At 45.6% G+C, this 57,671-nt stretch carries 58 protein-coding genes, 1 tRNA gene, 1 pseudogene and 3 riboswitches (1 of these 63 running past the window's edge); of the genes and pseudogenes, 54 read left to right on the top strand and 6 right to left on the bottom strand.

The genetic code is table 11. From position 1 onward, the window contains the following. From ftsH to PHN32_03300, 6 genes are all read left to right on the top strand, one after another. On the top strand, positions 1-1,596 hold the 3' portion of the coding sequence (gene ftsH / locus PHN32_03325) for an ATP-dependent zinc metalloprotease FtsH (GenBank protein MDD3776621.1). 279 nt of this gene lie to the left of the window's left edge; 1,596 of the gene's 1,875 nt are visible here — the last part of the coding sequence; its start codon lies beyond the left edge, outside the window; the stop codon is at positions 1,594-1,596. Continuing rightward, positions 1,593-2,627 (top strand): aldo/keto reductase, encoded by a 1,035-nt coding sequence (locus PHN32_03320; GenBank protein ID MDD3776620.1) that lies wholly within the window; start codon positions 1,593-1,595, stop codon positions 2,625-2,627. Before ftsH ends, PHN32_03320 begins: the two co-directional genes overlap by 4 nt. A gap of 138 nt (positions 2,628-2,765) precedes the next feature. After that, entirely contained in the window at positions 2,766-3,323 is a 558-nt protein-coding gene (gene folE, locus PHN32_03315; GenBank protein ID MDD3776619.1) for a GTP cyclohydrolase I FolE, read from the top strand. A gap of 2 nt (positions 3,324-3,325) precedes the next feature. Then, a complete protein-coding gene (folP, locus tag PHN32_03310) occupies positions 3,326-4,534 on the top strand; it encodes a dihydropteroate synthase (protein MDD3776618.1) in 1,209 nt (402 codons plus the stop codon). After that, the gene (gene folK, locus PHN32_03305; protein ID MDD3776617.1) at positions 4,534-5,406 is read left to right on the top strand and encodes a 2-amino-4-hydroxy-6-hydroxymethyldihydropteridine diphosphokinase; all 873 of its coding nucleotides are present in this window, start codon (positions 4,534-4,536) and stop codon (positions 5,404-5,406) included. The genes folP and folK overlap by 1 nt, the downstream gene beginning before the upstream one ends. Positions 5,407-5,489: 83 nt before the next feature. Continuing rightward, positions 5,490-6,272, top strand: a complete 783-nt coding sequence (locus tag PHN32_03300; protein MDD3776616.1) for a type III pantothenate kinase — start codon at positions 5,490-5,492, stop codon at positions 6,270-6,272. Here PHN32_03300 and PHN32_03295 read toward each other — a convergent pair. Then, positions 6,261-6,785, bottom strand: coding sequence for a C-GCAxxG-C-C family protein (locus PHN32_03295; protein MDD3776615.1), 525 nt, complete (start codon positions 6,783-6,785; stop codon positions 6,261-6,263). The genes PHN32_03300 and PHN32_03295 overlap by 12 nt on opposite strands. A gap of 143 nt (positions 6,786-6,928) precedes the next feature. Between PHN32_03295 and dusB the strand changes: the two genes are divergently transcribed. The 10 genes from dusB to PHN32_03245 all read left to right on the top strand — a co-directional run bounded on the left by dusB (position 6,929) and on the right by PHN32_03245 (position 13,647). Further along, complete coding sequence (dusB, locus tag PHN32_03290; protein MDD3776614.1) at positions 6,929-8,029, top strand: tRNA dihydrouridine synthase DusB; 1,101 nt, start codon at positions 6,929-6,931, stop codon at positions 8,027-8,029. Between the two features lie 2 nt (positions 8,030-8,031). Further along, a tRNA-Pro gene (locus PHN32_03285) sits at positions 8,032-8,109 on the top strand. 84 nt (positions 8,110-8,193) lie between these two features. Continuing rightward, positions 8,194-8,478: a ferritin family protein gene (locus tag PHN32_03280; GenBank protein ID MDD3776613.1), complete on the top strand. Its 285-nt coding sequence runs from the start codon at positions 8,194-8,196 to the stop codon at positions 8,476-8,478. Between the two features lie 23 nt (positions 8,479-8,501). Then, on the top strand, positions 8,502-10,016 hold the full coding sequence (locus PHN32_03275) for an FGGY family carbohydrate kinase (GenBank protein ID MDD3776612.1): 1,515 nt from the start codon (positions 8,502-8,504) through the stop codon (positions 10,014-10,016). Continuing rightward, positions 10,006-10,470 (top strand): metal-dependent transcriptional regulator, encoded by a 465-nt coding sequence (locus PHN32_03270; protein ID MDD3776611.1) that lies wholly within the window; start codon positions 10,006-10,008, stop codon positions 10,468-10,470. Before PHN32_03275 ends, PHN32_03270 begins: the two co-directional genes overlap by 11 nt. Then, positions 10,470-10,811, top strand: a complete 342-nt coding sequence (locus PHN32_03265) for a DUF192 domain-containing protein (protein ID MDD3776610.1) — start codon at positions 10,470-10,472, stop codon at positions 10,809-10,811. The genes PHN32_03270 and PHN32_03265 overlap by 1 nt, the downstream gene beginning before the upstream one ends. 81 nt (positions 10,812-10,892) lie before the next feature. Further along, positions 10,893-11,207 carry a 50S ribosomal protein L21 gene (rplU, locus tag PHN32_03260; protein ID MDD3776609.1) on the top strand — a complete coding sequence of 105 codons (315 nt, stop codon included), beginning with the start codon at positions 10,893-10,895 and terminating at the stop codon, positions 11,205-11,207. Between the two features lie 13 nt (positions 11,208-11,220). Then, positions 11,221-11,460 carry a 50S ribosomal protein L27 gene (gene rpmA, locus PHN32_03255; protein ID MDD3776608.1) on the top strand — a complete coding sequence of 80 codons (240 nt, stop codon included), beginning with the start codon at positions 11,221-11,223 and terminating at the stop codon, positions 11,458-11,460. 102 nt (positions 11,461-11,562) lie between these two features. Further along, complete coding sequence (locus PHN32_03250) at positions 11,563-12,009, top strand: flavodoxin domain-containing protein (protein MDD3776607.1); 447 nt, start codon at positions 11,563-11,565, stop codon at positions 12,007-12,009. Between the two features lie 270 nt (positions 12,010-12,279). Next, positions 12,280-13,647: a hypothetical protein gene (locus PHN32_03245; GenBank protein ID MDD3776606.1), complete on the top strand. Its 1,368-nt coding sequence runs from the start codon at positions 12,280-12,282 to the stop codon at positions 13,645-13,647. A 242-nt stretch (positions 13,648-13,889) separates the two neighbouring features. On the opposite strand, the gene PHN32_03240 is transcribed toward PHN32_03245, so the two are convergent. Both PHN32_03240 and PHN32_03235 read right to left on the bottom strand, forming a co-directional pair. Further along, positions 13,890-14,225, bottom strand: coding sequence for a DUF1634 domain-containing protein (locus PHN32_03240; GenBank protein MDD3776605.1), 336 nt, complete (start codon positions 14,223-14,225; stop codon positions 13,890-13,892). A 1-nt stretch (position 14,226) separates the two neighbouring features. After that, entirely contained in the window at positions 14,227-15,060 is an 834-nt protein-coding gene (locus tag PHN32_03235; GenBank protein MDD3776604.1) for a sulfite exporter TauE/SafE family protein, read from the bottom strand. Positions 15,061-15,214: 154 nt separating this feature from the next. On the opposite strand from PHN32_03235, the gene obgE reads away from it, so the two are divergent. The 8 genes from obgE to leuS are packed head-to-tail and all read left to right on the top strand — an operon-like array spanning position 15,215 to position 24,843. Continuing rightward, the gene (gene obgE, locus PHN32_03230) at positions 15,215-16,510 is read left to right on the top strand and encodes a GTPase ObgE (protein MDD3776603.1); all 1,296 of its coding nucleotides are present in this window, start codon (positions 15,215-15,217) and stop codon (positions 16,508-16,510) included. Between the two features lies 1 nt (position 16,511). Further along, positions 16,512-17,648, top strand: coding sequence for a glutamate 5-kinase (gene proB / locus PHN32_03225; protein ID MDD3776602.1), 1,137 nt, complete (start codon positions 16,512-16,514; stop codon positions 17,646-17,648). A gap of 48 nt (positions 17,649-17,696) precedes the next feature. Continuing rightward, positions 17,697-18,956, top strand: a complete 1,260-nt coding sequence (locus PHN32_03220; protein ID MDD3776601.1) for a glutamate-5-semialdehyde dehydrogenase — start codon at positions 17,697-17,699, stop codon at positions 18,954-18,956. Then, positions 18,931-19,593 (top strand): nicotinate-nucleotide adenylyltransferase, encoded by a 663-nt coding sequence (gene nadD, locus PHN32_03215; GenBank protein MDD3776600.1) that lies wholly within the window; start codon positions 18,931-18,933, stop codon positions 19,591-19,593. The genes PHN32_03220 and nadD overlap by 26 nt, the downstream gene beginning before the upstream one ends. Beyond that, a complete protein-coding gene (yqeK, locus tag PHN32_03210) occupies positions 19,577-20,215 on the top strand; it encodes a bis(5'-nucleosyl)-tetraphosphatase (symmetrical) YqeK (GenBank protein MDD3776599.1) in 639 nt (212 codons plus the stop codon). Before nadD ends, yqeK begins: the two co-directional genes overlap by 17 nt. Beyond that, on the top strand, positions 20,212-21,951 hold the full coding sequence (locus tag PHN32_03205; GenBank protein MDD3776598.1) for an LCP family protein: 1,740 nt from the start codon (positions 20,212-20,214) through the stop codon (positions 21,949-21,951). Before yqeK ends, PHN32_03205 begins: the two co-directional genes overlap by 4 nt. Beyond that, on the top strand, positions 21,932-22,312 hold the full coding sequence (rsfS, locus tag PHN32_03200; protein ID MDD3776597.1) for a ribosome silencing factor: 381 nt from the start codon (positions 21,932-21,934) through the stop codon (positions 22,310-22,312). The genes PHN32_03205 and rsfS overlap by 20 nt, the downstream gene beginning before the upstream one ends. Before the next feature lie 23 nt (positions 22,313-22,335). Beyond that, positions 22,336-24,843: a leucine--tRNA ligase gene (gene leuS / locus PHN32_03195; GenBank protein ID MDD3776596.1), complete on the top strand. Its 2,508-nt coding sequence runs from the start codon at positions 22,336-22,338 to the stop codon at positions 24,841-24,843. Between the two features lie 13 nt (positions 24,844-24,856). Here leuS and PHN32_03190 read toward each other — a convergent pair whose 3' ends face one another. Then, on the bottom strand, positions 24,857-25,360 hold the full coding sequence (locus PHN32_03190) for a type 1 glutamine amidotransferase (GenBank protein MDD3776595.1): 504 nt from the start codon (positions 25,358-25,360) through the stop codon (positions 24,857-24,859). 93 nt (positions 25,361-25,453) lie between these two features. Between PHN32_03190 and PHN32_03185 the strand changes: the two genes are divergently transcribed. The 3 genes from PHN32_03185 to PHN32_03175 are packed head-to-tail and all read left to right on the top strand — an operon-like array spanning position 25,454 to position 28,432. Then, complete coding sequence (locus PHN32_03185; protein MDD3776594.1) at positions 25,454-26,053, top strand: ComEA family DNA-binding protein; 600 nt, start codon at positions 25,454-25,456, stop codon at positions 26,051-26,053. A 35-nt stretch (positions 26,054-26,088) separates the two neighbouring features. Further along, on the top strand, positions 26,089-27,456 hold the full coding sequence (locus PHN32_03180) for a ComEC/Rec2 family competence protein (GenBank protein ID MDD3776593.1): 1,368 nt from the start codon (positions 26,089-26,091) through the stop codon (positions 27,454-27,456). Then, positions 27,440-28,432 carry a hypothetical protein gene (locus PHN32_03175; GenBank protein MDD3776592.1) on the top strand — a complete coding sequence of 331 codons (993 nt, stop codon included), beginning with the start codon at positions 27,440-27,442 and terminating at the stop codon, positions 28,430-28,432. Before PHN32_03180 ends, PHN32_03175 begins: the two co-directional genes overlap by 17 nt. Here PHN32_03175 and rpsT read toward each other — a convergent pair. Continuing rightward, positions 28,429-28,695, bottom strand: coding sequence for a 30S ribosomal protein S20 (gene rpsT / locus PHN32_03170; GenBank protein ID MDD3776591.1), 267 nt, complete (start codon positions 28,693-28,695; stop codon positions 28,429-28,431). The two genes, PHN32_03175 and rpsT, sit on opposite strands and share 4 nt — an antisense overlap. A gap of 130 nt (positions 28,696-28,825) precedes the next feature. Here rpsT and murJ point away from each other — a divergent pair, with 130 nt between their 5' ends. The 7 genes from murJ to PHN32_03135 all read left to right on the top strand — a co-directional run bounded on the left by murJ (position 28,826) and on the right by PHN32_03135 (position 36,324). After that, on the top strand, positions 28,826-30,409 hold the full coding sequence (gene murJ, locus PHN32_03165) for a murein biosynthesis integral membrane protein MurJ (GenBank protein ID MDD3776590.1): 1,584 nt from the start codon (positions 28,826-28,828) through the stop codon (positions 30,407-30,409). Further along, positions 30,410-32,227: a translation elongation factor 4 gene (gene lepA, locus PHN32_03160; protein MDD3776589.1), complete on the top strand. Its 1,818-nt coding sequence runs from the start codon at positions 30,410-30,412 to the stop codon at positions 32,225-32,227. Between the two features lie 90 nt (positions 32,228-32,317). Continuing rightward, a complete protein-coding gene (locus PHN32_03155) occupies positions 32,318-32,899 on the top strand; it encodes a hypothetical protein (protein ID MDD3776588.1) in 582 nt (193 codons plus the stop codon). A gap of 182 nt (positions 32,900-33,081) precedes the next feature. Further along, entirely contained in the window at positions 33,082-34,779 is a 1,698-nt protein-coding gene (locus PHN32_03150; protein MDD3776587.1) for a formate--tetrahydrofolate ligase, read from the top strand. Positions 34,780-34,809: 30 nt separating this feature from the next. Then, positions 34,810-35,733 carry a bifunctional methylenetetrahydrofolate dehydrogenase/methenyltetrahydrofolate cyclohydrolase FolD gene (gene folD, locus PHN32_03145; protein ID MDD3776586.1) on the top strand — a complete coding sequence of 308 codons (924 nt, stop codon included), beginning with the start codon at positions 34,810-34,812 and terminating at the stop codon, positions 35,731-35,733. Between the two features lie 36 nt (positions 35,734-35,769). Continuing rightward, entirely contained in the window at positions 35,770-36,045 is a 276-nt protein-coding gene (locus PHN32_03140) for a EutN/CcmL family microcompartment protein (protein MDD3776585.1), read from the top strand. A gap of 9 nt (positions 36,046-36,054) precedes the next feature. Then, a complete protein-coding gene (locus tag PHN32_03135; GenBank protein MDD3776584.1) occupies positions 36,055-36,324 on the top strand; it encodes a EutN/CcmL family microcompartment protein in 270 nt (89 codons plus the stop codon). 3 nt (positions 36,325-36,327) lie between these two features. Here PHN32_03135 and PHN32_03130 read toward each other — a convergent pair whose 3' ends face one another. Next, the gene (locus PHN32_03130) at positions 36,328-36,714 is read right to left on the bottom strand and encodes a BlaI/MecI/CopY family transcriptional regulator (GenBank protein MDD3776583.1); all 387 of its coding nucleotides are present in this window, start codon (positions 36,712-36,714) and stop codon (positions 36,328-36,330) included. A gap of 229 nt (positions 36,715-36,943) precedes the next feature. On the opposite strand from PHN32_03130, the gene PHN32_03125 reads away from it, so the two are divergent. From PHN32_03125 to PHN32_03030, 20 genes and pseudogenes are all read left to right on the top strand, one after another. Then, entirely contained in the window at positions 36,944-37,702 is a 759-nt protein-coding gene (locus PHN32_03125; GenBank protein MDD3776582.1) for a DeoR/GlpR family DNA-binding transcription regulator, read from the top strand. Between the two features lies 1 nt (position 37,703). Then, a complete protein-coding gene (locus PHN32_03120; GenBank protein MDD3776581.1) occupies positions 37,704-37,994 on the top strand; it encodes a EutN/CcmL family microcompartment protein in 291 nt (96 codons plus the stop codon). Between the two features lie 6 nt (positions 37,995-38,000). After that, on the top strand, positions 38,001-38,267 hold the full coding sequence (locus PHN32_03115) for a EutN/CcmL family microcompartment protein (GenBank protein MDD3776580.1): 267 nt from the start codon (positions 38,001-38,003) through the stop codon (positions 38,265-38,267). Position 38,268: 1 nt separating this feature from the next. Further along, positions 38,269-39,600 carry an SLBB domain-containing protein gene (locus tag PHN32_03110; GenBank protein MDD3776579.1) on the top strand — a complete coding sequence of 444 codons (1,332 nt, stop codon included), beginning with the start codon at positions 38,269-38,271 and terminating at the stop codon, positions 39,598-39,600. After that, the gene (locus tag PHN32_03105; protein MDD3776578.1) at positions 39,600-40,175 is read left to right on the top strand and encodes a BMC domain-containing protein; all 576 of its coding nucleotides are present in this window, start codon (positions 39,600-39,602) and stop codon (positions 40,173-40,175) included. Before PHN32_03110 ends, PHN32_03105 begins: the two co-directional genes overlap by 1 nt. A gap of 23 nt (positions 40,176-40,198) precedes the next feature. Beyond that, a complete protein-coding gene (locus PHN32_03100) occupies positions 40,199-40,993 on the top strand; it encodes a class II aldolase/adducin family protein (protein MDD3776577.1) in 795 nt (264 codons plus the stop codon). A 73-nt stretch (positions 40,994-41,066) separates the two neighbouring features. Next, entirely contained in the window at positions 41,067-41,342 is a 276-nt protein-coding gene (locus PHN32_03095; protein MDD3776576.1) for a BMC domain-containing protein, read from the top strand. A gap of 42 nt (positions 41,343-41,384) precedes the next feature. After that, positions 41,385-42,386, top strand: a complete 1,002-nt coding sequence (pduL, locus tag PHN32_03090; GenBank protein ID MDD3776575.1) for a phosphate propanoyltransferase — start codon at positions 41,385-41,387, stop codon at positions 42,384-42,386. Between the two features lie 34 nt (positions 42,387-42,420). After that, positions 42,421-43,839: an aldehyde dehydrogenase gene (locus tag PHN32_03085; protein ID MDD3776574.1), complete on the top strand. Its 1,419-nt coding sequence runs from the start codon at positions 42,421-42,423 to the stop codon at positions 43,837-43,839. A 24-nt stretch (positions 43,840-43,863) separates the two neighbouring features. Next, positions 43,864-44,127, top strand: a pseudogene (locus tag PHN32_03080) (BMC domain-containing protein). A gap of 127 nt (positions 44,128-44,254) precedes the next feature. Continuing rightward, positions 44,255-44,803: a BMC domain-containing protein gene (locus tag PHN32_03075; protein ID MDD3776573.1), complete on the top strand. Its 549-nt coding sequence runs from the start codon at positions 44,255-44,257 to the stop codon at positions 44,801-44,803. A 3-nt stretch (positions 44,804-44,806) separates the two neighbouring features. Then, positions 44,807-46,087: a nickel-dependent lactate racemase gene (gene larA, locus PHN32_03070; protein MDD3776572.1), complete on the top strand. Its 1,281-nt coding sequence runs from the start codon at positions 44,807-44,809 to the stop codon at positions 46,085-46,087. A gap of 55 nt (positions 46,088-46,142) precedes the next feature. Continuing rightward, a complete protein-coding gene (locus PHN32_03065; protein MDD3776571.1) occupies positions 46,143-47,522 on the top strand; it encodes an FAD-linked oxidase C-terminal domain-containing protein in 1,380 nt (459 codons plus the stop codon). 22 nt (positions 47,523-47,544) lie between these two features. Further along, on the top strand, positions 47,545-48,735 hold the full coding sequence (locus tag PHN32_03060; protein ID MDD3776570.1) for a (Fe-S)-binding protein: 1,191 nt from the start codon (positions 47,545-47,547) through the stop codon (positions 48,733-48,735). A 6-nt stretch (positions 48,736-48,741) separates the two neighbouring features. After that, positions 48,742-49,173, top strand: coding sequence for a glycine cleavage system protein GcvH (gene gcvH, locus PHN32_03055; GenBank protein ID MDD3776569.1), 432 nt, complete (start codon positions 48,742-48,744; stop codon positions 49,171-49,173). After that, the gene (locus PHN32_03050; GenBank protein MDD3776568.1) at positions 49,160-51,001 is read left to right on the top strand and encodes an ASKHA domain-containing protein; all 1,842 of its coding nucleotides are present in this window, start codon (positions 49,160-49,162) and stop codon (positions 50,999-51,001) included. Before gcvH ends, PHN32_03050 begins: the two co-directional genes overlap by 14 nt. Positions 51,002-51,011: 10 nt before the next feature. Beyond that, entirely contained in the window at positions 51,012-51,833 is an 822-nt protein-coding gene (locus PHN32_03045) for a transporter substrate-binding domain-containing protein (GenBank protein ID MDD3776567.1), read from the top strand. A gap of 350 nt (positions 51,834-52,183) precedes the next feature. Then, positions 52,184-52,267, top strand: a riboswitch (cyclic di-GMP riboswitch). A gap of 81 nt (positions 52,268-52,348) precedes the next feature. Beyond that, positions 52,349-52,507 carry a hypothetical protein gene (locus PHN32_03040; GenBank protein MDD3776566.1) on the top strand — a complete coding sequence of 53 codons (159 nt, stop codon included), beginning with the start codon at positions 52,349-52,351 and terminating at the stop codon, positions 52,505-52,507. Positions 52,508-52,581: 74 nt separating this feature from the next. After that, a riboswitch (cyclic di-GMP riboswitch) is annotated at positions 52,582-52,665 on the top strand. A gap of 41 nt (positions 52,666-52,706) precedes the next feature. Further along, on the top strand, positions 52,707-56,330 hold the full coding sequence (locus PHN32_03035) for a prealbumin-like fold domain-containing protein (GenBank protein MDD3776565.1): 3,624 nt from the start codon (positions 52,707-52,709) through the stop codon (positions 56,328-56,330). 121 nt (positions 56,331-56,451) lie between these two features. Continuing rightward, positions 56,452-56,536: riboswitch (cyclic di-GMP riboswitch) on the top strand. A gap of 42 nt (positions 56,537-56,578) precedes the next feature. Then, a complete protein-coding gene (locus PHN32_03030; protein MDD3776564.1) occupies positions 56,579-57,577 on the top strand; it encodes a hypothetical protein in 999 nt (332 codons plus the stop codon). Positions 57,578-57,671 lie beyond the last annotated feature (94 nt).

Genomic DNA, 57,671 nt, shown 5'->3' with positions numbered 1-57,671 from the left:
ATTAGCCAGCTATTGCTGGATGAAGATGTGCCCTTTGTGGTAAATAACCAGCAGCAGTCCATATGGATTCAAATTTTGATCAGCGCTTTACCCTTCATCATCATGTTCGGCCTTATCTTTTTTATGATGAACCAGCTACAGGGCGGAGGCTCCAAGGTGATGCAGTTTGGCAAAAGCAAGGCCAGGCTGTCCAATAAAGGCAAGCAGAGAATCACTTTTAAAGATGTAGCCGGGGTAGATGAAGCGGTAGAAGAACTAAGGGAGATAGAGGAATTTTTGGAAAACCCTAAAAAGTTTAAGGAGATAGGGGCCAAGATACCCAAAGGGGTGCTTCTTTTCGGGCCTCCGGGTACTGGCAAGACTTTACTGGCCAGGGCAGTGGCAGGAGAGGCAGGGGTTCCTTTCTTTAGCATAAGCGGTTCAGAGTTTGTGGAAATGTTCGTAGGTGTGGGTGCTTCCAGGGTAAGGGATTTATTTGCCCAGGCCAAAGCCAATCAGCCCTCCATTATTTTCATGGATGAAATTGATGCTGTGGGCAGGCATAGGGGCGCTGGCCTAGGAGGCGGCCATGATGAAAGGGAACAGACTTTAAACCAGCTGCTGGTAGAGATGGACGGGTTTGATGCAGACAGCACGGTAATACTTATAGCAGCTACCAACCGTCCCGATATCCTGGATCCTGCCTTGCTCCGTCCGGGAAGATTCGACCGCCAGATAGTAGTGGACAGGCCCGATCTTAACGGCAGGGAAGAGATACTTAAAATCCATTCCAAGAACAAGCCATTAGATAAAGATATTAATTTAAAAACCATAGCTAAACAGACCCCGGGATTTACCGGTGCTGATTTGGCTAACTTGTTTAATGAAGCTTCTCTGCTGGCGGCCAGGAGAAACAAAAAGAAGATAACCATGCTGGAAATAGAAGAGGCGGTGGAAAGAGTGATAGCCGGACCAGAAAAGAAAAACAGGGTCATCAGTGAAAAGGAAAAGAGAATAATTGCCTATCATGAGTCAGGCCATGCCATGCTTTCTTATGTTTTACCCAATACCGATCCCATACATAAGATATCCATAATTTCCAGGGGCAGGGCTTTAGGTTATGTCATGTCTTTGCCGGAGGAAGACAGGTTTTTAAAATCAAAGAGTGAATTGATGGATAATATTACCCAGTTGCTGGGAGGCAGGGTAAGCGAAGAACTTAATTTTGACGATGTTACTTCAGGAGCCCAGAATGACCTGGATAGGGCCACCAAGCTGGCCCGCAAAATGGTGACTGAATTCGGCATGAGCGAAAAGCTGGGGCCCATAACCTTTAAGGGAGAGTCTGAAGACGAAGTATTTTTGGGCAGGGACATAGCCAGCAAGCCCCATTACAGTGATAAAGTGGCTTCATTGATAGACGATGAAGTACATAACATTATTATTGGCAGTTACGAGAAGGCCAAGAAAATAATTACAGAAAACAGTGAAGCCCTGGCCCGCCTGGCCCAGGAGCTGGTGGAAAAAGAAACCCTGCACCGCAAGGATGTCTTGGACCTTCTGTCTGATGTAAAGAGCCACAAACCGGCCAAACAGGACAGCACCCAGCCATCATGATATACAAGATTCTGGGCAGGACCAAATTAAAGGTATCCCAGATAGGTTTTGGGGCCATTCAGTTTGCCAGGGTTGCCCGGCAGCAATCAATAACTTTGGTCAGGCAGGCCCATGAGCTGGGTGTTAATTTTATTGATACTGCCCATATGTATCCCCATAGCGAAGAGTTATTGGGCCAGGCCATATCCGGTATCAGGGATTCCCTGGTCATATCCTCCAAGTCTTTAAGCACTGATAAAAAAGAGTTCCTGCAGCAGCTGGACACCAGCCTTTCCCGGCTGGGTACTGATTACCTGGATATCTTCATGTTTCATGATGTTTCCAAACAGGAAAAATTGGAAAAGCTGCTGGCCAATGGGGTAGTGGATGCCCTGATTAAACAAAAGAGCCAGGGGAAAGTAAGGCATATAGGTTTTTCCTGCCATAGTTCTGAAATTATTGAGCAGTATTATCAGCTGCCGGATTTTTCAGTAATAATGATGCCTGCCAATTTTGTGGCGGTAGAGTTTACCCGGGATAAAATTTACCGGCGGCTGGTAGACAACAATATCGGCATACTGGGGATGAAACCAATGGGTGGAGGCAGGTTAGAGGATGCCGGCCTGTGCCTGAAGTATCTTAAGCAGTATGACCGGATAGTGCCGGTGGTGGGGATGGAGTCTTTGGACCAGGTTAAGCAGAATATTGAACATATGGAAAACCCAGAAACCTTGGATGAACAGGATTGGGAAAAGATAGCCCAAATTAGGGAAAAGCTGGGTGATAAATTTTGCCGGGGATGCAGGTATTGCATGCCCTGTCCGCAGGGTATAGATATTTATGAGCTTAATTTTTTAAAAGTAGTCTATGACCAGTTTCCCCTCAAGGAATATTTAACCCCCCAGAGAACCCAAGAGGTGGATAAGCTAAAGGAATGCACCCAGTGCCGCAGTTGTGAAGATAAATGCCCCTACAGCCTGGATATACTGGATATGATGAGGGAAAACAGGGATTTCTATTATCAGAAATTAAAAAAATTTGGTTATCAATAACTTTCCTTGATAGCAGGCGGCTATATATTTGAGCCTGCTGGCACTAAATTCTTATTTTACTACCATTTAGCCCATAATCTTTTATAATATTTACTATATTTACCATTTTAGGCTGGGAGTAAGCCTGTGGATAAGAAAATGATAGAGGAAGGTGTGGCCCTGATCCTTAAGGGCATTGGAGAAGACCCTGGCCGGGAGGGCCTGATAGGCACCCCTAAAAGGGTGGCAGAAATGTATGAGGAAATCTTTTCTGGAATTGGTGAGGATCCTGCCAAGGTTCTGGGTCCCATGTTTGATGAAAATCATGATGAAATAATATTGGTCAAGGATATTCCATTTTATTCGGTATGTGAGCATCACCTGGTACCCTTTATAGGGAAGGCCCACATTGCCTATATACCTAATAAAACGGGGAAAATAGTGGGCTTGAGCAAGCTTACCCGGGTGCTGGAGCTGGTAGCCAAGCGGCCCCAGGTACAGGAAAGGCTTACCAGTATAGTGGCCGATACCATTTTAAAAACCATAGAGCCCAGAGGGGTGATGGTGATAGTGGAGGCCGAGCACTTATGCATGAGCATGAGGGGGGTAAAAAAGCCAAAAAGTAAAACGGTCACCTCGGCAGTAAGGGGAATTTTCAGGAATAATCATGCTACCCGGGCTGAAGTGATGGCCTTAATCAGCAATGGGGGCCGGTAAATATGGCCCAAGGCATAAAAGTCAGGGGTTTAAGGTTTAAGTGCAGGAAGGAAGCCGAACAGGTTTTTGCCCGTATAGGCTCTACCCGGGCCGGCAATAAAATTATGGCTTCCAAGGTTTTGCCCCTGGCGGTCGAGGTTAGCGGAATCAGCCATATAGCTGCCAATATATTGAAACAGGAAGCCCTGGCCAGGGGAGGGGATGTAGTTACTTCCAAAGAAAGCCTGCTAAAAAAGGAAGGGCTTACCCAGGTCATTATTATCGGCACTGACAGCATGCTAGCCAGTCTAGCTAGGAAGATAAAGATTCAGCCTTTTGGCTTAAAAGAGCTGGCCCGGCACCTGGACGACTTTTTGGGCGGGCCCCGGCTTAAGCCCAGGCTGGTACTGGGATCTCAACAATTTGACCTGGAGCACGGTTATGCCATTATGGGCATACTTAATGTAACCCCTGATTCTTTTTATGATGGGGGCCGGTATTTGCAGGTCCAGCAAGCATTGCCCAGGGCAGAACAAATGATTGCCCAGGGGGCGGACATCATAGATGTGGGAGGCATGTCTACCAGGCCGGGATCCAATCCGGTCAGCTTAAAGCAGGAGCTGGAAAGGACTATTCCGGTAATTAAAGCCATAAAAGCCCGTTTCCCCCATCCGGTTTCCATAGATACCTACCGGTCTGAAATAGCCCGGGCGGCGGTGGAAGCAGGGGCTGATATTATAAATGATATCAGTGCTTTAAGTTTTGATAAGGGTATGGCAGCAGTGGCTGCAGACAGCGGGGTTTCAGTAATACTGATGCATATAAAGGGTACTCCCGCTGATATGCAGCTAAACCCCACCTACCAGGATGTGGTGGAAGAAATTTACTGGTATTTGGATTCAGCTGCCCGCAGGGCGGTATCTTCAGGGATAGGGCCTTCAAGGATAATAGTGGATCCAGGCATAGGTTTTGGTAAGACCGCCCAGCATAATCTGCAGATTATAAAAGGCCTGGACCAGCTGGGGCAGCTGGGCTACCCTGTTTTGGTGGGTGTTTCCAGGAAATCCTTCATAGAAAAGGTTACCGGGCTCAATGTAGAGCAAAGGCTGCTGCCCAGTTTGGCAGCAGCGGCGTACAGCTATATTAACGGTGCCCGGTTGTTTAGGGTGCATGATGTAGAAGAAACCAGGCATATGCTGGACATGGTCCAGGCTATCCGGGCGGTGAGCTAATGCATAAAATTAAGATAAACGGGTTGACCCTTTACGGCTACCATGGGGTAAATCCACAGGAAAAGGAAAAAGGCCAGCCCTTTGTATTTGATATTACTATCACTCCCCAGCCCCAGGATTTTAGAGGCCGGGACAAGCTGGAAAAAACTATTAATTATTCCCAGGTAATAGAGCTGGTAAAACAGATAAGCGGCAGCCATAAATTTGACTTGCTGGAAAGCCTGGCCCAACAGGCAGCACAATCCATAATGGATAATTTTAGCCAGGCCCAGGCTGTAAAGGTGGCGGTCAGTAAAACACAGCCCCCTATCCAGGAGGACTTAAACAGCGTGCAGGTAGTTTATAAATGCCGCCGGCAGCCAAAAACCAGCCAGGTTTTTTTAAGTTTAGGCAGCAACCAGGGTGACATGCTGGGCTGCTTAAGGCAGGCTATAGAAAAGCTGAAAGCCCATCCGGGGGTTAAAGTGGACACTCTTTCCTCCATATACAAAACCCAGCCCATGTATGAACCCGGTCAGCCTGATTTTTTAAATATGGCTGCAGGACTGTTGGTGGACAGCACCATAGGCCCTTTTGAATTCCTGGGTTTCATAAAGGGAATAGAATACGGCCTGGGCCGCGGCCATAAAAGCAGCCGTTACGGCCCCCGGCCCATAGATATTGATATAATCTACTGGGAAGGAGTCCGCATTAGCTCTGATTTTTTAACCATTCCCCATCCTGGGTACAGCCAGAGGAATTTTGTGCTGGTGCCCTTAATGGAGATAAGCCCTTATTTTAAAGTAGGCCAAAAGAAAATAGCCCAGTATATTAAAGAACAAAAATTTAGTGAAAAAGTGGTAAAAGCAGAAGACTTAAAGCTGGGTCTTTAACTTTTGCGGGTGGAAAACCTTTGAAAAAACTTTTTAAATTATAATTTACCCCTTATAATTACAGCCATTAAAAGGAGGTTTAGTTGCTTTTAGCCATAGATGTAGGTAATACTCAAACTGTAATCGGCCTGTTTGAAGAAAGCCGGCTGGCCAATTCCTGGAGAATGGCTACCCCCAGGCATGAAACTTCAGACGAAATTGGCTCTTCGGTGCTGTCTTTTATGAAGAACTGCGGCTACCAGCCGGGGCAGGTTAACCATATAGCTGTTTCCTGCGTGGTTCCCAGGATTAATGAAGAGCTAAAGAAGATGGGCCAGAGATATTTCGGCTTAAACATATTTATGGTAGAAGCGGGCATGGGCCAATTAGGAATAAATATCAAGTATGATTATCCCCGGGAAATTGGCGCTGACCGTATTGCCAATTCAGCCGCAGCGGTAAAGCTGTACGGGTATCCGGCAGTAGTGGTTGACTTTGGTACTGCCACCACTTTCGATATAATTTCTTCGCAGGGAGACTATGTGGGGGGAGTAATAGCTCCCGGGATTGAGATATCTTCTGAAGCCTTGTTCAGTTATGCAGCCCGGCTGTCCAAAGTGGATCTGGCCTGGCCCCAAAAGGTGATTGCCAAGAACACCTATGACGGAATAAGGGCCGGTATATTGTTTGGGTTTTTGGGCCAGGTGGATTACCTGCTGTCCAAGATTATTGAAGAGCAGAATGGCACTGACCCCAGTTTCCGGCCAAAAATAATATTTACCGGCGGCCTGGCTTATCTGATGAAAGATAAAAGCACCTATAAGCCGGTTTATGACCAGGACCTTACCTTAAAAGGGCTTCAGATTATTATGGATTTAAACCTTTAGGAATTCCTCTATTATTTCTGCTGCCCACTGGGCCGCATTTCCGCATACAGAAGGCCCGCCCTGGGCACTGTGGCCCCCATTGGCCAAAAATTTTTCTATTTCTTCTCTATCCCTGAGATAATAGGCTCTGCCGTATAGCTTACGGTGTATATCGGCGCAGTTAATACTCCCATAGGCATCAATAAACTTGCGGTACAGCTTATCGGTTAAAGCAAACAGCTGGTCCCTCTGCTTATGGGCAGCAGGGTCATCGGGGTCAGCTCCCAAATCGGCATAATTTCTACCGGCAAACATGCCCATAAAAAACATGGCAGCGGCATAAGCCCCGCAGCTTCCGTCACATCTACCCCCGCCTCCTCCAGCCAGTGCCCCTATGGCCCTGAATATATCTTCATCTTCCATTTCAAATACGGATTGCAGGGCCTTAAGGGTGGCCTGTGAACATTCACCATAATCCTGGTCCAGCTTAAAAGCTATTTGGTAAGCCTGTTTGCCTTTGCTGCTTGGGGTCATTTTTTGCTCCTGATAAATTAATAATCTTTATCGATTATAGCTCAATAATGTCTCTAATCAAATTCTAATTGTACCCTGGTAAGGCTTCCATTAGAATGTTAATGACAATAGAACCGTAAACAGCATAGAAAATAAAGGTGGATGTGAACAACCTGGCTTTAAAATTAAAGGATTTGGTTTTATCCTACCTATCGGCCCAGCAGGAGCTGGATAAGGGCGCCCTGGGTAAATGGGAAAAATATTTGGATGGCAGGCTGGCCGGGAGCCGGGGAGGGCTGGACTTAGCAGGCAGCGGTTTTAGCATAGGAAATGTGGCCATAGCCAATCCAGTAATATCAGCCCCCCTGGCCGGCATCAGTGATAACACCTACCGCCTGTTTGCATCTTTTTTTGGCAGCGGCCTAACCTATAGTGAAATGATTACCAGTTATGGGCTTCATTACCATCATAAAAAGAGCCTGGCCCTGGCCCGGGTAACCTCTATGGAGAGGCCCTGCGCTGTACAGATTTTTGGTACAGACCCCCTTATTATGGCAGAAGCGGCCCGCAAGCTTCAGCCGGAAGCAGATATAATTGACCTGAATATGGGCTGCCCGGTGCCCAAGATATTAAAATCTCAAAGCGGAGGCTGGCTGATGCAGGATTTGACCAGGGCGGGAGCCATAGTAAAATCAGTAGTTAATGCCATACAGATACCGGTAACGGTTAAGTTCAGGCTGGGATGGGACCAGAACCAGCTTAATGTAGTAGAATTTGCCCAAGTTTGCCAGGAAAACGGAGCCAAGGCCTTAGCCATTCATGGAAGGACAGTTAAACAGGGTTTTAGGGGAGCGGTAAACTATGAATTGATAGGCCGGGTAAAGCAGGCGGTAAGCATTCCGGTTATAGTCAGCGGAGATATTAATAATGCCCAAAGGGCCCAGGAAGTGTTACAATATACTGGCGGCGATGGTATCATGATCGGCAGGAGCTCCAAGGGAAGCATGTGGATTTTTGCTGATATACTGCTGGGATTATCAGGCTGTGTATCAAGGGAGCAGCCGGATCTGGACTGGCTAAAAACCTTTGCTTTTTGCTACCTGGAGTTTATGGTAAAGTTTAAGGGGCCGGAAAAAGCAGTTAAGGAATTCAGGAAATACCTAAGCTGGATATTTAAAGGCTTAAGAGGCATAAGTTTAGCCAAGAAGGATTTCTTTACCATTTCCAGCTTAGAGGATGCAAAAAAAGTGATAGATAAACTGTAAGACGGGATGTAGCGCAGCCTGGTTAGCGCGCAGCGTTCGGGACGCTGAGGCCGGGGGTTCAAATCCCCCCATCCCGACCATTTTTTTAAGTCTCTATACTTTTAACTAAATCGAATAAATATTGTATAATTGAAGCAATTATCAATATTTTTTAGGAGGCAGAGATGCTGTCAAATATACCTATAGATTTAAGTCAGGTAAAACCGGAAGACCTGGATAAAGAAATACTCAGGGCAGCCATCATTGCTGAACTGGATGCCATTAATCTTTATGAGCAGATGGCCAATCTAACCAAAAACAGTGATATGAAGAAAATTCTTTTGGATGTAGCCAAAGAGGAAAAGACCCATATGGGGGAATTCCAGACACTGCTGCTGGCTCATGATCCGGAGCAGGAAGCTGAACTTGAAGCCGGAAGGGAAGAGGTAGAAGAAGAATTAGCAGAGTAACCATTTAACAGAAAGGTTTAGATATGAGCATATTAGGTGTCGATGTAGGCACTACCGGGGCTAAAGCCATAGCTTTCAATGAAGAAGGCCGTGCTTTGGGAAGTTCCTATGCCGATTATAATCTTATATTCCCCCAGCCAAGCTGGGTGGAATTTGAAGTAAAGCCCATGTGGGACAAGGTATTCAATGTTATCAGGGAGGTCAATGCCAGCCCTGAAGTAAAAAAGGATCCGGTTACCGCCCTGGCGGTTTCTACTATTGGGGAAAGCTTTACTCCCATAGATAAGGACGGAAACATATTATACAATACCATTTATTCCACTGATTCCAGAAGTGTGGATGAGCTGGAAGAAATCTTGAGTATTATCCCTGCCCGGGAGCTATATAATATTACCGGTCTTCCTCCCCAGTATGTTACTGCTTTAAACAAGATATACTGGGTGAAAAAAAAGATGCCGGAAATTTATGCCAAAACCAAGAAATTTTTATTTACCGAAGATCTTTTCCATCATTTATTAGGGCTGGAAGAAACCAGGATGAACCACCCCTTGTGTTCCACATCCCTGTTTTTTGATATAAGGAAAAAGGAATGGTCCAAATATATTCTAGATAAGTGCAATATTGATATGGATCTCTTTTCCAAACCCTGCCCTTCTGGTGTGGAAATCGGATATGTGAGGGAAGATATAGCCCAAGACCTTGGATTTAGAGCTAAAGTGTCTATAGTTACCGGTGCCCATGACCAGCAGTCTGCAGCCCTGGGAGTAGGGGCCATAAAAGGGGGCATAGCCGCCGATGGCATGGGTACAGTGGAATGTGTTACACCAGCCATGGATGAGCTGATATTAAAAGATGAGCTTTTTGAAAATGATTATTCTACCCGCGCCCATGCAGTGGATGGAAAATATGTGAGCTTTGTCTATAACTTCACCTCGGGAAGCGTTCTTAAATGGTACCGGGATGTTATCTGCAACCAGGAAAAGGAAGAGGCAAAAGCAAAGGGGACCAGCTTGTTTAAAGAGTATTTTTCCCAGCTGGACTATAATCCTTCCCCCATGTATACCCTTCCCTACTTCTCAGGGTCAGGTACGCCTTACCATGATCCTATACCCAAGGGATCCATTATAGGGTTGAACCTGGCTACTACCAAAGTAGATATTTTCAAGGCCTTGATTGAAGGCTTGATATTTGAAATTGCTTTCAATATAGAGCTGGCGGAAAAATGCGGGCTGAAAATAAATGAGCTCAGGGCAGTAGGAGGGGGAGCTAAATCTGATTATGAATTGAAGCTGAAAGCTGCAGTTACGGGTAAACCTATAAAGCAGATGGGCATCAGTGAAGCCGGATGCTTGGCTACTATGATGCTGGCCGGCAAAGGAACCCAAAAATTCACTTTGGAAGAAGCGGTGCCCAGGTTTGTAAAGATTAACCAGGAATTTGCACCTGATCCCCAACTAAAGGAAAAATACCAGGATAAATTTGAGAATTACAAAAAAGTATATAAATTAGTAAGCGAATTATATTCTGATGGAAAATAAATTATCTCCCAATATTGAAGATTACCTGGAAGCAATCTATGAGATTGATATTGAAGAAGACGAGGTAAGAGTAAAAGATATTGCCCAGAAACTGGAAATCAATCCTGCCAGCGTAACCGAGATATTGTACAAGATGCAGGACCTGGACTTAACCGATCACCAGAGATACGGCAAGGTGACCCTTACTGATAAAGGCTATGCCATTGCCAAGAAGATATATACCAGGCACCGGGTCCTGGTGGAATTTTTATCGGATATTTTAGGGGTTGATGAGGTCCAGGCGGAGATTGATTCCTGCAAGATTGAGCATACAATCAGTGATGCTACCATGAAAAGGTTGGTTAAGTTCATTGAGTTTATACAAAAAAACCCACATGGGAAGCCCATGTGGCTAAAGCATTTTGCCTATTACCTGAAGGAAAACAAATATCCACCGGAGTGCCTGGACAAATAATGAAGCTGGTAAGGCTGGATGATGGGCAGGTTATAGCGGAAGAGGTAATGCAGGCCCGCAGTTTTTTTAAGAAAACTTTCGGGCTTACTGTAGGGCCAAGGTTAGACCAGGGCCAATGCCTGGCCATAAAGGGATGCCGCAGTATTCATACCATAGGAATGCGCTATAGCATTGATGCTGTTTTTATCGACCAGGGGGGACGGGTAGTCAAGATTTATAAAGGCCTTAAGCCCTTTAGGGTCACTGGTTTTTTACCAACAGCAGACCAGGTGCTGGAGTTTAGGGCAGGGGTGTTGCAGAGCAAAGGATTGCTGGCCGGACAAGTTTTGGTTCTCAAATAAAATATAATTGACACCCTGTTAAATATTATGTTAAGATTTCTGTCTGTGATTTAAGCTTTTATGAAATTTAAGGAGGCTAAAATTTACGCTATAATTACTAGTGGCGGAAAACAATATAAGGTGGAAGAAAACCAGGATGTAGTAGTGGACTATATCCAGGGCAAGGAAGGCGATAAGGTTAGCATTAAAGAGGTTAACCTGATTTCCGACGGCAAGAATATAAAGGTGGGCAATCCTGTAGTAAGCAGTGCCCAGGTAGAAGCTACTATCAAGGAGCATATTAGGGCTGATAAGGTAATTGCCTTTAAGTTTAAGGCCAAGAAAAGATACAAGAGAAAGATTGGCCATAGACAGCCACTTACAGTTCTGCATACAGAGAAGATAAAAGTTAAATAATTGAGGTGATTTTATGTCTACTAAAAAAGGTGTTGGAAGCACCCGGAATGGAAGAGACAGTAACCCTAAATTTTTAGGTATAAAAAGCTCCAGCGGCCAGGCTGTAAAGGCGGGGAGTATCATAGTAAGGCAAAGGGGAACCAAGTTCAAGCCAGGCAAAAATGTTGGTTTGGGAAGGGACTACACCCTGTTTGCCAAAACTGATGGCAAGGTAGAGTTTGCTACCAACAAGGTAGTAAATATTATATCTTAAATTGTAAGGCCCCTTACGGGGCCTTTTTTATTTCCTTTGTCTTAAATCCATTTCGATAGGGGAAAGATTCTTATATGTCTATCAGGCATAAGGAGGGGGAATATGCCAGCATTGGTAATATATGACAGCAACTACGGCAATACTAAAATCATAGCTGAAGCCATGGCCCGCAACCTGGGACCGGAAGCCAAGGCAGTAGCCGTCCAGGATTATAAGCCGGAACCGATGTCAGGGCTAGAAGTTTTAATAGTTGGCGCACCAATAATAGCTTGGAGACCTACGGCCAGGATAAAGGAGTTTCTGTCCGGACTAAAACCCGGACAGCTGGCAACAGTAAAGGCAGCCAGCTTTGATACCAGGATGAACATTAAATTATCCGGTGACGGTGCCGGTAAGATAGCCAAGTACCTAAAAAGGGCAGGGGCAAACCTGATTGCGGAACCACAGGGCTTTATAGTAAAGGGTAAAGAGGGCCCTTTAGCTTCAGGTGAAGAGGAAAGGGCGGAACAGTGGGCCCGGGATATGGCTTCCCGGCTGGGCTTGGTTTAATTAAACCTGTTTAGCGGTTGACCCTGCTTCCCAGACAACAGAAAAAAGCAGTAATCTTCAATAGAATCCAGGACCTTGGCATTAATGATAAGCCAGGGCCCAGGATAGAAAATAATTTTTCTAAGATATTTAACCCTGCCATAATCTATAACAAAAATATAGGTTTTATTTGCTACCAGCTGTAAACATATATATAATACTATAGTTATATACTAATAATACAAAATTGAGGGCAAAAACTATTATATTTGCCGGAAGGAAAGGTGCATATTGATCAGGAAGGTCAATGGCGAAGCCATAAAAAGGTTCTTTTTAGTCTCTTTGGTGATTTTAATGATATCAGTGCTCGGTATAGGCTGCAGCCCAGCTAAGGTGATGGAAACAGAAACTGCAGAAACAGAACCCGCTGCAACAGAGCCGGCAGCGGTCGAGTCCCAGGAAGGGGAACAGCCAACACCTGAAGTCAGTGCAGGACTTCCCTCGGACTTGTGGGGGGAAGAAATGAACCTGTTTTCCAATATCGCCTTCCCGGAGGGATATGCTGTATATGCGGCAGCGTTTGAAAACAACTTTTATTATTTATATTTAACGGCGCAGGGTAAACCGGAAGACATTATTACTTATGTATCGGAGATTATGGGGGATAATGCCCAGGAGAGCATCCAGCAAAATATTGATCTTTTTAGCAGCGATGGTTTTGTGGCTATTCATGGTTCAGAGATTAAAGATGGATTAAAAGCTGAATGCGATATCGGAACCATCAGAGAGGATGATTACGACTATGATTATGTAGAAGGCTGTACCCTCCGGTTTAGGGCTGCTGTTGACGACCCTTCGGATTATCAAAAACTGATAGAAGATAATTATAATCTCAATTCACTGTCCGATGTTGCCCATTTTTTCGACCTGATGCCTATTACCGGCATATCAAGAATTTATGTGCGCAAAAACCGTAATAATGCTCAAATTGACGCGGTATACAATCATATTGAAGATGTAGCAGGTGTTCTAAAAGACATGAAGTCCTCTATTGAATATGAAAACTTCGACGAATCCATTAATGCCATGAACCTGCCTTACTATGGTGAAATTCAAAACAACATCTTTTTTGATGTCCAAAACAACAGTATAAGCATTTTTCAGTACCTCAGCCATTCTGACCAAAACTATAAGGATTACCAGCCTGTCATAAGCAATCTGGCCGGTTTGGGTTTTGAAAACTACATAGAATCAGATGCCCTGTGTTCATACAAGGACGAGGCTCAAAACCTAAGTATTGCTATCAATATACCCCAATGGGGCAGCCGTCCTGACCAATGGGAAAATAACTGCGTGGTGTTTTTAAAGAAGATTAACGACTATTTGCTAGCTATTTGGTACTACCCCGATGAGGGGAAATACAAGGTTCAGGCAGATAAAGACGATACTTCTGCCAGTTACGAATACTTAGTGGAAACCGGTAAATTTGACAGCGAGCAACCTGATCCCCAGACGGTTAGGGCACACTTTGGTGAGGTATACAGCGGCTTTGAGGTAAAGGACCTGTATATGGAAGGCATAGAACAGTTTCAAAACTATGTAAAGGACGCTTTTGGTATGAGTATTGACCAGCTTTATGCCTTGGCTGCTCAGGATTAAAAAAGGGTAGCAGATGTAGTTTTGGATTTTAATTTACAGCCTACCAGGCAGCAGGACAACAGTTTGAACACAAAATTATTATTGATGTTACCTGCTTCATAAAATAGGACAAAAATGGAATTTTTATTGCCTAAGATGGTAACAGCAGTGGGCTTAATTTTTTAGGTATAGCCTAAGATGGAAATAGCGGAGATAGCCCTATCAGCCCGGGATTTAGCTACTAAGCTGGATTTAGCATAAACCTAGCTTCTTAGGTAGCCAATCCATACTCCTGCTGCCAGTACCAGCAGTATAGCTGCCGCAGCGGCGGCAAAACGGTATTGTTTATGGATTAAATAATAGGCCAGGGCGAATATGCTTCCTGCTACCGGAGTCAGGGTAACTACGGCCAGCCCCAGGTATAAAAGCAGGTCTGGGGAAAACCGGCGGGCGGTAAATAAATTAATTAAATTATTAGTATCCATGGACATATTTTCCGGGCTGATGCTGGAAGCAAAGCTGTAAATGTATCCGGCCAGCATGACCGCTATGCCGGCTAGCAGGCCTATGGTGAAAATCCTGTAAAGGGTTTTATTCATCTCAGTATAGGTTCACCCCCCAGGCTTTCAGCAGAAGGTTTATGCCGATCAAGGTAAATACCACCAGCATAATCCTTACTATTACTATGTTCTTTACCCGTGCGGCCACATGGGAGCCTAAAGTGCCCCCGGCCAGAACACCTATTACTAATGCAGCTGTTATAAAAGGGTTCACATAGCCTCCTGTTATATAAATAATGGAGGAAGCGGCTGCGGTTATGCCTATCATAAAATTACTGGTAGCGGTGGCTGCTTTTAGAGGAAGCCCCATGAGCAAGTTCAAGGCTGGCACTTTTATGGCTCCTCCCCCTATACCCAGCAGGCCCGAAGCCATGCCTGCGGCCAGGGATGCCCCCAATCCATAAGGCAGGTTTTTGGGGTCATAGCTTATTTGTTTCTGCAGGGCATGGTCATAGTAGGAGGAACCAAACAGGGAGTTACCGGAACCTCCGGTCACTTTTTGTTCTGTGCCTTTGCTGTTCTTCCTATAGATGATATAAGTCATTACCAGCACAAACCCACCTAAAATTCCCAAAAGTATATTGCTTTGCAGACGGGAGGCTACCAGCCCCCCTATTATGCCCCCTGCGGCTGTAAAAGGCACCAGGCTTAATCCCAGGTTGACATTGGTTAATTTCTGGCGGATATAGCGGCGGGAGCCGGCTACTGAAGTGGCCAACACGGCTACTATGCTGCTGCCCAGGGCAAAATGTATGGGTATGTCTAAAACCAGCACCATCAGGGGCACCATAATCACTCCGCCTCCAATGCCTATGACCGAACCTATGAAGCCGGCAAAAAAACCGGTAACTACTAAATAGATAAATAAAGTCATGGGTAGATTATAAGATAGCAGTTACTAAAAGCCTAGAAAATTTGTATAAAATACGGCAGTATAAGGTTAAGGCTTTGGCCAGTAATCCCCTTTATGGCAATTATACCAATCATTTAATATAATAATTAACCTATAACCATATTATTTTATTATTATGTTTTTAGATGAAGCTAAAATAAATATAAAAGCGGGTGATGGCGGAAACGGCATGGTCAGCTTTTTTAACCTGAAAGCCAAGAGAAGAAAAATTGCCAGCGGAGGCAGTGGCGGACGGGGCGGTGACCTTATAATCAGGGCTAATTCCAGCCAGAGTACCCTTTATAATTTTAAGAAAAAGGTACATTTTAAGGCCCAGAACGGGGGCAGCGGGCTGGCCAATAACCGTAACGGCAAAGATGGGGATAACCTGATAATAGAAGTGCCGGTGGGTACGGTAGTTAAGGAATCAGATGGAAAAGTAGTAGCAGACCTGAACCAGGAGGGAAAAGAGGTGCTCATGGCCCAGGGAGGCATAGGAGGCAGGGGCAATGCCAGTTTTACTTCCCAGGCCAGGAGATTTCCAGGGTTTGCCGAATACGGGGAAAAAGTCCAGGACCGGTGGATAAAGCTGGAGCTAAGGCTATTGGCAGATGTGGGGCTGGTTGGTTTTCCCAATGCCGGAAAATCTACTATTATCAGCAGGATTACTGCAGCCAAACCAAAGATAGCGGATTACCCCTTTACCACTTTGGTGCCTAACCTGGGAGTAGTGTCAGCCGGCGACAGCAGCTTTGTAATAGCTGATATCCCGGGACTGATAGAAGGAGCCCATAAGGGCACCGGCCTGGGGGATAAGTTTTTGCGCCATATCATGCGGACCTCGGTGATTGTATTTGTACTGGATTTGGCCCGGGTTATCTACCAGCAGTCAAGCCTGGAGCAGGATTTATTGACCTTAAAGGAAGAACTTGAGCTTTACAGTCCCATGCTGGCAAAAAAAGGGCATATAGTAGTGGTAAACAAGATAGACCTGGTAGCAGATTTTAGTACTGGCGATGATATTACAAAAGAGCTGAGAAAGCATACCCAACAGCCCATACTTTTTATATCGGCAGTAACCGGCCAGGGCCTGGATCAGCTGGTAAGGATCCTGGACAAAACGGTGCAGGAGCAAAGAAAAGCTCCGGTTATGGAGGAAGAAAAGAAACAGGAATACAAAGTATATAATATATACAATACCGGGGCGGCAAGTGATAGAATTGAGATAGAAAAGATAGGAACTGAATACCTGGTAAAAAACAGTGAGCTGGAGCGCATGGTCCAGATGACCGACCTGGAAAATGAAGAGGGTCTTAACTACTTAAGGCATAGGCTTCAAAAAAAGCATATAGGGGACAAGCTAAAACAGCTGGGGGTGGAAACAGGGGCAACAGTGATCATAGGTAAACTGGTATTTGAGCTAAAGGATTGAAATGGAAAGCAGGAAAAAATATTTGAAAAATTTAGGCAGGATAGTGGTAAAGATAGGCTCCAGCAGCCTTACTACTTTACAAGGCCGCATAGATATGGAAAACATGCGTAAATTCTGCTTGCAGATTACCGGGCTCAGGGAAAAAGGCATCCAGGTCATCGTGGTAACCAGCGGAGCTATCGCCGCCGGGCTGCAGCAGCTGAATATAGAAGGCAGGCCCCAAAAGATGGCCCAGCTCCAGGCGGCAGCGGCGGTGGGGCAGGTAGAGCTGATGAGGATATACCGTAACCTTATGGCCAAGGAAGGAATAAAAGTAGGGCAGATCCTGCTTACCCATGAAGATACTACCGGCAGGCAGCAGTACTTAAACATCAGGGGCACCATAAATACCTTGCTGGAAATGGGTATTGTACCGGTAATAAATGAAAATGACAGCGTGGCTGTAGATGAGATTAAGTTTGGCGATAATGATCAGCTGGCAGCCCTGGCCGCCAGCCTTACTGAAGCTGAACTGCTGATTCTGCTGTCTGATATAGAAGGCCTTTATGATAAAAACCCCAAGCAGGATAGGGAGGCTAAAGTAATAAGTACAGTACAGGAAATTACCGGGGATATTGAAAGGTTGGCCGGGGGGGCCGGCTCCATATACGGCCTGGGGGGAATGGCGTCCAAGATTAAAGCAGCCAGGATTTGCAGTTTTTCCAATATAGCCATGGTAATTGCCAACAGCAGGAGGCCCGGGGTTTTGGAGGATATAATCAGCGGAAAAGAGGTAGGGACCCTGTTTGTACCCCAGAAGCATAAAAGAGTAAAAAGCGTAAAACGGTGGATTGCTTTCGGCATGAGGACCAAGGGATCCATAGTTATAGATAAGGGAGCCAGGGAAGCTATAGTTAATCAGGGCAAAAGCCTGCTTCCGGTGGGAGTAGTGGAAGTAAGGGGCAAGTTTAATGAAGGGGATACCTTAAAGATTTTTGATACCGAGGGGCAGCTTATAGCCAAGGGCATCAGTAATTTTTCCCATCAGCAGGTAAGGGATGTCTTGGGTAAAAACCATGCGCAGATAGAGGCAGAGTATGGTTCAGAGCTATGCAGTGAAATCGTGCACAGGGATTGCCTGGTGGTGTTTAAAAGTTGATTGTTGACTGCCTTTATATTATATTAAATAAAAATTAATGGGGGCATTATGAGTGATGTGGTTATAGAAATTGCCAGGAAGGCCAAAGCTGCCGCTTCATCTATTGCTGCTGCCAGAACTGACCAGAAAAACGAGGTTTTAAAAGGCATAGCCCAGGCCCTAACAGGGAATGCCGGCCTGATAGTGGAAAAGAATAAGCTGGATATGTCTAAATCCAAAGAAATGGGCATATCTGACAGCATGCTGGACCGGTTAATGCTGGATGAGGCCAGGATAGCGAAGATAGCAGGCAGCATCAGCCAGGTCATCGATTACAATGACCCGGTAGGGGAAGTAATATTTGGCTACAATCTTCCCAATGGCCTGATGTTAAAAAATATAAGGGTACCTCTGGGAGTGGTAGGCATTATATATGAGGCCAGGCCCAATGTTACCGTTGACGCTTCGGTGTTATGCCTTAAAGCGGGAAACTGCGTCATACTAAGGGGCAGCTCTACTGCCATAAATTCCAATATGGTTTTGGTAGATATTATGAGAAAGGTGCTGTCCGAGCATGGTTTCAGCCAGGATATCATTCAGATTATACCCACGGTACAGAGGGAAGATGCAGTAAAGCTAATGCAGCTGAGAGAATATGTGGATGTACTTATCCCCCGGGGAGGTAAAGAGCTTATTGACAGCGTGGTGGCTAACTCCCGGGTTCCGGTTATTGAAACCGGGGTGGGAAATTGCCATCTATATATTGACCAGGCGCTGGAAGGGATAGAATATGAAGTTGTGGAAGGTATAGTGGTAAATTCCAAAACCCAGAGGCCCAGTGTCTGCAATGCGGCTGAAAAGCTGCTGGTCCATCAACAGGTGGCTGGTGATATGCTGCCCCGCTTGGCTTCCAAGCTACACAGTCTGGGGGTAAAATTAGTGGGATGCAATAAGGCTATGGAAATATATCCGGACCTGGAGCCGGCCCAGCAGCAGGACTGGTATACCGAATACCTGGATCTTAAAATGGCGGTAAAGGTGGTATCCAGCCTGCAGGAGGCCATAGACCATATCAACCATTATGGTTCCCATCATACCGATGCCATTATCACTGCCAGCTACAGCCATGCCAATTATTTTGTCCAGAGGGTGGACTCATCTACGGTTAATGTCAATGCTTCCACCCGGTTTACTGATGGGGGAGAATTCGGTATGGGAGCTGAAATCGGCATAAGTACCCAGAAACTGCATCACCGGGGTCCTATGGGATTAAAAGAAATAACTACCAACAAGTTTGTAGTATATGGAGAAGGACAAATACGAAAATAGTATTTACAAGGTTAAGGGCGGGCTTACCAGGATAGGCATTATGGGGGGTACTTTTAACCCTATCCATCACGGCCACCTGGTGACTGCCCAAGAAGCTTTGAGCCAGTTTAATTTGGACCAGGTTATATTTATTCCTGCCTCTGATCCGCCCCATAAGGTGACCAGCGAAATTGCCAGTGCGGAAGACCGGTATTTGATGACGGTTATTGCTACCGCTTCCAACAATGATTTTGTGGTATCCAGGGTCGAGATTGACCGCCAGGGCAAATCTTACACTATAGACACGGTAAGAAAATTAAGAGAGATATATGGGGAGAAGGTTTCCCTGTTCTTTATAACCGGGGCTGATGCTATTCTAGAAATACTTTCCTGGAAGGACACCGAGGAAATAATATCACTGGCCAAATTTATAGCGGCTACCAGGCCTGGCTATAATCTGGCCAAGATAGATGATTTAAAAGAGAAACTGTTTAACGATAAACAGGACGGGGATAAAAAGATTTTTGTGATGGAGGTTCCTGCTTTAGCTATTTCCTCTACTGATATCAGGAACCGAATCAAACAAAACAGGCCAATTGATTACCTGGTGCCGGAAGGGATAAGCCATTACATCTTAAAACATGGATTATATAAATAATAGCGTACTGACCATACAGCAAGACAGTTATCTAAATCAGTTGCTCCAAAGCATGAAAGAAGTAATGCCTCCCCCGCTTTATGCCCATACCCTGGGGACTTTAAGCTATTCTTTTAAATTAGCAGGCTTGTATCTATTAAAAAATGGAAAAAAATCGAATATTAATACTTTTTTTAAGCTTTGTATTTCCTGTATTCTGCATGATTATGGTAAAATATTTACATATGAAGAATTGGTTGATATAGCCAGGGCAAATAAATTAAACCTTACGGACTTTGAATTAGGGTGTAAACCAATCCTTCATAGTTTAGTGGGTGATTATTTAGCGGCAAGGGACTATAATATTGTTGATAGCCAAATTTTAAAGGCTATCCGGTGCCATACGGTAGGATGCACTGATATGTCCCTGATGGAAAAAATTTTATTTATTTCTGATAAAATAGAAGAGACCAGGAATTACCAGGGACTGGCCGGGTTAAGGCAGTTATCCTGCCGGGACCTTGACCGGTGCCTGATAGAGGTATATAAGAACAATATAATTTTTAATGTAAGCAGGGAGCATCAATTGCATCCTGATACAAGTATAATTTGGAATAATATATGCGGAGGTAAACCAAAATGACTTCCAATGATGATGACAACAAATATAGCCATAATAGTAGGAAAGATCGTGACCTGGAAGATTTTTTCAAGGATGATGATTTCGAGCTGAGCTCGGAATCCGATGAGGAAGAAGACCAAGATGTTGAAAACGGCGGATACCGTTCCCGAAGGGTAAAGGACCGCAGAAGAAGAAACCGGGCTATAGTGTCCACTATAGCTATCCTGCTTATACTGGTTGTGGTGGCCGCAGGTATTGTGTTTGCCTACCGGTTTATACGCAACCGGTTTTTTTCAGATGATGAGCCGGCAGCCCAGGAAAGCATTACTATTCCTGAGGATTTGCTGCTAAACCAGGATGTTAATATCATAATGGCCGGCGCCCGGGAAAACCTGTTGGAGCCTCAGATGAATTCCATTATATTCACCAGCTTCAATAGTGCCCAAAACCGGTTAACCTCTTTGTGCATGCCGGTAAAAACCTTAATGGAAATTCCTGGTTTTGGTCTGGAGAGTATGGACAAGTCAGTAGAGTATGGGGGTATGGACCTGCTGGGGCTGACTATGAAAAACGGCCTGGGAGTAGATACCGACCATTATATACTGATGGACATAATAAATGTGGTAAACAGCCTGGGAGGGATAACCGTTCCCCTGGACAGCTCAGTTACCTTAACCCTGGATGATGGAACCGAGGCAACCCTGGAAGCAGGCCCCAATAATATGGATGGAATTACTGCAGTTAATTATCTGGAGAAATTCAGCGGGGGCGAAGGGGAAATAAGTACTGAAGATACCAAGAAACAAAAATCGGTGTTTAATGCTTTGTTGATTAAGATAAATGGTGACAGTCCCGAGCAGCTGGGTGAAAACCTCTCTGCCGTAAACGGATATATTGATACTGATTTAAACTTGGAAGAGTTGTCCAAGACCCTGGCTACCTTTGCCAAAATTGAGAGCACCAATGACCTGGTATACGGCCTGGATATATCCTCGGTGGAACTGGAGGGGCAAACCTATTACGTGCCGGACATTTCCCGCATTAGTGATATCTTCTCAGACCAGGAGGTAGCTGAAGTGCAGGAAACCCAAAGCTACCAGACGGTTACGGTAGATATACTAAATGGGGCAGGAACCCCGGGTATAGCCGGACAGGCGGGGGATTTAATAAAAGGATTAAGCTATGAAAACGGAACCAAGAAGTTCGAGGTAATGGAAGTAGGCAATGCTGATAATTTCGATTATGCCTCTACCGAGATAGTGGTTTCTTCCACCGAAAGCCAGGTAATGGCAGCGGCAGAAGAGCTGTTGAGTTTCTTGAAGGCAGGAAGCATAGTTACCAATGAAGGTTTCAGCCAGGCCCAGATAGCAGTAATATTGGGCCAGGACTTTGACCCCAACTCCATAGGCAGCGCAGCCGGCCAGGAGACCGCTCAGGAGGAAACTTCTGCGGGGCTGATTAAGATAAATATATTAAACGGGGAAGGCACTGCCGGTTTGGCTACTACTGCAGAGGGTATCTTAAATGACAGTATTAATGCCGATACTGCAGTAATGGAAGTTGTGGAAACCAAGAATGCGGACAACTGGGATTATGACCAGACAAAAATTGTGGTGTTTACCACTAATGAAGGGGTGTCAGAACTAGCCCAGAGTATCCAGCAGCAGCTGGGGGTGGGAATAATAGAATCGTCGGACAATAATGTGGATAATGTAGACATTAGCGTGATTTTAGGGAGTGATTACACCAATCAGTAATAAGGAAACCGTAACCAATAAAATTATAGAATCAGTAAAATTAGCCGCTAGGATTGCCGATGAAAAACAGGCTGATTACATAAAGATACTGGATATGCGTAATCGGCTGGTTATTACTGATTATTTCTTAATCATCAGTGCCAAGAACGTAAGGCTTACTGCCAGGATATTTGAAGACATAAGCAAGGCTTTAAAGGATAAAAACATAAGGCCGGTAGCTGTTAACGGGGTACAGGAAGGCAGCTGGATCCTTGCCGATTATGATGACTTCGTAATTCACATCTTTACCAATGATGTAGCCCAGTATTATGAGCTGGAACGGTTGTGGAAAGATTCTGAAGTTATAGATTGGAATAGTTAAAAAGCGTTAGAGAGGACCTGTCATTGGACAAATCAACCAACCACCAAGACTACAATGCGCAAAAAGTAGAGAAAAAGTGGATAGAAAAATGGAACCAAGACCATATATATTCTTTAAAAACCAGCAAAGATGATCCTAAATACTATATGCTGGAAATGTTTCCTTATCCTTCAGGAGAGCCCCATATGGGCCATGCCCGTAATTATACCATAGGTGATGTGGTAGCCAGGGTACTGAACAGGAAAGGCCATAATGTGCTGCATCCTATTGGGTTTGATGCTTTTGGCCTGCCTGCAGAAAATGCGGCTATCAAAAGCGGCATTCATCCCAAGAAAAGCACCATGGCCAATATAGAGAAGATGAGGGTAGCTTTAAAAAGGATGGGTATGACCTATGATTTTGAAGACGAAATCATTACCTCCGAACCTGATTATTACAAATGGACCCAGTGGCTGTTTTTGCTTCTGTATAAGATGGGCCTGGCTGAAAAAAAGGAAGCGGGGGTTAACTGGTGCAATTCCTGCCAGACGGTACTGGCCAATGAGCAGGTCATTGCAGGCCAGTGTGAGCGCTGTGACAGCCCGGTAATAAAGAAGACACTGTCCCAGTGGTTTTTTAAGATAACCAAGTACGCCCAGAGGCTTATTGATGATATGGAAGTCATAAGACCCGGCTGGCCGGAAAGGGTATTGACCATCCAGAAAAACTGGATCGGCAGGAGCGAGGGGGCGGTGGTCAATTTTAAGCTGGAAGGCGAAGAGGATATCAGCATACCGGTGTTTACCACCAGGCCTGATACTTTATACGGAGCTACCTTTTTTATCCTGGCAGCTGAACATAAGCTGTTGGGCAGCATAGTTACCGAAGAAGGTTACCGGGCAGAGGTGGAAAAAATTAAGCAGCTTATAAGCAAGCAGAGTGATGTAGAGAGGGGTTCGGCAGAAACTGAAAAGATCGGCTGTTTTACCGGCAGATATGTAATAAACCCCTTGAGCGGGGAAAGGATACCGGTGTGGATAGCCAATTATGTGCTGATAGAATATGGCACCGGCGCTATTATGGCCGTACCTGCCCATGACCAGAGGGATTTTGATTTTGCCCGGAAATACCAGATACCTATACGGGAAGTAATATCGGCTACCGGCAAACCTTCCGGGGTAGGGGATGCTGCCTATGAAGGTAGGGGTATTATGGTAAATTCCGGTCCCTTTACCGGCATGGATTCAGAACAGGGCAAACAGGAAATTACCAAGCATTTGGCGGAAAAAGATATAGGCAGGTTTGAAATAAATTACAAGCTTAAAGACTGGTTAATCAGCAGGCAACGGTACTGGGGAGCGCCTATACCCATAGTTTACTGCGACCACTGCGGCATAGTACCGGTTCCCGAAGACCAGCTGCCGGTGGAGCTTCCCTATGATGTGGATTTTAAGCCTACCGGCCTTTCACCACTGGCCTACTGCGACCAGTTTGTTAATACCATCTGCCCGGTATGCGGACAGGAGGCCAAGCGGGAAACCGATACCATGGATACTTTTGTATGCTCATCCTGGTATTTTTTAAGGTACTGCAGTCCTCATGATGGACAGCAGGCCTTTACCCCGGAGAAAGCCGATTACTGGATGCCGGTAGACCAGTATATCGGAGGTATCGAGCATGCCACCATGCACCTTATATATTCCAGGTTCTTTACCAAGGTTCTCTATGATGCCGGCCTGATAAAGTTTAAGGAGCCTTTTACCAGGTATTTTCCCCATGGGGTGGTAAACCTGGGAGGCAAGAGGATGTCTAAATCCAGGGGCAATTTGGTAAGGCCTTCCGAGATATATAGCCGGTACGGGTCTGATACTTTGAGGCTGTACATACTGTTTATGGGCCCGGCTGATTCAGCAGTAGACTGGAGCGATAGCGGGGTGGAGGGTGCCAACCGTTTCCTGCTCAGGGTATGGAGGCTGGTAAGCAGCAAGGCTTCATGGATGAGCGGGGTAAAAGATGGGGCCAAGGTAAAAGAAGACCAGCTTAAAGGGATAGAGAAACAATCCTATAAGAAGCTGCACCAGACCATAAAAAAGGTAAGCGATGACATTTTGGAAAGGTTTAATTTCAATACTGCTATCAGTGCCTTGATGGAATATGTAAACCTGCTTTACAAATATGATGAAGAAATAAAGGATAGCAGCAAGAATAAGGAATTGGCTGCTGAACTTATAGTAAACCTTCTAATCCTTTTATCCCCCATGGCTCCCTTTATGACCGAAGAGTTGTGGCATATGCTGGGCCGGAAGGATAGTATCCACCGGGCTCCCTGGCCGGTATACGACCAGCAGGCAGCCAGGGAGGATACGGTTACCATTGTGTTCCAGGTTAACGGCAAGGTAAGGGATAAAGCGGAGCTGGAAGCGGGGCTCAGCCAGGATGAACTTCAAGCCCAAGCCCTGTCTTCAGAAAATGTAAAGCGTTTCATTGACGGCAAACAAATTGTAAAGACCATCGTTATACCGGATAAGCTGGTTAACCTGGTGATTAAATAAAGGTTTTCCTGGACTAAAGCAGCTTTAGTATAGCCTTACAGAAAGCAGGCAGGTCTGCCGGTTTCCGGGAAGTAACCATTTTACCGTCTACTACCACTTCCTGGTCCAAATATCGCCCTCCCGCATTTCTTAGGTCAGTAGCTATGGCTATATACCCGGTTACTTTTTTGCCTTTCAGTATGTCTGCTTCTACCAGCATCCATCCCCCGTGGCAGATAGCGGCAACTACCTTGTCCTGTCGGCAGGCATCTTTTACCAGTTTTACCAGGCCTGGGTTTATCCTCATCTTATCGGGAGCATTGCCGCCCGGTATTATCACTGCTGCCGCCTGGTTTAAGTCAGCCTCTTCCGGGGCCAGGTCTGCAGTATGGGGATAACCAAATTTCCCATAATAGGCCTTTCCCTTTTCCGGGCCCACCGTAACCACTTCAAAACCGGCCTCCATAAAACGGTAATAGGGATAAATAACTTCTTCATCCCTAAAGTAATCTTCTATCAGCATTAATATTTTACGCATTACAAGTACCTCCTAGCTGTTATTATGATGATATTCTTTTCAGGTATCAACATATTAATATTTTTAATATTAGGCAATTATGCTAATATGTAAATGCATAAAATGGAAAAGTTCTACAGGTTAAAACTATTTTTAGACAGGTTGCGCTATTGCCGGGAGAAGCATTTCTACCTCATGGTGGCTGCTTTTCTGGTAGTTTTGCTGGCCGTGTTTTCAGGTTTATACCTAAAGATGAAAGCAGACCTAAAGACCAAGGATAATATCCTGGAAAGTTACTGTGACCCCCAGGATGCAAGCACCGCTATGGTTACCGTTTATATCTGCGGCCAGGTAGCAAGGGCCGGGGTATATGAGGTGGAAGCTGGGGCCAGGGTATCAGATGTGCTGGCTATGGCAGGGGGACCGGGAAAAGATGCAGGTTTAGAGGCCATAAATTTAGCCAGAAAAGTGATTGATGAGGAAAAAATATTTATTCCGGCGGCTGGGCAGAGCCAGGGCAGCAGCCTTATCAGTATTAATTCGGCCTCCAGCCAATTGCTGCAGACCCTTCCGGGGATAGGCCCTGCCACTGCCCAAAAAATTGTGGATTACCGCCAGCAGCAGGGCCCTTTTAATACTGTGGAAGACCTGAAAAAAGTAGCGGGTATAGGGGATAAGAAATTTCAGGACATAAAAGATTTAATATCCATATAGGAGGCTATCCGGCTTACTGGGCAGCAGGAATTACTATGGGGCTGCTGCTGGCCGGACGGTGGGATCTAAAAACCTATGTGTTGTTGCCGCTGCTGCTGATGCTGATACCGGGATTGGCAGTTTCGGCCTGGTTAAGGCAGAAGAAGAGGTCAGCAATCTTCAAGGCGGCTGGCCTGGTTGTATTCATGCTGCTGGGATGGCTAAGTTACGGTGTGAATGCTGATGCTGATGTATTTAAGGCAGAGTTAAGCGGTAATTTTAAGGCGGAAGGCAGAATTGCCAGCCATCCCCAGCTAAAAGGGGCGCGCCAGCAGTTTAGCCTGAAAACCGGACAGCTGTTTATAGAGGGTAAAAAGGTTGCTGCAGGTTACATAGAGGTAGCTGCTGATAAAACCATGCTGGCCAGGGACGATTATGTACAGCTGGAGGGGGTAATTGACGGGGATAGGTGGGTGGCAAAAAGGATAAATTTGCGCCCTGCTCCCGCCAGCATTTATACCCTAAGAAAAAAGGCATACCATTGCCTGTCCAATACTTATTACCGGTACCTTTCCTACCGGCATGCTGCTTTAGCGGAAGCAATTATGCTGGGAAACCGGGCTAACCTCGGTTCCCGGCTGCTGCGGGATTTTGAGCAGGCGGGAATCTATCACATACTGGCTATTTCCGGTATGCATATTTCAGTTATGGCTTATGGTTTTACCTATTTTTGTTCCAAAAGCAGGTGGCAATGGGTACCGGTGGTATTAATGCTGGCTGCCTTTAACTTCATAGTGGGGCCTAAAGCCAGTTTAATGAGGGCCACCTTTATGCTGGCTTGTTCAGTTTTAGCCCGGTCCTGGAAAAGAGCCTACAGCAAAACTGCAATCTACTTTAGCGCCTACGCTTTTTTGCTGCTTTTAAAGCCTTCATTTTTTAAGGATATAGGGTTCTGGTTATCTTTTTTATGCATAGGTTCCATAATATTTATGGTACCTATGGCCGAAAAACTGCTGCCTTGGTCCAGGTTTTTTTTATTTAAAATCTTGAATGTTTCTGTTTGCATACTGGCGGTTACCTTGCCCTTGAATGCCTATTTCTTTGGCATGGCCTCTTTAGGCAGTCTGCTGTCCAATATAGGGGTGCTGCCGGTGTTCTACCTGCTTATGGCTGTTTTACTCTTGGCTTCGGCATCAATATTGATCTGGCCCCCGGCCGGAGCCAAATTTCTGGCAGCAGCGGTACCCCTGTTGGGCTATATGGAAAAAATGGCCTCCCGGGTGGCAGGGATTGGTTTTCTGTGGTTTGAAATTGATTCCCTGCCCCTGGCGGCAGTGGTAATCTATTATGTGCTTTTATCCTGTTTATTGTTATTATTATACCTGTATTTGACAGAGAGGGAAAAACATGGCCAAAAAAGCTAAGCCCGCTATCCTTTATATCAGCAGGAGCAGCTCCATACTGGAAGAAAGGGTGGCAGCGGTTAAAAAGGGGATAAAAGGCAAGGTAAACCTGGATACCGACTACAAGGTTTATGAAAATTATGAAACAACGGACCTGGCTGATATGGTTACATTTTTATCCACCCCCTCCTTTTTCTCAGATAATAAGGTACTGGTCTTAAAAAACCTCCAGGACTGTCCCTCCTCCCTGCTCAAAGGCCTGGCAGCGGAGCTGGACAAATTAGATTCCGGAGGGAATTTCTTGGTTATGACCTCTACCACAGAAAAGCTTAACCCCCAATTCTTAAAAGCAGCCAGAAGCCATGGTACCATAAAAAAAATTAAGGAACCTACTGCAGAAAACGCTAAAAGCTGGCTTAAGGAAAAAGCAGAGCTGGACGGCATAAAGTTTAGCGGCAGGGCCCTGGAAAGCTTTTTGGAAAGCGTGGAATACAGGCTGGATGCGTTAAAAAGAGAATACGAAAAGCTGTACTGTTATGCCAGCGGCCAGCAGGACAGTACAGTTGACCAGGCGGCAGTTAGCCGGCTGGTGACCAGGGTGTATAACATGCAGATTTTTGACCTGGTAGATTTTATAGGCAAAAGGGATAAGGCAGGAGCACTGCAGGCCATGGATGCCATGGTTCAGCTAAACCAGGATATGGTTAAGGTTTCCCTGGCTTCGGTTACCCTGCTTCACCGCTTGTTTAAGTCTATGGCTTATTTTGCCCATAACCTGGACCAGGAAGGACAGGACTATATAAGGGAAAATATCAGGTCCAGTACCTATATGCAAAACAGGGTGATTGCCAAATACAAAAAATTCGCTTCTGGTTACCGTCCGGGGCAGCTGGCCAGGATTTTAGGCATCATAAACAAATATGACCGGGTTTTCCGCGATACGCAGAAAGCTGCCGATCATATGTTTAAAATGATAATAGAAATTATGGAAGCCTAAGACTTAAGCAAAGCCATTTTTTTAGCTGCCTGGGACTTTTTATTAGCTACAAAGTTGTCGTGTACAGCGCTATTTTTTGCAGCTTTATCCAAAGCTTTATACAGCAGGCTCAAGTTTTTCTTGGCTGCTTCCACATCTTTTTCCTCTACTGCCTGCAAAAAGATTTTCTGAATATTTCTTATCTTGGTCTTAAGGGCCCTGTTTTTAGTCCTGCTTTTTATATTCTGTCTATCTCTTTTTTCCTGTGATTTAATATTAGGCATAACCTATCTTATCCTTTCAATTCCAGTTACGGACCACAATTTTAGCACTTTTTACTAAAATTGAAAAATATTATAATTAAAAGAACTTAAATGATATAATTCTTTTTTCATTATATCAAGAGGTATTTATATGCAGCAGGACAGTTTCTTGTCCCGTAAAAGGATATTTAATGCTACGGTTATAGTAATACTGGCCATTTTGCTGTCCAAGGTAAGCGGACTGGTAAGGGACCAGATTCTGGCTGGATATTTTGGCATAAGTTATGACACCGATGCTTTTACCTGGGCCCATTTTATACCCAACCTGTTTAAGGTCTTGTTCGCAGAGTCTTTAATTATTGCTGCATTTATACCCATATACTCTTCTTATCTGGCTTCTTCCAAAAGGAAGGAGCTGCAGGGCTTTGTAAGTTCAGTGACTAATATTATGATTGTCGCCTTTATAGTAATATCGGTATTTATATTTATATTTTCCCCCCAGATCGGGGTACTGCTTTCTAATATTGCAGACAACCAGATGGATATAGGCAAGTTTGTGGTGATGAGCAGGATAATGATTTTTTCTTTGCTATCGCTGGGCCTTTCCGGGCTGGTAACCGGCATACTGAATTCACATAACCTGTTTACGGTGCCTTCCCTGGCCCCAATGGTGATGAATGTAGCCACTATTGTAGCTGTAATCCTTTTAGCCAGGCATACCGGCATCATCTCCATGGCCATAGGAGTGATGGTTGGCTCGGTTCTACATCTTCTGGTGCAGCTGCCCCAGCTTAAGGTTTCGGGCCTGAAATACAGTTTTCGTATTGATTTTAAACATGAGGCAGTAAAAGAAATATTTTCCCTGATGCTGCCCATATTGCTGAGCCTGGGAGCGGTACAGCTTAATAACAGCGTCGATAATTTCTTTGCCCTGGGTTTGGGGGCCGGAAATACTACCGCCCTTACCTTGTCCTGGAGGGTAGCCAATCTGCCTCTGGGGGTGTTTTCAGTAGCAGTTATAACTGTGCTCTATCCTCTTTTTTCCAGGCAGGCAGCAGCAGATGACAGGAAGGGATTAAAAGAGAGTTTTTCCCTGGGGGTAAGGGAGATAGGTTATATTATGCTTCCGGCCACGGTAGGCCTGGTCATGTTAAGCTCCCCCATAATCAAGGTATTGTTTGAACATTACAATTTTTCAGCCCAGGATACCCGGACAGTGGCCTATATTCTGGTATTTCACAGCCTGGGCCTGGTATGGTTTGGGCTTTTGATGATACTGAACCGGGTTTTTTATGCTTTCAAGAATGTCAAAACCCCTTTAAAGGTGGCGGCGGTGTCTATTGTGGTTAATTTCGGTTTGGACTGGCTGCTTATAAGGTTTATGGATGTAGGAGGCTTGGCCTTGTCTACTTCCCTGGTAGCGGCATTTAACACCGTAGCGCTGCTGGTAATACTGCGCAAAAAGGTAGGTAACCTGGGAGGTAAAAGGATTGCCGTCTCCTATGGTAAAATGATGTTGGCTTCCGCGGTTATGGCTTTATGCGTATACGGCATATGGAAACTGCTGGAAAGCTATGCCTACCAAGGGCTGGTGCCCCTTATCATCAGCCTGGGGTTGACTATAGCGGCAGCCGCGGTAATATATATAGCTTTAACTTACTGGTTTAAAATGGATGAAATTAAATTTGCCATAAATTTGTTTAAAAAATTCAAGGACAGGGGTTTTAAGAGGTAGATGACTGAGAACAGGCTTATAAGGAATTTTTCCATAATCGCCCATATCGATCACGGCAAGTCCACTTTGGCGGACCGGATATTGGAAGTTACTGATACGGTAAGTGCCCGGGATATGCTGGATCAATACCTGGATGATATGGACCTGGAAAGGGAAAGGGGTATTACCATTAAGTCCCATGCGGTAAGGGTTCTGTACCACAGCCGCGTAGACGGCAATACCTATACCCTTAACCTGATTGATACCCCGGGGCATGTGGATTTCAGCTATGAGGTTTCCCGGAGCCTGGCTGCCTGCGAAGGGGCCATACTTCTAGTGGATGCCACCCAGGGCATACAGGCCCAGACCCTGGCCAATATATACCTGGCTTTGGATAATGAGCTGGAAATAATTCCGGTGGTAAACAAGATCGATTTAAAAAGTGCCCGGGTAGAAGAGGTGGAAGAAGAGCTATCCAAGATTTTAGGGGTAAGCCGTGAAGACATCATCAGGGTAAGCGCTAAAACCGGCGAGGGAGTTCACAAGATACTGGAAGCCATAGTAGAAAGGGTTCCAGCTCCCGGAGGGAGCATGGATGAGCCGCTGCAGGCCCTCATCTTTGATTCCAAATATAATATATACCGGGGGGTTGTAGCCTTAATCAGGGTGGTAAACGGAAGCATTGCCAAGGGGATAAAGGTAAGGTTTATGGGAGAAAAAATTACCACCGAGGTAGAAGAAGTGGGCCTGTTGGCCCCCAAGATGATAGCCAAGGCATCCCTGGGTCCCGGAGAGGTAGGCTATGTCATTACCGGTATTAAGGAAGTGGAACATATAACGGTGGGCGATACCATAACTGACAGCCAGAAGCCGGCAGCCAGGAGCCTGCCTGGATACAAGAAACCCAAGCCCATGGTATACTGCGGCCTTTTTCCCATAGAAGGGGGAGACTATGAAGATTTAAGGGATGCCTTAAACAAGCTGGCCTTAAATGATTCCTCCCTGGATTTTATGCCTGAATCCTCACAGGCCCTGGGGTTCGGGTTCCGCTGCGGTTTTTTGGGGCTTCTCCATATGGAAATAATCAAGGAACGGCTGGAAAGGGAATACGGCCTGCGCTTGATTACCACTTCCCCCAATGTTGCCTATATGGTGGTGCTTACTGATGGCCAGGAAGTAGAGGTTACCAGGCCTTCGGATTTCCCTGCCCTGGATAAGATTGAAAACATCAAGGAGCCTTATGTAAATGCTACGGTTATAACCCCCAAGGACTATATCGGGGAAGTAATGAAGCTTTGTAACGGCAAGCGGGGGGAGTTTGTGGATATGCAGTATCTTTCCATGGAAAGGGTAGAGATTAAATACAGGATGCCTTTATCAGAGATTATTGTAGATTTCTTTAATCTGCTAAAATCAGTCACTAGCGGTTTTGCCTCTCTGGATTACGAGCTTTTGGATTACCGGGCTTCAGACCTGGTCAAGATGGACATGCTTATTGCTGGTGATATGATTGATGAGCTTTCTACTATCATACACCGGGATAAAGCTTATTATTTAGGCCGGGAGCTGGCCCAAAAATTAAGAAAAATAATACCCCGGCAGAATTTTGAAGTGGCTATACAGGCGGCCATCGGCAAGAGGATCATAGCCAAGGAGAGAATAGCGCCTTACCGGAAGGATGTCACCTCCGGCCTTTACGGGGGAGATATTACCAGGAAGAGAAAGGTTTTGGAAAAGCAGAAGGAAGGCAAAAAGAGGCTTAAAAAAATTGGCCGGGTAGAAATTCCAGATGATGCCTTTATGAGTTTTTACCAGATTGATTCCGGAAGCAAGGGCTAATTGTTTTTTGCTGGTTGTATTTTTCCTTAAAAAAAATTATATTACTTTTGAGGCTGTAGCCCATAAATAATAATGGTCAAAGGAGCAAAAATGAAGAAAATCATAGCTATTTCGGCAGCCATGCTACTAGCTGCCTTCTTGTTTACAGGTTGTAGTTGTGCCGCTGAAAAAATAACGGAGAAAATAATTGAGAGTGCAGCTGCTTCTGAAGGCCAGGATATAGATGTGGATTTAAGCAGCGGGGAGGTAAATATTACCGGAGAAGACGGTGAGCAATTCAGTATCAGCTCTGATGATGAAGGAGCTACCATTACTACTGAAGATGGCGAAACCACTATTAGTTCCGGGGAAAATTTAAGTATCCCTGATGATTTTCCCAGCCAGATCCCCGTTCCTTCCGATTTAAATATTATTACCAGCGCTTCCGGCCAGGAAGGCGGCCAGCAGCAGTTTAGCATATTAGGCCAGTACCAGGGCGGATCCGGCACTGAACTGTTTGAATGGTATAAACAGGAGATGTCCGGCTGGAATATTACCAGCCAGCAGACCTATGAAGATGAAGAAGGCACCACTTCCACGATTATTGCCGATAACGATAACTATAATGTTAATGTGTTTATCATGGATTCCGATGGAGAGGTCCATCTAAGCCTGCAGGCCACAGAGAAATAGCTCATATTAAGATAATTTTACAATTAAAAGGGAAGGAGATTTCTATCTCTTTCCCTTTTTTTATGGAATGGCCTTTGTCCGGCAGTTAAATATTTTTTAATTGGTTTGTAACAGGTTATTTATTTATATATAATTTAAGCCACATCGTAATTTAACTTTTGCTACTTAAGAAAGGAGCCGGTTTGAAGAGCGATATAGAAATAGCTCAGGCTGCGGACATGAAGCATATTTACCAAATTGCCGATTCGGTAGGGCTGGATGAAAAATATTTGGAGCTTTATGGAAATTACAAGGCTAAGGTAAACCTGTCTGCCTTGGAAAGCTTAAAAGACCGGCCTGATGGAAAGTACATAGACATAACCGCTATTACCCCCACTCCCCTGGGAGAGGGCAAGACAGTAACTACCATAGGGCTTAGCATGGCCTTAAACCAAATAGGGAAAAAGACCATTACCTGTATCAGGCAGCCTTCACTGGGTCCGGTATTTGGGATCAAGGGGGGAGCAGCAGGGGGCGGATATTCACAGGTGCTGCCCATGGAAGATTTTAACCTGCACCTTACCGGGGATATCCATGCGGTGGGAATTGCCCATAACCTGCTGGCTGCTTTTCTGGATACCCACCTGATGAAGGGCAATGACCTTAATATTGATCCTTTCAGCATAACCTTAAACCGGGTAGTGGATGTAAGTGACAGGGCCCTGCGCAATATAGTGGTGGGGCTGGGGGGACCTTTAAACGGCATACCCCGGGAAACCGGTTATGATATCACTGTTGCCAGTGAAGTAATGGCTATCTTGGCTTTAACCACCAGCCTTAAGGATTTGAGGGAAAAATTGGGCAAGATGACTATAGGCTCCACCTATGACGGCCGTCCGGTTACTGCAGAAGACCTAAAATGCGCGGGAGCTATGGCTGTACTGTTAAAAGATGCCATAAAACCCAACCTGGTGCAGACCATTGAGCATACCCCCTGCTTTGTACATACCGGTCCTTTTGCCAATATAGCCCATGGAAACAGTTCTATTTTGGCTGATCAGCTGGCTATAAAGCTGGGAGACTATGTGGTTACCGAAAGCGGGTTTGGAGCGGACATCGGGGCAGAGAAATTCTTTAATATAAAGTGCAGGTATTCTGGGCTTAAGCCTGATGCGGCAGTAATTGTGGCCACGGTAAGGGCGCTTAAGATGCATGGGGGCGGCTTTGAATTTATACCCGGCCAGGGGGTAGACCGGCAGCTTATGGAAACCCCTAATGTGGAGGCGGTTGCCAAGGGCTGCCAGAATTTGGAAAAGATGATAGAAAACGTCAAACTGCATGGGGTGCCGGTGGTAGTGGCCATTAACCATTTTGATACCGATACTTCCCAGGAGATAGAAACCATCAGGGAAAAAGCAGCAGCAGCCGGAGCCGAGGATGCGGTAGTCAGCCGGGTGTGGCTGGAAGGCGGAGCCGGGGGCACAGGGCTGGCGGAAGCAGTAGTAAAAGCGGCGGAAAAGAAATCAGAGTTTGGTTACCTGTATCCCCTGGACTGGCCGATTGAGCAAAAGATTGAGACCATAGCTACCAGGATTTACGGGGCGGATGGGGTAGATTTCTTGCCGGAAGCCCGGAAAAAGTTGGAGACCTATACCAGGCAGGGTTTTGCCCATCTTCCCATATGTATGGCCAAAACCCACCTTTCTTTAAGCCATGACCCAAATTTAAAGGGAAGGCCTACCGGGTTCAGGGTGCCTATCAGGGATATAAGGGTTTCGGCAGGGGCAGGATTTTTGTATCCCCTGCTGGGAGAGATGAGGACCATGCCCGGGCTCCCCAAAGTTCCGGCAGGAACCAGGGTGGATCTGGACCAGGACGGTAATATTGTAGGCTTGTTTTAAAAAACTTTATAAACTTCGCAACACTGAGGGGTGATCAATATAGCTAAGCTAATAAATGGGGCAAATATATCTGCCCAGATAAAACAGGAAGTAGAAATTGAAGTTAGCCGGATAAAACAGGAAAAGGGGATAGTTCCGGGACTGGCAGTGATACTGGTGGGGGATAACCCCGCCTCCAAGGTATATGTGGCTAATAAGGAGAAAGGCTGCCGCCAGGTGGGCATAAAATCAGAGACCATAAATATGCCCAGTACGGTTAATACCCCTGATATTTTAGCCCAGATAAACAAACTTAACCGCAGGGATGATATACACGGCATACTGGTGCAGCTGCCTTTGCCGCAACAGGTGGATACCAGCCAGGTACTGATAGCCATAGATCCCGGAAAAGATGTGGATGGATTCCACCCTTTCAATATGGGCAAGCTGGTAGCACAGCAGGATTGCCTCCTGCCGGCTACTCCTGCCGGCATAATAGAGCTGCTAAAAAGGGAGGATATAATTATCAAGGGAAAGAATGCCACCATGGTGGGCCATAGCGAAAATGTGGGAAAACCCACTGCTTTACTGCTGTTAAATGAATGGGCTACAGTAACTGTATGCCATATAGAGACCAAGGACCTGGCGGCTCATACCAGGGATGCGGATATATTGATAGTAGCGGCAGGGGTCCCCTACCTGATCAAGGAGGAAATGGTAAAGCCGGGAGCAGCAGTTATAGATGTAGGCATAAACAGGATAGAAGCAGCCCAGGCCGGCCCTGAGCTTTTGGAATGGAGAAGAGAGGATTTCGAAAAGAAAGGCACCACCCTTATAGGGGATGTGGATTTTATAAGGGTAGAGCCCAAAGCAGGTTTCATAACTCCGGTGCCGGGCGGAGTGGGGCCCATGACTATAGCCATGCTGCTAAAAAACACTTTGAAGGCGGCTAAGTTGGCGGTTGGTCAAAATTAGCGGTTGTGCTATTATCTTATCTGGAGATGATGTCAATTGTATTATGCTAAAGTTATAGGCAATGTGGTGGCTACCATTAAGCACCAGGGACTGGAAGGAAAAAAAATACAGGTTATCCAGCCCATTGACCTGGAGACGGGAGAGGAACAGGGAACATTCCTGGTAGCCCTGGATGCCACTTCTGCAGGCATAGGGGATATCGTAGGCTATGAGGACGGATCTGAAGCTACCTGGGCTTTTGACCAGGAGGATGTGCCTACTGACGCTACCATAGTAGCTTTGATAGACAAGGTTAATATTAACAGGGAGTGACGGATAATTATGGTTTTAGGCCAAGTGATAGGTAATGTAGTATGCACCCAGAAAGACAGCAGCCTGGAAGGCAAAAAACTAATGGTGGTAAAGGCAGTAGACCTGGAAGGCAAACTGCTGGACCCCTTCGTGGTAGCAGTGGATCTGGTAGGGGTAGGCATCGGAGAAAGGGTGCTGGTGGTTAACGGTAGTTCGGCGCGCATGACTGAACGGACCAGGGAAAAAAGCATTGATTCGGTCATAGTAGCCAAGGTGGACAGTATCAAGATAGGGCAATAAAGGCTATTGCATGCTGCTTATAAACTTGTTTACCCTGTTTTGCTGATTGGTTCCAGCCAGAATCTTGTCTGCCACTGTCTGGAAAATGCTTTTTGCCAGTTCGGTTTTAGTCACTGCCGGGGAATAGATATAAGTTTTTGCAGCCCTATCCTGGTTTAGAAGTTTCTTTTCAGCTAAAGTATTCATGGTAGACATAACCGTGGTGTAAGGTATAAAACTATCTTTCTTTTTCTCTATTTCCTTTCTTAGCATCAGTTCATGAACTTCCCTTACCGTGGCCTTTTTTCGTTCCCATATGATTTTCATGATATTGGCTTCCAGGTTGCTGATGCTGTTTAGGCCACTTATGCCTATTTCCTGTGACTTTTTTCTAGTCTCTTTATCCTTCATTTGCGGCCTCCTTCTACTGCTGCGGCAAAAATTTTATATACAATCTAATGATTGTATTTTAATTTTATACTATTGCCCAGTTAAAATAAATCAACTGAAAATTTGATATAAATACCGCATATATGCGCTTTGTACGGGGGTGGAAAGAGATATTGCCCTGCTAAATGGAAATTGACAAACCACAGAAATAAACATAAACTAATAACAAATAACATAACTGGATTTGGATATGCTTTCAGCAGAAAGAAAGTTGGAAATCGCCAAGATTATAAACAAGGACGGCCGCATCAAGACCTCCGAACTTTCAGACATGTTCAATGTTTCGGAAATGACGGTATTAAGGGACCTGGCGGTTTTGGAAAAAGAAGGGGTATTAAAAAGGGTATACGGGGGAGCCCTGGCCCTAAATGATTCCTCCCATGAGATTCCCAGCAAATTCCGGGACAGGATACATACTGCTGAAAAAGATATTATAGCGGCCAAGGCTACTGCTTTGGTTAGCAAGGGAGACAGCCTTTTTTTAGATGGCTCTACTACTTGCCTGGCCCTGGCCCGCAGGCTTAAAGGTATTCCCGATATAACTGTGATTACCAACGGGCTGGAAATCATAAATGAGCTTAAGGGTAATCCTGAAATCAAGGTGGTTTCTACCGGGGGCGAGCTCAACATGCTGACCAATAGTTTTTACGGGGTTCTGGCAGCAGGCTTGCTGAAAGACATAAATTTAGACTTTTGCTTTATATCTGCCGCCGGCATATCTTTGGATGCAGGGGTAACTGAACCCAACCCCTACAATATTTTTATAAAGCGTTCTATAATTAAAAATTCGGCAAGGGCCGTATTGCTTATGGACAGCTCTAAATTTGGCAAGGTCACGTTAAATAGGGTTTGCCTAATGGCTGACATTAATACTATAATTACAGACAAGAAACCACAGGCTGGTTATATTGATCTTTTTAAACAACACCAAATAGAGGTAATATTTTAAGATGAGGCTGGGTAAGGTAATAGGCAATGTAGTGTCCACAAGTAAGCACGAAAGGCTGCAGGGAATAAAGCTTTTGGTGCTGGAGCCATTGGATCCTGACGGCAGGACCCGGGGCAGGAAGATAATTGTGGCTGATTACCTTAATGCTGCTTCAGGAAGCCTGGTCTACTGGATTGAAAACGGGGTTACTATCTGCAAGGTTATGGGTATCAGGAGTATACCCATAAGGGGCTGCATAGTAGGGCTGGTAGACAGTATTGACCTTGAGGGTGGCAAAGTGATTAACGGATGAATAGTTATGAGATTGGTAAAAGTAATAGGAAAAGTTACGTCCACTATAAAGGACCCTACCCTGGAAGGTTTTAAGATACTTCTGGTACAGTGCCTGGAAACAGATTTGAGCCGCAGGCCGGAATATTTTGTGGCGGTAGACACCGTAGGCCTGGGTGAGGGGGAAATTGGATTAATTGTGACGGGCAGTACGGCAAAAAGAACTGAAATTACCCGTAAAAAAAATGTCGATGCTGCCATAGTGGCAAAAGTTGACAAAATAGATTTGGAGTAATATGGCAAGTAAAGAAATTGATAGTATCAAGGATGCCGGCGTAGTTGGTGCCGGAGGCGCAGGTTTTCCCACTCATGTAAAACTGGATGCCAAAATTGAAAACCTTATAGTAAACGCGGCTGAATGCGAGCCGTTAATCGATGTGGACAAACAGTTGCTGGAAAAGGAATTTGCTACAGTGCTGGAAGGGTTAAAAATTGCTGCTAACCTTACTGGCGCTAAAAGGGTAATCATTGCCCTGAAAGCCAAATACAAAAAAGCTATTGCTGCCATCGAAAGCTACCAGAAAAAGGGCTTTGATTTTGAGCTTTGCAAGATGGGGAATTTCTACCCGGCAGGTGATGAGCAGACTATGGTGTATGAAGCTACGGGCAGGATTGTCCCGGAAGGGGGCATTCCCCTGATGGTGGGTTGTGTAGTTATAAATGTGGAAACCCTGCTTAATGTGGCCCAGGCGGTCAAGGGAATCAAGGTTACCCAGAAATATGTTACCTTAAACGGGGAAGTTGCCAATCCAACCACCATAAAGGTGCCGGTAGGCACCCCGGTCAAACTATTATTGGATTATGTGGGAGGCATAACTGCGGATGAATACGCCGTCTATGACGGAGGTCCCATGATGGGCAAGCTGATTGACCAGGACAGTTATGCAGTAAAGAAAACCACCAAGTCCATAATGGTGCTGCCTGCAGACAATATAGTGACTGTACAGAAAAATAGGTCAGCCTCAGGCCAGATCAAAAGGGGCCAGGCAGCCTGCCTTAGCTGCAGGATGTGCACTGACCTATGCCCCCGCTACCTGTTAGGGCATGATCTTTTCCCTGATGAGATGATGAAGAGGCTGTACAAGGGAGAGCTAAATGAACAGGATATAGAAAATTTCGATTATGCCTATTTATGCTGCGACTGCGGCTTGTGTGAACTGTATGCCTGCATAGTGGACCTTTCTCCCCGGGCTATTTTCAACCATCTTAAAGTGGAGCTGGCCAAGAGGGGGATCAAGAATCCTCACCAGAGGAAGGATTTAGAAGCCAATGAATTTAAGGCTTACCGCAAGATTCCGGTAAGCAGGCTTAGGCAAAGGCTGGAAATAGACCATTATCCTGAAACTGAGCTGGTAGATTTTACCGGGAAGGTGGAACAAGTCAAGCTTTATTTCAGCCAGCACGTAGGAGCGCCTTCATCTCCAGTGGTGAAAGTGGGCGATTTGGTACCGGAAGGCGGCCTGGTAGCAGATATACCCCAAGGTAAACTGGGAGCCAGGATCCACAGCTCCATCAGCGGAAAAGTGCTAAACATAACTTCTGATTATGTGGAGATAGGTAAAGGATAATGAAAGACAATATCGGAAATATAGCAGTAATGGAGTTTAAAAGCATAGCCAGGGGCGTAGAGGTTACCGACAGCCTGATAAAGGCTTCCCAGGTTAACCTGCTGGTAGCCACTTCCCTTTGTCCGGGGAAATACCTTACCCTGGTAGAGGGAGAGATGGATGCCCTGGATACTTCTGTGGAGGTAGCGGTAAATATGGGGGGCAAGCATCTGTACAGCACCGAGATTATAGGGGGTATAGATGCCAAGGTCATAGGGGCCATAAGCGGTAAGATCAGCCCGGCGGTGCTGGGAGCGATAGGGATAGTGGAATCAATGCAGATGGCTTATCTTATCAATGCTGCAGATATTACAGTGGACACGGCGGAAGTGGAGTTTATGGATTTCAGGCTGGCCCGGGGATGCGGGGTTAACAGCTTTTTTGTAATAACCGGCCAGCTGGCTGCAGTGCAGGAAGCAGTAAGGGTGGCCTCAGAGTACCTGGCAGAAAAGGGAGCTTTAATCGGCCAGAAGGTCATAGCTAATCCAGATCCCCAGGTATTAAGGTGGCTTACGTCAGCCATGTGTAGATGTTAATTATATGTAATAAAGGAAGTTAAATGACTAAAAGCGAGAGCGAGCACAGGAAAGACATTATAGAGATCTGCCATAGGGTATATGCCCAGGGCTGGGTAGCTGCCAATGACGGCAATGTATCGGTTAAGATGGATAATAACCTGTACCTATGCACCCCTACCGGAAGAAGTAAGGGCTATCTTACCAGCGACCAGCTGATTAAGGTAGATGGGGAAGGACGTAAGCTGGAAGGGGAGCTGGAGCCCTCTTCAGAAATCAAGATGCATCTGGATGTTTATAAAAACCGGCCGGATGTGGGGTCAGTGGTACATGCCCATCCCCCTACAGCTACTGGTTTTGCCTGTGCAGGGATGGCTTTGGACCAGTGTGTTATTCCGGAAGTGGTTATAGCTTTGGGATCCATACCTCTCACCAAATATGGAACCCCTTCCACGGAAGAGATACCTAATAATATCCGGGAGTACCTGCCCCATCATAATGCTTTTTTACTGGAAAACCATGGGGCTCTGTCTATAGGCTCAGATGTATACCAGGCTTATTACCGGATGGAGAGCATGGAGCTGTTTGCCAAGATTTACCTGGTGGCCAGGCAGTTGGGACAGATTAACTTAATAGATAAGGAAAATGTGGAAAAGATGCTAAAGCTCAGGCAGGAATGGGGAATGGACCAGCATTATGCAGGATGCAGGATAAATTCAGAGCAGCTGGGCCCGGAGACCGGGGCTGGCAGAAGCGGGGACACCATCACTATGACCAAGGATGAGCTGTCCAGGCTGATAACTAAAATAGTGTCTAATATATTGGATAATAATAAATAAACACTACTAAAATATTTATTTTTGTTTATAATTATAAATTCGTAAACCATAAGATAAAAAAGGAGAAACAAAAATGGCAGGAGAAGCAATTGGTTTAATCGAAACCAGAGGACTAGTAGGATCAGTAGAAGCAGCTGACGCAATGGTTAAAGCTGCAAATGTTACCTTGATGGGCCAGGAAAGAATCGGCGGCGGCTTGGTAACAGTTATAGTTAAAGGCGACGTAGGCGCAGTAAAGGCAGCTGTTGACGCTGGTGCTGCTGCCGCAAAAAGGGTAGGAGAACTTCTCTCAGTTCACGTTATTCCTAGACCTCATCAGGATCTGGACCTGATTTTACCTAGTGAATAAGCCAAAATTATTTATTGTTAAATAAAAGAGAGGTATTTTAAAGTGGATACCGAAAAACTAATTCGGGATGTGGTTATTAGCGTAATGGAAAAACTGCAGTCCGAGCCAAAAGTACCTCAGAAGGCGGTTGCTAGCCAGGATATGGGACAGGTAAAAACAGGTAACAGGAAAATAGTATGCGGGGTATCAGTAAGGCATGTCCACCTTTGCCAGGAAGATTTGGATACATTGTTTGGCAAGGGCTACAAGCTTACTCCCTTAAGGGAACTTTATAACCCCGGATTTGCAGCCAAAGAAACAGTCACAGTGGTAGGACCTAAACTTAATGCCCTGCAGAATGTGAGGATCCTGGGGCCTTTAAGGGACAGGTCACAGGTGGAGTTGGCTAAAACTGACTGCATCATATTGGGGGTAGACGCCCCGGTTAAGCCCAGCGGCAAGCTGGAGGGCACTTCCTCCGCGGTGATTGTGGGACCTAAAGGCGTGGTTTATCTAAAAGAAGGGGTCATAAGGGCAAACCGTCACATACATATGTGTACCGAGGATGCCAACTACTTTGGCCTAAAAGACAATGATGAAGTTGATGTAAGGGTACCCGGGCCAAAAGGCCTTACCTTTAATAATGTGCAGGTAAGGGTTGCTCCTGATTTTAAAACTGAGATGCATGTGGATACTGATGATGCCAATGCGGCTGATATTGTTAACGGCAGCTTGGTAGAAGTAGTTGATGCTTCCTGTATTGCCCCTATTGCGCCGCAGATGGCTAATGCCAATGGGACTCCCCCGGAGATTCCTGACGGCAGTTATGCAGGAGAGATCACTGATATCAATGTACTGAAAAGCATCAATTCAAGCTCTGCTAATGACCAGGCCCAGACAATAGAAGTGCCATCGGCTCCTGAAAGCAGCAATGGCAGAAAACTGGTAATTACTGCAGATGACCTGGACCAGTACAGGGATACCGGCATAACTTTGGGCCCCAATGTTATATTAACCCCGCTGGCTAGAGACGAAGCAAAAGAAAGAGGTATTAAGATCAATTGATTTACAAAGTAATGAAATTTACAGGGGGTAAGATGTGGCTATAGATGAAAAAACCGTAGAGAGAATAGTAAGAAGTGTGGTGGATAACCTTTCGGTTAGCCAAAATTCTACCAGCCTTAAGGCTTCATCTGTGGTTACCTCTGCTGATGGTTTGTTTGATAATATTGAGGATGCCATAAAGGCAGCAAAAGTAGCTCAACAGCAACTATCCGCTATGGGTAAAGATATCCGCTACAAGATAGTGGATTCAATCCGCAGGGAATGCAGAAAGCATATAGAAAACTTTGCCAGGTTAAGTGTAGATGAAACCAAGATGGGCAACTTTGAGGATAAAAAAGAAAAGGTAAGAGTGGCTATCGATTGGACAGTGGGTCCCGAAGAGCTGGAAGTTACCACTTTTAGCAGTGATGACGGAACCCAGACTTTCGAGATGGCTCCATGGGGAGTGATAGGGGCTATAACTCCTATGACCAACCCTACTCCCATGGTTATCAATAATACTATAATCATGGTTTCCGCAGGAAACTCAGTGGTATTCCTGCCTCATCCGGCAGCTAATAAGTGTACCCTGGAATCCTTTAAGGTAGTTCATAAGGCTATAGTGGATGCCGGCGGGCCTCCCAACCTTATTACCGCTACCAGGGAAGCCAAGATGCAGAATGCAGCTGCCGTGTTTAAAAGCCCGGATATAAATTTAATTTGTGCTACCGGGGGGCCCCAGATAGTGGATATGGCTATGAAGAGCGGCAAGAAGGCTATTGGCGCCGGACCCGGCAATCCGCCGGCAGTGGTAGACGATACCGCAGATATCGAACTGGCAGCCAGCGAAATCGCCTTTGGAGCTGCTTTTGACAACAATATATTGTGTAATGACGAGAAGGTAATTATTGTACTGAGAAGCGTGGCTGACAGGTTCCTTTCTGCCATTGCTAAAAACAAGACAGTGGTACTAAACCCGGATCAGGCTGCCAAGGTAACCGGTCTGGTAGTAAAAGATGGAGAGATAGTTAAACCATTGATGGGCAAGGATTGCCCGGTAATCCTGCAGCAGGCAGGCATCAATGTGGACAACTCGGTTAAGCTGGCGGTGTTTGTGGCAGATTCCATTTCCCATCCGCTGGTACAGCATGAGCAGCTTATGCCCATAGTGCCCATATTGATTGCAGATACCTTTGAGCAGGCAGTAGATATGGCCTGTGAAGTAGAGCATGGTTTCAGGCATACCGCTATGGTCCATTCCAAAGACCTGAGCCGTATAACCTATTATGGCCAGAAGATCGGCACTACTAATTTTATTGTCAACGGGGCTTCTCAAAGAAGCGCCGGAACCCTGGCCACAGGCGGAACATCCTGGACCCTGGCTGGTGCTACCGGGGAAGGGCATACCACCCCCAGGACTTTCACCAGGCAGCGAAAAATAACTATGTACCGCTCTATGAACTTTGTGAAATAGGGCTTTGAAAGGAGATTTTAACCGATGAACGGGGAAGCAATAGGACTTATTGAAACCAGGGGACTGGTGGGGGCCACCGAAGCTGCAGATGCTATGGTAAAGGCGGCCAATGTTAAGCTTATATCCAAGGCTTATGTAGGCAGCGGTTATGCTGCCGTAATCATATCCGGCGATGTAGGCGCAGTTAAGGCTGCTTTGGACTCAGGCTCAGCAGCAGCCAAGAGGATTGGAGAAATCATAAGTGTACATATAATACCCAGGCCTCATCCTGATTTGGAAAAAATTATATCGGGCAAGATGGTTCGTGACGGCAAGGGCACTTTTCCCCGGTCACGAAGCCGTAAACAGGAAAAACCGGCCAAGGTAAGCGGCGGAAAGAAGAAAAACAAAAAATAGATAGGGCGGAATTAGATTAATGGAAAAGTCTATTGGAATTGTAGAGTTTCGCAGTATTGCTATTGGAATTGGGGCCATAGATACTCTGGTCAAGGCCTCAGATGTAAGGATATTGGATGCTAAAACCATCTGTCCGGGAAAATATTATATTGTATTTGCGGGCAGCGTTAGCGCTGTATCCAATTCCCTGCAGGTAGTAGTAGATGAAAATGAAAACTTTATCATAGATTATGGGGCTGTATCCAATGTTTACCCCGAGCTGTTTTCTGCTATCAACCAGGCTTCGGAGGTAAAGGAATGGAAGTCCATAGGCGTGGTAGAAACCCTTACTTCGCCTTCTATTATCGTGGCTGCGGATGCTGCGGTTAAAGCTACATCGGTAGACCTGGTAGAGATAAGGATCGCCAGGGCTATTGGCGGCAAAAATATGGTCATAATCAATGGTGATGTATCTTCAGTTAATGAATCAATTTCGGCAGCCATATCTTATGCCCGGGAAAAAGATTTTTTAGTAGATTACAGGGTAATAGCATCACCACATAAGGATTTGTATAGGGCAATAATGTAAATTATGGGAATAAAACTAGATTACGGCAATACCAAACTAGAGGTAGAGGTTCCGGAAAGGAACCTGCTGTATGTGCTGGAAACCAGGCCCACTAAACCGGTGGACCATCCTGAGCAGAAAATCGCTGAAAGTATTAAAAACCCCATTGACAGCCAGCCGCTGGAGAAACTGGTGGCAGGCAAAAAAGATGTTTGTATCATTATTTCAGATTCCACCAGGGCAGTGCCTACCCGGTTGATTTTAGAGGTGCTTCTGGCGGAGCTGGAAAGCTATGGCATAGCCCGGGAAAACATTACCATACTCATTGCTACCGGGCTGCACCGGCCCAATGTAGGTAAAGAGTTAGAACAGCTGGTAGGCAAAAACATAGCTGAAACCTACCGCATTATAAATCATGATGCCCGGGACCGTCAGTCTTGCCAGGATATTGGGCAGACTTCCCAGGGCACTCCCGTCATTTTAAATAAGAATTACCTAAAAGCTGACTTTAAAATTTTAACCGGCTTGATCGAACCCCATTTTATGGCCGGTTTTTCTGGAGGAAGAAAATCCATATGCCCCGGCATTAGCTATATGGATATGTTTAAATACTTTCATGGCCCGGCCATACTGGAGTCCAGCCATTCCACCACCGGGGTGCTGGACGGCAATCCCTTCCATGAAGAGGCTACTGAAATAGCAAAGAAAGCAGGGGTAGATTTTATAGTAAATGTGACTATTAACAAGGAAAAGCAGGTTACCGGCATATTCTGCGGTGACCTGGTAACGGCCCACCGGCAGGGGGCAGAGTTCTGCCTTAAGTCCAGCAGGGCAGAAATTAGCCAGGAGGCAGATATAGTTATTACTACCGGAGGCGGCCTGCCCCTGGATGTAAATGTCTATCAGGCTGTAAAAGGCATGGTAGGCTGCCTGCCTGCGGTAAAACAGGACGGCATGATAATTATTGCTGCCCAGTGCATCCAGGAAATAGGCAGCCAGGAATTTACACAGCTCCTAAAATCAGAAAAGGATTTAGGCCGGTTCATGGACAGGATCTGCAATACCGACTATTTTAAAATAGACCAGTGGGAGCTGGAAGAGCTGGCAAAGGCCAGGAAAAAAGCGGAGATATATTTGTACAGCCATTGCCTGACGGACTGCGGCCAGGGTATACCTGAAGATACCCTTAAATTGGTTAATTCGGTTTCGGAAGCTTTAGATATTGGGTTTGCCCGGTATGGGAAAGATGCAAAAGTTACCGTAATTCCAGAAGGGCCTTATGTTATGCCATTTCTAAAAAAATAGTTTCCCATCGCCACCTACCCAATACTTTTTTTATCAACAATAACAGGTAAATAACATGAAAAAAAAGTATCTGCAACAATTACAGGAAATTGTCGGCCAGGATTTTGTGTTTACTGATCCGGAGGATATGATTGCTTTTAGCTATGATTCCACCCGCCTGGAGTACCTTCCGGAGGCGGTGGTAAGACCCCAGAATGCAAAACAGGTCAGCCAGGTAATGAAGCTGGCCTACCAGGAGGGCATCCCGGTTACTCCCCGGGGAGCAGCTACCGGGTTAAGCGGCGGCTGCCTGCCGGTAAAAGGGGGACTGATACTGGCCACGGTTAACATGAACCGTATTTTTGAGGTCAACCCGGTGGACCTGCTAATAGAGGCAGAGGCAGGGGCCATTACTGAAGAGGTCGACCTGGCTGCCAGAAAGTATAATCTTTTTTATCCTCCCGATCCGGGGAGTATGAATTGCTCTACCATTGGAGGAAATATTGCTGAAAATGCCGGGGGGCTGAGAGGCCTGAAGTATGGGGTAACCAAGGATTATGTCAGCAGCATGGAAGTGGTGCTTCCTACCGGGGAGATAGTTAACCTGGGAACCAGGACGGTCAAAGGGGTGACCGGCTATAATTTAAAGGACCTTATAGTTGGTTCAGAAGGTACCTTGGGTATTGTTACCAGGGCTACCTTAAAACTGCTTCCGGTACCTCCGGCCAGGGCCAGCCTGCTGGCTTTGTTTGGCCAGCTTACTGATGCGGCCCAGACAGTAAGGGATATAGTGGCGGAGGGAATTATCACCGCCACCTTGGAAATTGTGGATAATGTGACCATAAATGCCATTGAAGACTATCTGGGCATAGGCCTGGACAGGAGTATAGGGGCCATGCTGCTGATAGAGGTAGACGGGCAGCAGGGAGCGGTGGAAGCGGAAGCAGAAACGGTAAAGAAGGTCTGCCAGAAAAATAATGCATCATCCTGCCAGGTAGCTACATCGGCCCAGGAAAGGGATACCATATGGGCGGCGCGCAGGGCGGCCTTGTCTTCGCTGGCCAGGGTTAAACCATCTACTATATTGGAAGATGCCACCATTCCCCGCAGCAGGATAGTGGAACTGGTAGAGGCAGTTAATGCCATAGCCCAGAAATATGATATGATGATTGGCACTTTTGGCCATGCCGGGGATGGAAACCTGCATCCCACCCTGCTTACCGATCTGAGGATACCGGAGGAGCAGGAAAAAGTGGAAAAGGTCATTGAAGAGATATTTGAAGCCACTATTGCCCTGGGAGGGACCCTGTCCGGTGAGCATGGCATCGGCATCAGCAAAGCCAAGTACCTTAAGATGGAAATAAGCGATGATGTTTTCGGCCTGATGAAAAGGGTTAAAAAAGCGTTTGACCCTGATAATATCTTGAATCCAGGCAAAATGTATTTTGACAGTTAACCTATAAACATAAGGTAAGGATATGGTAAAAAAAGAATCAAAAATAAATATAGCTAACCTGTCCGACGCCCTGTTTAACTGCAGCAGGTGCGGCAACTGTCTGGCAGTTTGTCCTATTTACAAGCAGACTTTGGATGAAAGTGTTACTCCCCGGGGGAAATTAAGCTTATTGGAAGCGGTAGAAAAAGGGACTATTGGCTATACGGATAAAATTTCAAAAAAGATTTATACCTGTACCCTGTGTAATTATTGTGCCAATGAATGCCCCAGCGGGGTAGATTTAAAGGAAATATTTAAAGCAGCCCGGCTGGACCTGGTGGACAGCCACCGTTATCCGGAAGTTCTGGATATGTTAAAAAAACGTATAGCAGAAGGCCATAATGTGACCTTTGATACCAATGAAGGGCGGGCTGACTGGGTAAAGCAGCTTCCGGGGGCAGAGCCGGAGCAATTTCTAAAGGATAAGGCGGAAGTGGTCTACTTTGTGGGCTGTGTCTCTTCTTTTTCACCCCGCACCTTTTCCATTCCCCGGTCCATTATCCAGATTTTCCAGCAGGCTGAAGTGGATTTTACCTTGCTGGGAGAACAGGAATGGTGCTGCGGATTTCCCCTGCTTTCAGCGGGGATGGAAGAGGAAGCCAGGGAGCTGGCCCGGTTTAACATAGCCACGGTTAAGCAAAAAGGAGCAAAAATTCTTGTAACTTCCTGCCCTTCCTGTTACCATACCTGGAAGCATGAATACAGCCAGCTGGCAGGAGAGGATATGGATTTTGAGGTTATGCACATATCCCAGTACCTGCTGTCCCTGATAAAAGAGGGCAGGCTGGACCTGGGTCCCATGGACATTAAAGTTACTTATCATGACCCCTGTGACCTGGGCAGAAACTCGGGGGTATTTGAGGAACCCAGGGAAGTTATAGGGGCGGTGCCGGGGCTGCAGTTTGTAGAGCTGGCCAAAAACAGGGCTAAGGCTAATTGCTGCGGCGGAGGCGGCAACCTGGAATCGCTGGATGCGGACCTGGCGGCTGAAATTGCCGGCAGTAAAGCCCGGGAGATAATAGAAACGGATGCGGACGTGGTAATATCGGGCTGCCAGCAGTGTGAGCGAACCATATCTACCGCATTGAAGAAAAAGAAAAAAGACCTTAATAAAAAAATTAAGGTCTGGGATATAGCCGAACTGGTATTAAATAGTTTGGAAAGCAAAAAATAGGAGGAAATGATGGAAATAGCAGGATATGAATTTTTAGATGACCTTTATTATGAAAAAAACCATTTCTGGGCCAAGGCAGATGACGACGGCATGGTAATTATGGGAGCTACTGATTTCTTCCAGAAACTGGCTGGTGATATAGTCTATATAGAGCTGCCCCTGGCCGGAGCCAAGGTAGAGCAGAGCAAGCCTTTTTCCAGCCTGGAATCAGGCAAATGGGTAGGCAAGCTTTATGCCCCGGTTACCGGAGAAATAGTAGAGGTAAATGAAGATTTGGAAGATGAACCGGAGCTCATCAATGAGTCTCCTTATGATGAAGGCTGGATAGCTAAGATAAAACCGGACAACCTGGATGAAGACTTAGCCAACCTGATGAAAGCTGGGCCTGAGTTCGAACAGTTTATAAAGGAAGAATCTGAGAAGCATGGCCAAAAATAAAATCAGAATAGAGGTGGAGCCTATAGGAAAAAGGCTCTACTTGGACCGGCCTGCCAATGGCTTGGAAGCTTTATTAGAAGCAGGGATTGGCATTAAGTCTGTCTGCGGAGGCAAGGGAACCTGCGGCAAGTGCAGGATAATAGTTCTGGATGCTGCTGATACTGCGGTAAGCGGCCAGGAAAAAAAGGTTCTTTTACCGGAAGAGATAAGCAAGGGGGTACGGCTGGCCTGCCAGCAGGTATTTGACCGGGACCTTAATATCTACATACCTGCCTCTTCTTTAAGCGAAGAGCAGAAACTACAGGTTTCCGGTACCGGCAGGGAGGTAGAGCCTGATCCAGTATGCCAAAAATACTGGGTGGAGGTTAGCCCGGCTACCCTGGAAGATGTTACCCCTGACTTTGACCGCATAGCTGGCCTGCTGGAAAAAAATTATAAGGTTAAGGCTGATAATATTGACTTTAAAGCCCTTTCGCTGCTGCCCCAAACCTTAAGGGATAACGGGTGGAAGGTAACGGTTAGCTTGCGGGGCACAGAAATCATTAATGTCGAGGGCGGAAATCAGGCTGGCCATAATTATGGCGTGGCCATAGATTTAGGCACTACCAAGATTGCGGCTCTTTTAGTGGACCTGTCTACCGGAGCTACCTTGGGCAGCAGGGGTATAATGAATCCCCAGATATCTTACGGTGAAGACGTGATGTCCAGGCTTAATTTTGCCCTGGCAGGTGGGGACAGCCTAAAAAAAATACAGGAAGTGGTTACTTCAGGTATTGACCAGGCTATAGGAAAGCTTTGCCAGGATCACCAGATTGACCGGAAACAGATAAATGAGATAACCTTGGTAGCCAATACCGCCATGCACCACCTGTTCCTGGGCTTGCCGGTAAGGCAGCTAAGCCTTTCTCCCTTTGTGTCTTTAACCGGACAGGCTTTAAGCGTTAAGGCTTGGCAGCTGGGAATAAATATTGCCCCCGGAGGATATGTCTACCTGCTTCCACCTATTGCCGGGTTTGTGGGTTCTGACCACCTGGCTATGGTTTTGGCTGCAGATATTGACCAGCTTAAGGGAAATATTATAGGTATTGATATTGGCACCAATACCGAGATTGCCTTAAAGACCAGCAGTGGAATTACCAGTGTATCCACTGCTTCCGGGCCTGCTTTTGAGGGAGCCCATATCCGTTACGGGATGAGGGCTGCTCCCGGGGCCATTGAAAGGGTGGCCATAGACTCAGCCACCTGCCAGCCTTCCATTCAGACCATAGGCGACAAGGAGCCTTCCGGTATTTGTGGTTCTGGCATACTGGACTGTATAGCCGAATTAAGAAAGGCTAACCTTATAGATACCAGGGGCAAGTTTGTCCAGGATTCTAATTGTATTTTTAAAGATGAGCAGGAAGGGATGCAGTATCTATTGTCCGGCAAGCCAGGCCGGGACTATGTTTCTATCGGGCAGAAGGATATCGTGGAGATCCAGCTGGCCAAGGGAGCCATGAGAACGGGCATAGATATACTGCTAGATAATGCCCAGATAGACTTTACCCAGATAGACAAAATTATAATTGCCGGAGCCTTCGGCTCCTATATAGACCCCAAGAATGTCATAAACATAGGCATGTTTCCCCAGGTGGATCTAGGAAAGATTGTACAGGTTGGTAATGCTGCCGGAGTAGGGGCCAAGCAGGTTTTGGTTTCATCCAAATACAGGAAGAAAGCAGAAAACCTGGCTAAGAAAATTAATTATTTGGAATTAACCACCCATCCCAAGTTCAATGAATATTTTGTAAATAGTTTAGGTTTTCCTGAACCGGAAGAGATTTTTTAAAGGACCAGTAATGATTAAGATAAAATGGAGTAAAAGAGTAATTTCAGCACTGGTGCTGTCCGCAGCATTAGTGGTTTTAATAGTACTAATGTCACCGGTAGTAAGCTGCCGGGTAACCGAGCTGGCCAGCAGCATGTCTGCCAATGGGACCGGCCGTGATTTAAGCAAGGTTCCCAAGCTTACAGTGGGCACAGATACCTCCTATCCCCCTTTTGAGTTTTTAAACCAGGAGGGCAAGGCTGAAGGTTTTGACATAGATGTCATTACCGAAATCGGAAACAGGCTGGGAAAAGAGATAGAGATAAAATCCGTAGCCTATGATTCCCTTTACCAGGAGCTGGATGCGGGCAACATTGACCTGGCTATTTCTGCCCTGCCAATTTTGGAGGATAAAAAGAATGCAGTTGATTATTCTGATGCCTATTATACTTTGGAGTATTTACTGATAAGTTTAAGTGATACCCAGATAATGATTAAGGAAGATATGGCCAGCAAGGATGTGGGCATATTAAGGACCGCCAAGGAGGGCTTGTCCGAAGAGGTATTGGCCAGGTACAGGATAGCCGATTATGAGGATATAAAGGTTATGATGGACGATCTTAAGGCTAAGAATATAGAGGGGGTTTTAATTTCAAAGCCTATTGCCATTAATATTCTAAACCAGGATGGAATGCTTTACCGGGTATTGGACACCATTAAATCCAAGCGTGATTTTGTAATTGCCATGGGCAAGAATTCGCAAATATTAGAAGATATAAACCAGGCTATCGCCCAGATGGCCCAGGATGGAACTGCTGCTGAAATTTATGATAAGTGGTTTGTGCTACAGTAGGGTAATTTTTTTATACAGCTAAGGTTTGTAGCAAGTCTAAAAATTATAAAATAAAATTTGATTGCAAACTATAATATTTGTATGATACTATGCTTATTGAGGGGAGTCGTTAAAAAGTGGCGTCCAGGCTTTTTAAAATTGACTCCCCTCTTTTTTATGCCTTGTTTTCGTATAATCTTTTATATTATTAAATATAAAAGTATTAATACATTTAATGATAATAAATATGATTATGTTTGTCAAGTATTTATATATAAATTAATATATAAAATTAATGGTTTATAAAATTGAAAAAAAATAAAATATATTTTGATTTTTAGGGTGACTTTGTATTAAAATTAATAAAACATAAATTAATTAGATGCTTTGAAGCTTTTCCTCAACCTGGACGCTTGGGAAAAGTGGAGCAAGTAGCGTAACCGGCTAATTAGGCCGGTTTTTTTTGTGCTTTAAAAATTGGGGCTTGAGGGGATTGCCGATATTGTCAGGCTCCAAAAAATTAAGGAAGTAAAAAAGTGTTTACCAGTATAGGGTTTGATCCTTTGTTTTCAGTAATAGGTCTTTGCTTAGCGGCAGCGGGTATTTTAATCATGGCCAGGATTTGGGTATCTAAAAGAAGACTATCACACTGGAAACATGTTAAGGGATCCAAGGATTTCAAGTATGGTAAATAAAAAAGAAAAAAAATTTGACAAGGAGTTCATCAAACAAATATAATTAAATACTAATAGTATTATAAAATATGTTTTAATAGTTTAGATGCTTTGAAGCTTTTCCTCAATCTGGACGCTTGGGAAAAGTGGAGCAAGTAGCGTAACCGGCTAATTCAGCCGGTTTTTTTATTTTAAGAACTTAACATAAATGGGGGGTCACATGTTTAAGAGAAGCAAATATTCAATAGGAACCAAATTGGCATCCTTTATGGTGGTGGTAGGGCTGTTGATGCTACTAGTACCAATCAATACCGTTTTTGCTGATTCCGGCATCGAAGAAGGTGATGGCTGGATTAAGTATGACGGTGGTGTCAAGGATGGAGTTACCCATACCGCAGACGGATGCATCATAACTGGTGTACTGATAAAAGCCGGTAAATGGGGAGACAGCCCCAGTTTAGGTAATGGTAAATATGGTTATATCCAGCATGATGACGGCAGTGTCACCTACTGGGTAAAAGAGGGCAGTGATCCTGCTCCTACCGAACTGGCTTACCAGGTTAGCGGGGTAGGTACCAGCAGCGCTACGGTTACCAGGCTGGGCGACTCCAATATGATCCAGGAAATAAGCCATATAACCTTTTACCTTGATTGCACCCAACCCCCCCAGGCTTCTATTAAGGTAAACAAGGTGGATAATCTGGGAAATGCTCTGGACGGAGCAGTTATAGGTTTATATAGCATTAATAATGATACAGGTTCAGAGATAGACAGGAAAACCTCCAGCGGGGGTAAGGTCATTTTTGGTAACCTGAATATAAATACTACTTATTTTGTTCATGAGATAAGTGCTCCCGCCGGATATTCTGCAGATAACGGCTGGTATGAAGTAACTACCAGTGCAGATGGTTCAGAAGTTGCCCTGGGCCATAATATTGTTAATAATCCTGTAAGCCAGTACGGTTCCATAAAAATAAATAAAGCTACCACCGATGGCCTGTATGGTACTTTTAACTTTACCATTGTCCAGCAGAATGTAGCTGACCCCTATAGCACTACCGTATCTATCACCGTTCCGGAAGGCGGCCCTTACAACCAGTCAACCACAGTGGGAAACCTTCCCGCCGGCGATTACCTGGTTACTGAAACCGGGGGAGATGCCAGTGCATCTTTTAGCCTTCCTGCCGGAAAGAGTGCTTCGGTTACCGTAGGCTCTACTTCCCAGGTTAGTTTTACCAATACCCCCAACACGGCTAAAGGCCAGGTAACCATAACTAAAAACATAGGCCAGGCATTGGACGCAGATATTACTTTCTACTTTGACATAACTCCGGATGCAGCCGGCATATCTGAGCCAATGGGAGTTACCATACCTGCCGGCAGCACTTCTGCCAGCTACGGCCCCTTTGAAGTGCCGCTGGGTACCCAGTTTAGCATAAGTGAGATTAACATACCTACCGGCTGGTCGCTTGCTTCCAGCAGCGGTACCAGCTTTACCTTAAGCAGTGACAGCAGTACTGCCACTGCAGTGTTTAACAACACCAAGGAAAGCCAGAAGGGTGCTATCAAGATTAATAAAACTACTACCGGAGGCTTAACCGGAACCTTTTTGTTTGAAATATTGGATGGAAATGGAAACAAGGTAGGAGATCAGCTCTCTATTACCATTACCGGCGGCGGCGGAAACTACAGCGGCTCTGCCACTGTATCTGACCTGGAGCCGGGCAGCTACACCGTAAAAGAGGTAGGGTCCACCAATGAAAGCGCTTCCTTTAGCCTGCCGGCAGACCAGACAGTAACCGTAACTGCAGGGGCAACTGCTACTGCCAGCTTTACCAATACCCCCAATGACCAGTACGGTTCCATAAAAATAAATAAAGCTACCACCGATGGCCTGTATGGTACTTTTAACTTTACCATTGTCCAGCAGAATGTAGCTGACCCCTATAGCACTACCGTATCTATCACCGTTCCGGAAGGCGGCCCTTACAACCAGTCAACCACAGTGGGAAACCTTCCCGCCGGCGATTACCTGGTTACTGAAACCGGGGGAGATGCCAGTGCATCTTTTAGCCTTCCTGCCGGAAAGAGTGCTTCGGTTACCGTAGGCTCTACTTCCCAGGTTAGTTTTACCAATACCCCCAACACGGCTAAAGGCCAGGTAACCATAACTAAAAACATAGGCCAGGCATTGGACGCAGATATTACTTTCTACTTTGACATAACTCCGGATGCAGCCGGCATATCTGAGCCAATGGGAGTTACCATACCTGCCGGCAGCACTTCTGCCAGCTACGGCCCCTTTGAAGTGCCGCTGGGTACCCAGTTTAGCATAAGTGAGATTAACATACCTACCGGCTGGTCGCTTGCTTCCAGCAGCGGTACCAGCTTTACCTTAACTGAAGATGATGATTCAGCGGAAGCAGTATTTAACAATGAAGAAGTGATCGGGTACCTGGCCATCGATAAATCATTCCTGGAGGGACAAGTCGGTTCTGGTACTTTTGGTTTTGAAGTGTACCAGGCAGAAACCGGAGGTACGGCTATTGCTTCTACCACCATTACCATTACCCAGGGCACTAATGGATCTAAAACCATATCCAGTGAAGAGTTAGTACCTGGAACTACCTATTACCTGCAAGAGGTTTCCGGCCCTGGCACCAATACCATACCTGGCAGCGGCAGGGTGGCAGTGGTGGCTGCCGATAGTGCCGAAACTGCCAATACCGCTTATTTTGTAAATGATATAGGCGGCTCTATCTTAATAAACAAAGCTTTTACAGGAGGAGTTGCCAGTTCGGGCACTTTCCAGTTTGGAATATTTGATGCTGAATCTGGAGGCAACCAGGTAGCCACTGCCAGCTTAACCATAAATGGAGCCACTAGCGGCACCGTCTCTGTTTCCGGCTTAATTCTGGGACAGACCTATTATGTGGAAGAAATAGCTGGACCGGGCACTAATGTAGTTCCCGGAGCCGGTAACAGGATTGCAGTAGTAGCAGCAGTTGATCCCGGGCAGGCAGCTACTGCTGATTTTGAAAATGATCCCGGAACGGGCTCCATAACCGTACATAAGCTGTTTGGTGCAGGCTTAGGTGCCTTAGTGGCCTCACCGGCAGTAGGTACTCCTACTTTTACTTTCTCTATTAACACTACACCGGTGCAGACTGCTACTATTACCGGAGAAGGCACTGCAACCTTTACCGGCCTGCTGGCAGGCAATACCTATACTATTACCGAGGCTACTACCGGTTATTCCACCTATGTTTCCTATACCGCCGGCGGCTGGACTCCCGGTATAACTATTGCCGCTGAGGTAGAGGATGGCCAGGATACCGATGTTTATTTCTTAAATGATACCGTAATTGAAATACCTGGTTCCATAACCGTACATAAGATAATAGGGGAGGGAGTAGATGCTGATACCGTATTTAACTTCTCCATAAATACAGTGCCGGCCCAGACAGTGACCATACAGGGTGCAGGTACCGCTACCTTTGCCAACATAGAGCCGGGCACCTATACCATAACAGAAACTACTACCGGTTTTGCCACCTCGGTGTCTTACGATGGGGCTGCCTGGACCGAGACAGGATCTATAGGAGCTATAGTTAGCGGGGGCTCTGATACCGATGTATATTTCTTAAATGAAGAAGAGGATGAAGAAGTTGAGGTCCTGGGAATAAGCGAACCCCCGGTAATAGAGGTTTTGGGTATAACCGAGGAGCTGCCTTATACCGGCTACAGCAAATGGTACTATATTGCCGGGCTGGTTTTGGTGCTGGGCGGCGTACTGCTTATCCAGTGGTTTAGAAGAAAAGAAAAGGTAGAATATTTTATATAATATATTGGGGTAGGCGGGCAGGTGGATACAATTTACCTGCCCGCTTTGATAAAAAAAGATTTGTTGACAGCGCGGATATTAGTGAATTATAATAGTTTTGTAATATAATAGTTATAGAATAATACAGTTTGGAAGCAATGAGGCTTTTCCCGGAAACTGGACGCTTGGGGGAAGTGGAGCAAGTAGCGTAACCGGCTAAATTTGGCCGGTTTTTTTTATAACAAAATAGATTAGAAAGGAGATGTCTTATGAAAAGGTTATTAATTATAGTTTTAGTTTTGGCAGTAGTGATTATGTTTAGTATACCGGCTGCTTTATTTGCAGCTTCTATAAATTTAGACTGGGATAATCCTACTGAGGAAGGTAATGATTGGAAAAAATATGAAGGGAGCGATCTATCGAACACAGAAGACCAAAAAGACAGTTTTTCATTAACTTCTGATGGTGATTGTATTATTAATAAGGTTGTTATAAAAGCAGGTACTTCTAGCATTGAAGTAACAAGTGATGGCTCTTATGGGATTGTTGAAGGTTTTAGTTATATTGAAATAGAAGGCATAGGCACAAAAACAGTAACAGTCACCGAAACAAATCTTGATGGTCCAAATCGCAAAGATATAAGCCATATTATTTTCTATTATAAATGCGACGGACCACCTCCACCAGAGACAGGCTGCCTAGAGATAATAAAGAATATTACAGGGGATATACCTGATACAGGCGAATATACCTTTACCTTTGATGTCTATGATGATGCGACCGCAGGCACTGCTGTTAAATCTGGGTTAGAAATAACAATAGATGTTGCTACCGACACCAGTGGTAGTGCAACTGCTTGTGATTTGGATCTGGAGACTGATTATTGGGTTGTTGAAACCAGTTCTGCTGGATGGGATAATGTCACTCCTGGGCTAAATGCTGCAGGAAGATTGGGTCCAATACAAGCTGTGGAAGACGGGCAGACTCTTAATTCGGTTACTTTTGTAAATGATCCCGGAGATACGCCACCGCCGCCTCCTCCACCACCACCACCTCCACCTCCACCTCCACCTCCACCACCACCACCAGAGGTGGAAGTAGCTGGTATTGATGAAGAGGCAGCACCGGTTATAGAAGTACTGGGTGTTTCTGAAGAACTTCCTTACACCGGGTTTAACTGGCTGTATTCAGTAGCAGGGCTGCTGCTTATAGCTGTAGGTGGAGCATTCTTAGCCTTAAGGCTTAAGCCTCAGAGGGTTAAGAAGTAAGACCGGATAGAATAGGTTAATTACATAAGAGCATCTTAAGAAATTAAGATGCTCTTTTAATAACTCTTGTAAAATTAGAAAAAATCATAAAAAA

Source organism: Actinomycetota bacterium (assembly GCA_028698215.1).
In the GTDB taxonomy this organism is placed as follows: Bacteria; Actinomycetota; Humimicrobiia; order Humimicrobiales; family Humimicrobiaceae; genus Halolacustris.
This window is presented reverse-complemented; position numbering and strand designations above follow the sequence as displayed.

What these genes read in the sequence shown, in the direction of transcription:
- PHN32_03205 (MDD3776598.1), top strand. Translation starts at nt 20,212, where the DNA reads ATGACTTCCAATGATGATGACAACAAATATAGCCATAATAGTAGGAAA.
- PHN32_03035 (MDD3776565.1), top strand. Translation starts at nt 52,707, where the DNA reads ATGTTTAAGAGAAGCAAATATTCAATAGGAACCAAATTGGCATCCTTT.
- nadD (MDD3776600.1), top strand. Translation starts at nt 18,931, where the DNA reads ATGGAGAAGGACAAATACGAAAATAGTATTTACAAGGTTAAGGGCGGG.
- PHN32_03240 (MDD3776605.1), bottom strand. Translation starts at nt 14,225, where the DNA reads ATGAATAAAACCCTTTACAGGATTTTCACCATAGGCCTGCTAGCCGGC.
- PHN32_03265 (MDD3776610.1), top strand. Translation starts at nt 10,470, where the DNA reads ATGAAGCTGGTAAGGCTGGATGATGGGCAGGTTATAGCGGAAGAGGTA.
- rpmA (MDD3776608.1), top strand. Translation starts at nt 11,221, where the DNA reads ATGTCTACTAAAAAAGGTGTTGGAAGCACCCGGAATGGAAGAGACAGT.
- PHN32_03235 (MDD3776604.1), bottom strand. Translation starts at nt 15,060, where the DNA reads ATGACTTTATTTATCTATTTAGTAGTTACCGGTTTTTTTGCCGGCTTC.
- PHN32_03135 (MDD3776584.1), top strand. Translation starts at nt 36,055, where the DNA reads ATGGTTTTAGGCCAAGTGATAGGTAATGTAGTATGCACCCAGAAAGAC.
- folE (MDD3776619.1), top strand. Translation starts at nt 2,766, where the DNA reads ATGATAGAGGAAGGTGTGGCCCTGATCCTTAAGGGCATTGGAGAAGAC.
- folP (MDD3776618.1), top strand. Translation starts at nt 3,326, where the DNA reads ATGGCCCAAGGCATAAAAGTCAGGGGTTTAAGGTTTAAGTGCAGGAAG.
- PHN32_03120 (MDD3776581.1), top strand. Translation starts at nt 37,704, where the DNA reads ATGAGGCTGGGTAAGGTAATAGGCAATGTAGTGTCCACAAGTAAGCAC.
- proB (MDD3776602.1), top strand. Translation starts at nt 16,512, where the DNA reads ATGGAAAGCAGGAAAAAATATTTGAAAAATTTAGGCAGGATAGTGGTA.
- PHN32_03280 (MDD3776613.1), top strand. Translation starts at nt 8,194, where the DNA reads ATGCTGTCAAATATACCTATAGATTTAAGTCAGGTAAAACCGGAAGAC.
- yqeK (MDD3776599.1), top strand. Translation starts at nt 19,577, where the DNA reads ATGGATTATATAAATAATAGCGTACTGACCATACAGCAAGACAGTTAT.
- PHN32_03275 (MDD3776612.1), top strand. Translation starts at nt 8,502, where the DNA reads ATGAGCATATTAGGTGTCGATGTAGGCACTACCGGGGCTAAAGCCATA.
- PHN32_03095 (MDD3776576.1), top strand. Translation starts at nt 41,067, where the DNA reads ATGGCAGGAGAAGCAATTGGTTTAATCGAAACCAGAGGACTAGTAGGA.
- murJ (MDD3776590.1), top strand. Translation starts at nt 28,826, where the DNA reads ATGCAGCAGGACAGTTTCTTGTCCCGTAAAAGGATATTTAATGCTACG.
- PHN32_03100 (MDD3776577.1), top strand. Translation starts at nt 40,199, where the DNA reads ATGACTAAAAGCGAGAGCGAGCACAGGAAAGACATTATAGAGATCTGC.
- PHN32_03190 (MDD3776595.1), bottom strand. Translation starts at nt 25,360, where the DNA reads ATGCGTAAAATATTAATGCTGATAGAAGATTACTTTAGGGATGAAGAA.
- PHN32_03130 (MDD3776583.1), bottom strand. Translation starts at nt 36,714, where the DNA reads ATGAAGGATAAAGAGACTAGAAAAAAGTCACAGGAAATAGGCATAAGT.
- PHN32_03250 (MDD3776607.1), top strand. Translation starts at nt 11,563, where the DNA reads ATGCCAGCATTGGTAATATATGACAGCAACTACGGCAATACTAAAATC.
- rpsT (MDD3776591.1), bottom strand. Translation starts at nt 28,695, where the DNA reads ATGCCTAATATTAAATCACAGGAAAAAAGAGATAGACAGAATATAAAA.
- PHN32_03105 (MDD3776578.1), top strand. Translation starts at nt 39,600, where the DNA reads ATGAAAGACAATATCGGAAATATAGCAGTAATGGAGTTTAAAAGCATA.
- larA (MDD3776572.1), top strand. Translation starts at nt 44,807, where the DNA reads ATGGGAATAAAACTAGATTACGGCAATACCAAACTAGAGGTAGAGGTT.
- PHN32_03125 (MDD3776582.1), top strand. Translation starts at nt 36,944, where the DNA reads ATGCTTTCAGCAGAAAGAAAGTTGGAAATCGCCAAGATTATAAACAAG.
- PHN32_03060 (MDD3776570.1), top strand. Translation starts at nt 47,545, where the DNA reads ATGGTAAAAAAAGAATCAAAAATAAATATAGCTAACCTGTCCGACGCC.
- PHN32_03295 (MDD3776615.1), bottom strand. Translation starts at nt 6,785, where the DNA reads ATGACCCCAAGCAGCAAAGGCAAACAGGCTTACCAAATAGCTTTTAAG.
- PHN32_03065 (MDD3776571.1), top strand. Translation starts at nt 46,143, where the DNA reads ATGAAAAAAAAGTATCTGCAACAATTACAGGAAATTGTCGGCCAGGAT.
- PHN32_03175 (MDD3776592.1), top strand. Translation starts at nt 27,440, where the DNA reads ATGGCCAAAAAAGCTAAGCCCGCTATCCTTTATATCAGCAGGAGCAGC.
- PHN32_03075 (MDD3776573.1), top strand. Translation starts at nt 44,255, where the DNA reads ATGGAAAAGTCTATTGGAATTGTAGAGTTTCGCAGTATTGCTATTGGA.
- PHN32_03270 (MDD3776611.1), top strand. Translation starts at nt 10,006, where the DNA reads ATGGAAAATAAATTATCTCCCAATATTGAAGATTACCTGGAAGCAATC.
- PHN32_03155 (MDD3776588.1), top strand. Translation starts at nt 32,318, where the DNA reads ATGAAGAAAATCATAGCTATTTCGGCAGCCATGCTACTAGCTGCCTTC.
- lepA (MDD3776589.1), top strand. Translation starts at nt 30,410, where the DNA reads ATGACTGAGAACAGGCTTATAAGGAATTTTTCCATAATCGCCCATATC.
- PHN32_03030 (MDD3776564.1), top strand. Translation starts at nt 56,579, where the DNA reads ATGAAAAGGTTATTAATTATAGTTTTAGTTTTGGCAGTAGTGATTATG.
- PHN32_03220 (MDD3776601.1), top strand. Translation starts at nt 17,697, where the DNA reads ATGAGTGATGTGGTTATAGAAATTGCCAGGAAGGCCAAAGCTGCCGCT.
- PHN32_03050 (MDD3776568.1), top strand. Translation starts at nt 49,160, where the DNA reads ATGGCCAAAAATAAAATCAGAATAGAGGTGGAGCCTATAGGAAAAAGG.
- obgE (MDD3776603.1), top strand. Translation starts at nt 15,215, where the DNA reads ATGTTTTTAGATGAAGCTAAAATAAATATAAAAGCGGGTGATGGCGGA.
- PHN32_03045 (MDD3776567.1), top strand. Translation starts at nt 51,012, where the DNA reads ATGATTAAGATAAAATGGAGTAAAAGAGTAATTTCAGCACTGGTGCTG.
- gcvH (MDD3776569.1), top strand. Translation starts at nt 48,742, where the DNA reads ATGATGGAAATAGCAGGATATGAATTTTTAGATGACCTTTATTATGAA.
- PHN32_03110 (MDD3776579.1), top strand. Translation starts at nt 38,269, where the DNA reads ATGGCAAGTAAAGAAATTGATAGTATCAAGGATGCCGGCGTAGTTGGT.
- PHN32_03320 (MDD3776620.1), top strand. Translation starts at nt 1,593, where the DNA reads ATGATATACAAGATTCTGGGCAGGACCAAATTAAAGGTATCCCAGATA.
- PHN32_03115 (MDD3776580.1), top strand. Translation starts at nt 38,001, where the DNA reads ATGAGATTGGTAAAAGTAATAGGAAAAGTTACGTCCACTATAAAGGAC.
- PHN32_03180 (MDD3776593.1), top strand. Translation starts at nt 26,089, where the DNA reads ATGGGGCTGCTGCTGGCCGGACGGTGGGATCTAAAAACCTATGTGTTG.
- PHN32_03185 (MDD3776594.1), top strand. Translation starts at nt 25,454, where the DNA reads ATGCATAAAATGGAAAAGTTCTACAGGTTAAAACTATTTTTAGACAGG.
- folK (MDD3776617.1), top strand. Translation starts at nt 4,534, where the DNA reads ATGCATAAAATTAAGATAAACGGGTTGACCCTTTACGGCTACCATGGG.